The 55,446-nt window shown below is 72.1% G+C and carries 54 protein-coding genes, 1 pseudogene and 1 riboswitch (1 of these 56 only partly in view); of the genes and pseudogenes, 21 read left to right on the top strand and 34 right to left on the bottom strand.

The features are described from left to right. The 5 genes from ABZ135_RS29745 to ABZ135_RS29725 form a co-directional block, all read right to left on the bottom strand. Positions 1–250: the start of an acyl-CoA dehydrogenase family protein gene (locus tag ABZ135_RS29745; RefSeq protein ID WP_356699911.1), read on the bottom strand. It extends 1,676 nt beyond the left edge of the window; only the first 250 of its 1,926 coding nucleotides appear in the window; the start codon lies at positions 248–250; its stop codon lies beyond the left edge, outside the window. Positions 251–582: 332 nt separating this feature from the next. Then, entirely contained in the window at positions 583–2,028 is a 1,446-nt protein-coding gene (locus ABZ135_RS29740) for an aldehyde dehydrogenase family protein (protein WP_356699909.1), read from the bottom strand. A gap of 159 nt (positions 2,029–2,187) precedes the next feature. After that, positions 2,188–3,132, bottom strand: coding sequence for an EamA family transporter (locus ABZ135_RS29735; protein ID WP_356699907.1), 945 nt, complete (start codon positions 3,130–3,132; stop codon positions 2,188–2,190). 247 nt (positions 3,133–3,379) lie between these two features. Continuing rightward, entirely contained in the window at positions 3,380–4,972 is a 1,593-nt protein-coding gene (locus ABZ135_RS29730) for a PucR family transcriptional regulator (RefSeq protein WP_356699906.1), read from the bottom strand. A 136-nt stretch (positions 4,973–5,108) separates the two neighbouring features. Continuing rightward, positions 5,109–7,253 carry an ATP/GTP-binding protein gene (locus tag ABZ135_RS29725; RefSeq protein WP_356699904.1) on the bottom strand — a complete coding sequence of 715 codons (2,145 nt, stop codon included), beginning with the start codon at positions 7,251–7,253 and terminating at the stop codon, positions 5,109–5,111. Positions 7,254–8,078: 825 nt separating this feature from the next. Here ABZ135_RS29725 and gabT point away from each other — a divergent pair. The 3 genes from gabT to ABZ135_RS29710 all read left to right on the top strand — a co-directional run bounded on the left by gabT (position 8,079) and on the right by ABZ135_RS29710 (position 10,950). Then, a complete protein-coding gene (gene gabT, locus ABZ135_RS29720; RefSeq protein WP_356699902.1) occupies positions 8,079–9,413 on the top strand; it encodes a 4-aminobutyrate--2-oxoglutarate transaminase in 1,335 nt (444 codons plus the stop codon). Positions 9,414–9,523: 110 nt separating this feature from the next. Next, on the top strand, positions 9,524–10,291 hold the full coding sequence (locus ABZ135_RS29715) for a phosphatase PAP2 family protein (protein ID WP_356699900.1): 768 nt from the start codon (positions 9,524–9,526) through the stop codon (positions 10,289–10,291). Then, positions 10,288–10,950, top strand: a complete 663-nt coding sequence (locus ABZ135_RS29710) for a hypothetical protein (RefSeq protein ID WP_356699898.1) — start codon at positions 10,288–10,290, stop codon at positions 10,948–10,950. The genes ABZ135_RS29715 and ABZ135_RS29710 overlap by 4 nt, the downstream gene beginning before the upstream one ends. On the opposite strand, the gene ABZ135_RS29705 is transcribed toward ABZ135_RS29710, so the two are convergent. From ABZ135_RS29705 to ABZ135_RS29670, 8 genes are all read right to left on the bottom strand, one after another. After that, the gene (locus ABZ135_RS29705; protein ID WP_356699896.1) at positions 10,935–12,737 is read right to left on the bottom strand and encodes a glycosyl hydrolase family 18 protein; all 1,803 of its coding nucleotides are present in this window, start codon (positions 12,735–12,737) and stop codon (positions 10,935–10,937) included. The genes ABZ135_RS29710 and ABZ135_RS29705 overlap by 16 nt on opposite strands. A 116-nt stretch (positions 12,738–12,853) precedes the next feature. Beyond that, a complete protein-coding gene (locus ABZ135_RS29700; RefSeq protein ID WP_356699931.1) occupies positions 12,854–13,360 on the bottom strand; it encodes a hypothetical protein in 507 nt (168 codons plus the stop codon). A gap of 126 nt (positions 13,361–13,486) precedes the next feature. Continuing rightward, complete coding sequence (locus ABZ135_RS29695; RefSeq protein WP_356699894.1) at positions 13,487–14,914, bottom strand: FAD-binding oxidoreductase; 1,428 nt, start codon at positions 14,912–14,914, stop codon at positions 13,487–13,489. Between the two features lie 36 nt (positions 14,915–14,950). Beyond that, the gene (locus tag ABZ135_RS29690) at positions 14,951–15,745 is read right to left on the bottom strand and encodes an ABC transporter permease (RefSeq protein WP_356699892.1); all 795 of its coding nucleotides are present in this window, start codon (positions 15,743–15,745) and stop codon (positions 14,951–14,953) included. Further along, positions 15,745–16,671 carry an ABC transporter permease gene (locus ABZ135_RS29685; RefSeq protein ID WP_356699890.1) on the bottom strand — a complete coding sequence of 309 codons (927 nt, stop codon included), beginning with the start codon at positions 16,669–16,671 and terminating at the stop codon, positions 15,745–15,747. Before ABZ135_RS29685 ends, ABZ135_RS29690 begins: the two co-directional genes overlap by 1 nt. Further along, the gene (locus ABZ135_RS29680; RefSeq protein WP_356699889.1) at positions 16,668–17,816 is read right to left on the bottom strand and encodes an ABC transporter ATP-binding protein; all 1,149 of its coding nucleotides are present in this window, start codon (positions 17,814–17,816) and stop codon (positions 16,668–16,670) included. The genes ABZ135_RS29685 and ABZ135_RS29680 overlap by 4 nt, the downstream gene beginning before the upstream one ends. 41 nt (positions 17,817–17,857) lie before the next feature. Then, the gene (locus ABZ135_RS29675; RefSeq protein ID WP_356699887.1) at positions 17,858–19,105 is read right to left on the bottom strand and encodes a spermidine/putrescine ABC transporter substrate-binding protein; all 1,248 of its coding nucleotides are present in this window, start codon (positions 19,103–19,105) and stop codon (positions 17,858–17,860) included. 52 nt (positions 19,106–19,157) lie between these two features. After that, positions 19,158–20,672, bottom strand: a complete 1,515-nt coding sequence (locus ABZ135_RS29670; protein WP_356699885.1) for a gamma-aminobutyraldehyde dehydrogenase — start codon at positions 20,670–20,672, stop codon at positions 19,158–19,160. Positions 20,673–20,848: 176 nt separating this feature from the next. Between ABZ135_RS29670 and ABZ135_RS29665 the strand changes: the two genes are divergently transcribed. Then, complete coding sequence (locus tag ABZ135_RS29665; RefSeq protein WP_356699883.1) at positions 20,849–21,448, top strand: NADAR family protein; 600 nt, start codon at positions 20,849–20,851, stop codon at positions 21,446–21,448. A 10-nt stretch (positions 21,449–21,458) separates the two neighbouring features. Here ABZ135_RS29665 and ABZ135_RS29660 read toward each other — a convergent pair whose 3' ends face one another. Continuing rightward, complete coding sequence (locus ABZ135_RS29660) at positions 21,459–22,169, bottom strand: DUF4190 domain-containing protein (protein ID WP_356699881.1); 711 nt, start codon at positions 22,167–22,169, stop codon at positions 21,459–21,461. A gap of 75 nt (positions 22,170–22,244) precedes the next feature. Between ABZ135_RS29660 and ABZ135_RS29655 the strand changes: the two genes are divergently transcribed. The 6 genes from ABZ135_RS29655 (at position 22,245) to ABZ135_RS29630 (ending at position 27,970) form a co-directional block, all read left to right on the top strand. Next, a complete protein-coding gene (locus ABZ135_RS29655; RefSeq protein WP_356699879.1) occupies positions 22,245–23,270 on the top strand; it encodes an adenosine deaminase in 1,026 nt (341 codons plus the stop codon). A 20-nt stretch (positions 23,271–23,290) separates the two neighbouring features. Next, a complete protein-coding gene (locus tag ABZ135_RS29650) occupies positions 23,291–24,019 on the top strand; it encodes a glycerophosphodiester phosphodiesterase (protein WP_356699877.1) in 729 nt (242 codons plus the stop codon). Further along, positions 24,016–24,822 (top strand): SAM-dependent methyltransferase, encoded by an 807-nt coding sequence (locus ABZ135_RS29645; protein WP_356699875.1) that lies wholly within the window; start codon positions 24,016–24,018, stop codon positions 24,820–24,822. Before ABZ135_RS29650 ends, ABZ135_RS29645 begins: the two co-directional genes overlap by 4 nt. A gap of 104 nt (positions 24,823–24,926) precedes the next feature. After that, positions 24,927–25,997, top strand: a complete 1,071-nt coding sequence (locus ABZ135_RS29640; protein WP_356699929.1) for a histidine kinase — start codon at positions 24,927–24,929, stop codon at positions 25,995–25,997. Then, complete coding sequence (locus tag ABZ135_RS29635) at positions 25,994–26,701, top strand: response regulator transcription factor (RefSeq protein WP_356699873.1); 708 nt, start codon at positions 25,994–25,996, stop codon at positions 26,699–26,701. The genes ABZ135_RS29640 and ABZ135_RS29635 overlap by 4 nt, the downstream gene beginning before the upstream one ends. Before the next feature lie 96 nt (positions 26,702–26,797). Continuing rightward, on the top strand, positions 26,798–27,970 hold the full coding sequence (locus ABZ135_RS29630; protein WP_356699871.1) for a serine hydrolase domain-containing protein: 1,173 nt from the start codon (positions 26,798–26,800) through the stop codon (positions 27,968–27,970). Here the strand turns inward: ABZ135_RS29630 and ABZ135_RS29625 are convergent. From ABZ135_RS29625 to ABZ135_RS29615, 3 genes are all read right to left on the bottom strand, one after another. After that, positions 27,936–28,499 (bottom strand): hypothetical protein, encoded by a 564-nt coding sequence (locus ABZ135_RS29625; protein ID WP_356699870.1) that lies wholly within the window; start codon positions 28,497–28,499, stop codon positions 27,936–27,938. The genes ABZ135_RS29630 and ABZ135_RS29625 overlap by 35 nt on opposite strands. Positions 28,500–28,529: 30 nt before the next feature. Beyond that, positions 28,530–29,054: an HXXEE domain-containing protein gene (locus ABZ135_RS29620; protein WP_356699868.1), complete on the bottom strand. Its 525-nt coding sequence runs from the start codon at positions 29,052–29,054 to the stop codon at positions 28,530–28,532. Between the two features lie 121 nt (positions 29,055–29,175). Beyond that, entirely contained in the window at positions 29,176–30,612 is a 1,437-nt protein-coding gene (locus ABZ135_RS29615; RefSeq protein ID WP_356699866.1) for a gamma-aminobutyraldehyde dehydrogenase, read from the bottom strand. 206 nt (positions 30,613–30,818) lie between these two features. Between ABZ135_RS29615 and ABZ135_RS29610 the strand changes: the two genes are divergently transcribed. The 5 genes from ABZ135_RS29610 to ABZ135_RS29590 all read left to right on the top strand — a co-directional run bounded on the left by ABZ135_RS29610 (position 30,819) and on the right by ABZ135_RS29590 (position 35,827). Further along, positions 30,819–31,310 (top strand): Lrp/AsnC family transcriptional regulator, encoded by a 492-nt coding sequence (locus ABZ135_RS29610; RefSeq protein ID WP_356699864.1) that lies wholly within the window; start codon positions 30,819–30,821, stop codon positions 31,308–31,310. Continuing rightward, the gene (locus ABZ135_RS29605; RefSeq protein ID WP_356699862.1) at positions 31,295–32,674 is read left to right on the top strand and encodes an aspartate aminotransferase family protein; all 1,380 of its coding nucleotides are present in this window, start codon (positions 31,295–31,297) and stop codon (positions 32,672–32,674) included. Before ABZ135_RS29610 ends, ABZ135_RS29605 begins: the two co-directional genes overlap by 16 nt. Before the next feature lie 214 nt (positions 32,675–32,888). Further along, positions 32,889–33,617, top strand: coding sequence for an ATP-binding cassette domain-containing protein (locus ABZ135_RS29600; RefSeq protein WP_356699860.1), 729 nt, complete (start codon positions 32,889–32,891; stop codon positions 33,615–33,617). After that, complete coding sequence (locus tag ABZ135_RS29595; protein ID WP_356699858.1) at positions 33,599–34,678, top strand: hypothetical protein; 1,080 nt, start codon at positions 33,599–33,601, stop codon at positions 34,676–34,678. The genes ABZ135_RS29600 and ABZ135_RS29595 overlap by 19 nt, the downstream gene beginning before the upstream one ends. A gap of 42 nt (positions 34,679–34,720) precedes the next feature. Continuing rightward, positions 34,721–35,827: a Rossmann fold nucleotide-binding protein gene (locus tag ABZ135_RS29590; RefSeq protein ID WP_356699857.1), complete on the top strand. Its 1,107-nt coding sequence runs from the start codon at positions 34,721–34,723 to the stop codon at positions 35,825–35,827. Here ABZ135_RS29590 and ABZ135_RS29585 read toward each other — a convergent pair. Then, the gene (locus ABZ135_RS29585) at positions 35,800–36,177 is read right to left on the bottom strand and encodes a hypothetical protein (RefSeq protein WP_356699855.1); all 378 of its coding nucleotides are present in this window, start codon (positions 36,175–36,177) and stop codon (positions 35,800–35,802) included. The two genes, ABZ135_RS29590 and ABZ135_RS29585, sit on opposite strands and share 28 nt — an antisense overlap. A 107-nt stretch (positions 36,178–36,284) precedes the next feature. On the opposite strand from ABZ135_RS29585, the gene ABZ135_RS29580 reads away from it, so the two are divergent. Beyond that, positions 36,285–37,289: a hypothetical protein gene (locus tag ABZ135_RS29580; RefSeq protein WP_356699853.1), complete on the top strand. Its 1,005-nt coding sequence runs from the start codon at positions 36,285–36,287 to the stop codon at positions 37,287–37,289. 21 nt (positions 37,290–37,310) lie between these two features. On the opposite strand, the gene ABZ135_RS29575 is transcribed toward ABZ135_RS29580, so the two are convergent. The 9 genes from ABZ135_RS29575 to rpsB form a co-directional block, all read right to left on the bottom strand. Next, entirely contained in the window at positions 37,311–38,333 is a 1,023-nt protein-coding gene (locus ABZ135_RS29575) for an ABC transporter ATP-binding protein (RefSeq protein ID WP_356699851.1), read from the bottom strand. Beyond that, entirely contained in the window at positions 38,333–39,946 is a 1,614-nt protein-coding gene (locus tag ABZ135_RS29570; protein ID WP_356699849.1) for an iron ABC transporter permease, read from the bottom strand. Before ABZ135_RS29570 ends, ABZ135_RS29575 begins: the two co-directional genes overlap by 1 nt. Positions 39,947–40,002: 56 nt before the next feature. After that, entirely contained in the window at positions 40,003–41,100 is a 1,098-nt protein-coding gene (locus tag ABZ135_RS29565) for a thiamine ABC transporter substrate-binding protein (protein ID WP_356699848.1), read from the bottom strand. Between the two features lie 81 nt (positions 41,101–41,181). After that, a riboswitch (TPP riboswitch) is annotated at positions 41,182–41,307 on the bottom strand. 29 nt (positions 41,308–41,336) lie between these two features. After that, a complete protein-coding gene (rlmN, locus tag ABZ135_RS29560) occupies positions 41,337–42,443 on the bottom strand; it encodes a 23S rRNA (adenine(2503)-C(2))-methyltransferase RlmN (protein ID WP_356699846.1) in 1,107 nt (368 codons plus the stop codon). A 92-nt stretch (positions 42,444–42,535) separates the two neighbouring features. Further along, on the bottom strand, positions 42,536–43,645 hold the full coding sequence (locus tag ABZ135_RS29555) for a phosphatidate cytidylyltransferase (RefSeq protein ID WP_356699844.1): 1,110 nt from the start codon (positions 43,643–43,645) through the stop codon (positions 42,536–42,538). After that, positions 43,645–44,202, bottom strand: coding sequence for a ribosome recycling factor (frr, locus tag ABZ135_RS29550; protein WP_356699842.1), 558 nt, complete (start codon positions 44,200–44,202; stop codon positions 43,645–43,647). The genes ABZ135_RS29555 and frr overlap by 1 nt, the downstream gene beginning before the upstream one ends. 94 nt (positions 44,203–44,296) lie before the next feature. Beyond that, positions 44,297–45,061 (bottom strand): UMP kinase, encoded by a 765-nt coding sequence (pyrH, locus tag ABZ135_RS29545; protein WP_356699840.1) that lies wholly within the window; start codon positions 45,059–45,061, stop codon positions 44,297–44,299. Positions 45,062–45,220: 159 nt separating this feature from the next. Further along, positions 45,221–46,057 carry a translation elongation factor Ts gene (tsf, locus tag ABZ135_RS29540; RefSeq protein ID WP_356699838.1) on the bottom strand — a complete coding sequence of 279 codons (837 nt, stop codon included), beginning with the start codon at positions 46,055–46,057 and terminating at the stop codon, positions 45,221–45,223. A 111-nt stretch (positions 46,058–46,168) separates the two neighbouring features. Then, positions 46,169–47,056 (bottom strand): 30S ribosomal protein S2, encoded by an 888-nt coding sequence (rpsB, locus tag ABZ135_RS29535; protein ID WP_356699836.1) that lies wholly within the window; start codon positions 47,054–47,056, stop codon positions 46,169–46,171. Positions 47,057–47,318: 262 nt separating this feature from the next. Here rpsB and ABZ135_RS29530 point away from each other — a divergent pair, with 262 nt between their 5' ends. Then, positions 47,319–47,801: a M23 family metallopeptidase gene (locus ABZ135_RS29530; RefSeq protein WP_356699834.1), complete on the top strand. Its 483-nt coding sequence runs from the start codon at positions 47,319–47,321 to the stop codon at positions 47,799–47,801. A gap of 79 nt (positions 47,802–47,880) precedes the next feature. On the opposite strand, the gene ABZ135_RS29525 is transcribed toward ABZ135_RS29530, so the two are convergent. From ABZ135_RS29525 to ABZ135_RS29495, 7 genes and pseudogenes are all read right to left on the bottom strand, one after another. Further along, positions 47,881–48,441 carry a helix-turn-helix domain-containing protein gene (locus ABZ135_RS29525; RefSeq protein WP_356699927.1) on the bottom strand — a complete coding sequence of 187 codons (561 nt, stop codon included), beginning with the start codon at positions 48,439–48,441 and terminating at the stop codon, positions 47,881–47,883. Positions 48,442–48,498: 57 nt separating this feature from the next. After that, the gene (whiG, locus tag ABZ135_RS29520; RefSeq protein ID WP_352080013.1) at positions 48,499–49,335 is read right to left on the bottom strand and encodes an RNA polymerase sigma factor WhiG; all 837 of its coding nucleotides are present in this window, start codon (positions 49,333–49,335) and stop codon (positions 48,499–48,501) included. Between the two features lie 227 nt (positions 49,336–49,562). After that, positions 49,563–50,864 carry a DNA-processing protein DprA gene (dprA, locus tag ABZ135_RS29515; RefSeq protein ID WP_356699832.1) on the bottom strand — a complete coding sequence of 434 codons (1,302 nt, stop codon included), beginning with the start codon at positions 50,862–50,864 and terminating at the stop codon, positions 49,563–49,565. Continuing rightward, positions 50,861–51,508: pseudogene (locus ABZ135_RS29510) on the bottom strand (ATP-binding protein); the annotation flags it as partial. The pseudogene ABZ135_RS29510 and the gene dprA, both read right to left, overlap by 4 nt. A gap of 55 nt (positions 51,509–51,563) precedes the next feature. Then, complete coding sequence (locus ABZ135_RS29505; protein ID WP_356699830.1) at positions 51,564–53,189, bottom strand: recombinase family protein; 1,626 nt, start codon at positions 53,187–53,189, stop codon at positions 51,564–51,566. Continuing rightward, complete coding sequence (locus tag ABZ135_RS29500; protein WP_356699828.1) at positions 53,186–53,512, bottom strand: hypothetical protein; 327 nt, start codon at positions 53,510–53,512, stop codon at positions 53,186–53,188. Before ABZ135_RS29500 ends, ABZ135_RS29505 begins: the two co-directional genes overlap by 4 nt. A gap of 19 nt (positions 53,513–53,531) precedes the next feature. After that, positions 53,532–53,963, bottom strand: a complete 432-nt coding sequence (locus ABZ135_RS29495; protein ID WP_356699826.1) for an XRE family transcriptional regulator — start codon at positions 53,961–53,963, stop codon at positions 53,532–53,534. A 272-nt stretch (positions 53,964–54,235) separates the two neighbouring features. On the opposite strand from ABZ135_RS29495, the gene ABZ135_RS29490 reads away from it, so the two are divergent. From ABZ135_RS29490 to ABZ135_RS29475, 4 genes are all read left to right on the top strand, one after another. Further along, the gene (locus ABZ135_RS29490; RefSeq protein ID WP_356699824.1) at positions 54,236–54,448 is read left to right on the top strand and encodes a hypothetical protein; all 213 of its coding nucleotides are present in this window, start codon (positions 54,236–54,238) and stop codon (positions 54,446–54,448) included. Continuing rightward, complete coding sequence (locus ABZ135_RS29485) at positions 54,445–54,615, top strand: hypothetical protein (protein ID WP_356699822.1); 171 nt, start codon at positions 54,445–54,447, stop codon at positions 54,613–54,615. The genes ABZ135_RS29490 and ABZ135_RS29485 overlap by 4 nt, the downstream gene beginning before the upstream one ends. A 73-nt stretch (positions 54,616–54,688) precedes the next feature. Continuing rightward, positions 54,689–54,970 (top strand): hypothetical protein, encoded by a 282-nt coding sequence (locus tag ABZ135_RS29480; protein ID WP_356699820.1) that lies wholly within the window; start codon positions 54,689–54,691, stop codon positions 54,968–54,970. Then, positions 54,967–55,446, top strand: a 480-nt coding sequence (locus ABZ135_RS29475; protein ID WP_356699818.1) for a hypothetical protein, incomplete at its 3' end; no start/stop codon positions are given. The genes ABZ135_RS29480 and ABZ135_RS29475, both read left to right, overlap by 4 nt.

Here is a 55,446-nt window from a genome sequence, read left to right as displayed (position 1 = left end):
CGCGTTCGATGCGGGCGCCGTCGACGCGGGTCTCGCAGAAGGCGCGCAGCTTGGCGAGGAACGCCTCGCCGCGCCGGACGTCCTCGTCGGCGGGGAGCGGGTGCGGATGGATGAGGTCGAGACGGAAGCGGCCGAGGAAGAGCTCCTTGGCGAAGCTGGGTTTGTGCCAGTCCTGCTGTCGGGCTGCCTCGGCGACCTGCCGGGCCTCTCGTTCGGTGACCTTGGGCGGCCGCTGGGTGGGTGCGGACATGAGGAGCTCACCTCGCCGCTCGTCGGGGGGCCTTGTGGCTACTCGTCCGTCGTACCCGAAATCCGTGGTTTCGGAAACGGCTGCGGGACCGGTTCCGGCTGCCTCCCGGACGCTTCCGGAGGCTCGCGGGTGCCGGTCGCGGCGGCTGACGGGCAGACGAAAGGCGGCCCGGGCCCCCGCACAGTGGGCCCGGACCGCCGGTCTCGTGCGTACGGACGCGTTGGTCCGTACGGGTTGTCCTGCGCGCTCCGGATCCGCGCTCCGGAGCGCGGGGCCGGACGGTGGGTCCGGATCGCGCGCCCGGAGCGCGTGGCGGGAGCGAGCGGCCGCGGCTAGAGCGCCAGGCCGGTGAGGACGAGGACGCGCTCGTAGGTGTAATCGTCCATGGCGTACTTGACGCCCTCGCGGCCGACGCCGGAGCGCTTGGCGCCGCCGTACGGCATCTGGTCGGCGCGGTAGGACGGGACGTCGCCGACGATCACGCCGCCGACCTCGAGGGCGCGGTGGGCGCGGAAGGCGGCCTGGAGGTCGTGGGTGAAGACACCGGCCTGGAGGCCGAAGTCGGAGTCGTTGACCGCGGCGAACGCCTCGGCCTCGCCGTCGACCTTGGCGACGGTCAGGACCGGGCCGAAGACCTCGGCGCGGGCCAGGGTGACGTCGGCCGGGAGGTCGGTGAGGACGGTCGGGGCGTAGGTGGCGCCCTCGCGCTTGCCGCCGGCGAGCAGCTTGGCGCCGGCCGCGACGGCCTCGTCCACCCATGCCTCGACGCGCTTGGCGGCGTTCTCGTCGACGAGCGGGCCGACGTCGGTGGCGTCGTCCGCCGGGTCGCCGGTGACCTGGGCCTCGACGGCGGCGACGATCTTCGGCAGCAGGCGGTCGTAGACGGAGGCGTCCGCGATCACGCGCTGCACGGAGATGCAGGACTGGCCGCCCTGATAGTTCGAGAAGGTGGCGATGCGGGTCGCCGCCCAGTCGAGGTCGGCCTCGGAGGACCAGTCGGGCAGGACGACGGCGGCCGCGTTGCCGCCGAGCTCCAGGGTGCAGTGCTTGTGCGGCACGGACTCCTGGATGGCGTAGCCGACCGTGTCGGAGCCGGTGAAGGAGATGACCGGGAGGCGCTCGTCCTGGACGAGGGCGGGCATGCGGTCGTTCGGCACGGTCAGGATCGACCAGGAGCCGGCCGGCAGGTCGGTCTCGGCCAGGATCTCGCCCAGGATCAGGGAGGAGATCGGGGTGGACGGGGCCGGCTTGAGGATGATGGGGGCGCCGACGGCGATGGCCGGGGCGACCTTGTGGGCGCTGAGGTTCAGCGGGAAGTTGAACGGCGCGATGCCGAGCACGACGCCCTTGGGGATACGGCGGGTGAGCGCGAGGCGGCCGACGCCGCCGGCCTCGGTGTCGAGGCGCTGGGCCTCGCCGCCGTTGAAGCGACGGGCCTCCTCGGCGGCGAAACGGAACACGGAGACGGCACGGCCGACCTCGCCGCGGGCCCACTTGATGGGCTTGCCGTTCTCGGCGGAGATGAGCTGGGCGATCTCCTCGGAGCGCTCGGCGAGCCGCTTCGACACGTGGTCGAGGGCGGCGGCGCGGACGTGCGCCGGGGTGGCGGCGAACTCGTCGACGACGGCGTACGCGGCGGCGACGGCCTCCTCGACCTGGGCCTCGGTGGGCACGCTGACCTTGCCGACCAGACGTCCGTCGTACGAGTTCGTGACGTCGAAGGTGGCCTCGCCGGTGGCCTCGCGGCCGGCGAGCCAGAAGGCGTGGGTGGTCGTCATTGCGTACCGGCCCTTTCCGTTTCGGGGGTGGTGCGAGGGGGGTGCTCTCGCGCTCTCGTGCCACGTTAGGGCGAAGCGGGCGAAGGGGGGCTTGTCCGTGATGGAGTGGTGGCGGGGTTCACCTGTCCGCTTTGGCCGAAGGGGGGCCGGGGCGGCTGGTCACCCGCGCCGCTCGGTCGAGACGATGAGACAGACTCCGGCGACGACGATCGCGCCGCCGAGCACGATCGGCCACGACAGGGCCTCGTTCAGGATCAGCGCGCCGAGGGCGACGGCGACGACCGGGTTCACGTACGCGTAGGTGGCGACCAGCGAGAGCGGGGCGCTGTGGAGGAGCCAGGCGTACGCGGTGAAGGCGATCAGCGAGCCGAAGACGATGAGATAGCCGAGGGCGGCCCAGGAGCGGCCGGAGACGGCCGACAGGTCGAGGCCGTGCTGCTCGCCGCGGATCAGGCCGACGGCGAGGCAGCCGAGGCCGCCGGCGATCATCTCGTACGCGCTGGCGGTGAAGGGGTTCGCGGGCATCGGGATCCGCGAGGAGGAGAACGACCCGATCGACCACAGCAGGGTCGCGACGATCACCAGGACCACCCCGCCGGCCTTCACGTCGCCGCTGAGCCCCGGCAGGGTGAGCACGGCGAGGCCCGCGAGGCCGAGCAGCACGCCGACGACACCGCCGCCGCTCGGCCGTTCCCCGAAGCCGGCCTTGAGGAGCACGACCCAGGCCGGGACGACGGCGATGAGCAGCGCGGCGAGCCCGGACGGCACGGAGGTCTCGGCGAGGACCACGAGCCCGTTGCCGCCGAGGAGGAGCAGCAGCCCGACGACGACGGCGGAACCGAGCTGCCGCGGACTCACCTTGAGCGCGGCGGCCCCCTGCCGCCAGGCGATGATCCCGGCCAGCAGCAGCCCGGCGATGACGAAGCGGACGCCAGCGGACAGGAACGGCGGCAGCGTCTCGACGACGATCCGGATCCCGAGATACGTGGACCCCCACACGACATACACGATCCCGAGCGCCACCCACACGGCGACGGGAATCCTCCGAACGGCGGGAGGGGGCGGCTGGACGTCGGCTGCCGTGTCGACGGCGGGGGTTGTCATGCCCAGGAGCGTAGGCAACGCGCAGCCCCGAAACCAATAATTTTGCCCGGGATCGGGCAGGGGGAGGGGAATTGAGGCCGTCGGGTCGGCACCGCGAGGGCCGGAAGCCGGTCGCGGCGGAAGCCGGGCCGGGCGGCGGAGGCACCGTCCGGTCGGGGACGGGAGCCGGGCGGGGCTCCGTGAGCGCGGGGGCCGGTGCGCACTCCGGGCGCCCCCGCTCCCCGCCGCCGTGCCGTCGGCCGCGGCGCTACTCCGGGCGTGTCCCCGCCGTCCCGGTCGTGGGGTCGCCCGTCGCCTTGAGGGCGAGCCAGAGTTCCATGCGGACGTCCGGGTCGTCGAGGGAGCGGCCGAGGATCTCCTCGACGCGGCGCATGCGGTAGCGGAGGGTGTGGCGGTGAACGCCCAGGTCGGCGGCGGCCGCGTCCCACTGGCCGTGGCGGGAGAGCCAGGCGCGGAGGGAGGCGACCAGATCGCCGCGGCCGGTGGCGTCGTGTTCGCGGAGGGCGCGCAGCAGGCCGTCGGCGAAGGCGCGCACGGCGTCGTCGGCGAGCAGGGGCAGCACCGAGCCCGCGGCGAGCTCCTCGTGCTCGACGAGGGCCCGGCCGCGCCGCCGCGCCACGGACAGCGCCTGCTCGGCCTGCTTGTACGCGGCGGCCGCCGCGATCGGCCCCGTCGGTGCGGACAGCCCCACGACCAGGCCGGCCTCCTCCGCCTCCCGCGTCGTGTAGCCCTCGCAGGCCGCGACCACCGCTCCCCCGTCGCCGGCCAGCACCACGAGCCGCTCCCCGCCCTCCGGGCCGTCCGGCACCGTCAGGACGGACTCGCCCGCGCGGGCGGCGGCGGCCTCCAGGTTCTCGGCGAGCACCGCGAGCGGCGCCTCGCCGCCCTCCTTCGGCTCGCCCGGCACGGACTCGGCGATGAGCAGCCGGAACGGGGCGTCGAGCAGCCCGCCGTACAGGCCGCCCGCCACGGCGCGGGCGTGGTCGGGCTGCCCGGCGAGCAGCATCCGCAGCACCGCCGCGCCGAGCCGCTGCTCGGCGGCCTGGAGCGAGCGGGAGCGCTCCGTCGTCAGGGTCAGCAGGGCGACCGCGGAGTGCACGGCGTACCGCTCCGCCGTCCCCAGCGGCGCCCCCGTCCCGACCGCGAGCGCGCCCCGCACCCGGCGGCCGGTGCCCAGGGACTGCAGCTCCACCCGGTCGTCGGTGCCGCCGACCACCGCACTGGCCGGCGCGGGCCGTTCCCGGAGCCGTTCGACGTCGGATGTGAGCCGCGCGGCCCGCCGTGCCGCCCAGTCCGGCGAGACGGCGAGGACGGTGCCGGAGGTGTCGTAGAGCGCGGCCCAGCCGTCGACGTGCGCGGCGAGCCGGGCGACGACGGCGTCCGGGCCCTCGGCGAGCGCGGCCCTGGTCAGTTCGCGCTGGGCCTCGAAGCCGGCCGTCACGGCCCGGTACTGGTCGGCGGCGATGGCCGCGGACACCGCCTTGCTGATGGCGAGGAACGGCGTGCGCCGGGGCACTTCGAGCAGCGGCAGGTGCTCCTCGCGGGCCGCGTCGAGCAGAGCCGCCGGGATGTCCTCGTAATTGACGCCGATGGCGAAGCCCAGCCCGACGACACCCGCGCCCAGCAGCCGCCGCACATAGCGCCGCATCGCCTCGGGGTCCTCGGCGTCGAGCGTGAGCGCGGTGGTGAGCAGCAGTTCGCCGCCCTCCATGTACGGGACGGGGTCGGCGAGCTCGCTGACGTGGGCCCAGCGCACGGGGGTGTCGAGGCGGTCCTCACCTGCGCGGACGGTGAGTTTGAGCGCCGAGTGCTGGACGAGCGAGGCGAGGGTGGGCGGCATTGGGGACCGTCGGAACCTTAAGGGGAAGGGAAGGCGCGTGGGGGGTGGGGAGGCGCGCGCCGTCCGTCGGGCGGCGCGTCCCCGATTGTGCCAGTCCGTTCCCGGCCCCGCCCTCAGCCTCGCAGGCCGGCGGCCCTCAGGGGGCGTCTCGCAGGTCGACGAGGAGCGGCGGCGTCTGCTCGCCCCGCACATGCGTCAGGGAGAGGACCGCGTGGCCGGGCGGGACGGCGTGGGCGAGGTCGGAGGCGGACCAGCGTTCGCGCTCGACCTCCCGCACGGTCACCGCCTCCGTGGTCACCGCCTTGCCGGTCATCAGCTTGCGCAGGGCGTGGAAGGCCCGGGTCATCGGCTGGTCGGCGAACACGGTGTGGTGGGCGACCTCGGTGCTCTGCACCCACTCGGTGCCCCACGCCTCGGCGAAGGCCCGGCCGTCCCAGTTGGGGATGCCCGCGAAGGCCATCCGGCAGCCGACCACCGCGAGCAACGGTCCGTGCAGCGCGGCCGGCACCTCCGCGAGGGTACGGAGGGCGAGGACGACGCCGGCGTTCTGCGGGCGCAGCCGCTGAAGGGCCCGTACGGTCCCGGCGGTGAGCGCGCCGGCCGCGTCGTCGAGCACCAGGCAGGCGAAGTGGCCGCGCGGGGAACGGTCCCGTACGACCGTCTGGAACTGGGCGAGCAGCAGCCGGTTGATCAGCCGGGCGGCTTCCTCGTGGGCGCCGTCGGGCAGGCCGATCCTCACCCGCACGGGGTGCTGGGCGACGGCCCGGAGGGAGAACGAGCGGGTGTCCGCGCCGCCACCGCCGAAGAACTCGGCGAAGACCGGCCGGTCGAGCGCCGCGAGCCGGTCGGCGAGGACGGGGCCGAGGTCGGTCGCGGTGCCGACCTGGCGGATCCGGGAGTCCAGTTCCCGCCGCATGGCCGGGGCGGTGTCCTCGGCCAGTCGATCGCCCAGCGCCTTCAGGGTCTCGGGGCGGGCCTCCAGGAGTTCCCGGAGCACCGGGACGGTGGGGAAGCGGCCGTGCACGGCGCGGTAGGGGCCGATGAGCTGGGCGAGCACGGTGGCGGCGCGGCGGGTCTCGACGCCCTCCATGTCACCGACGAGGCCCTCGGCGAGGAAGGCGGCGGCCTCGTCGGGGTCGGCGGCGCCGGCGTAGAGATCCAGGTCGTACGGGGAGGACGGGTCACCGAGCCGGATCACGACGTCGTAGGCCCCGTCGGGGCCGAGCGGAGCGCCGGCCGCGGCGACCGCGACGACGGAGCAGCCGCCCGAGAGGGCCTGCAGGGTGAGCGACTCGACGACCGGCGCCACGAGGGAGCGGGTCTTGCCGGAGCCGGAGGGGCCGACGGCGAGGAGGGAGGTGCCGAGGAGTCCGGGGTCGAGTGCGAGACCGGCCTCGCGGTAGTCCCGGGGCGTGCGCTCGGCGGCCGGGTAGCGCCCGACGCGCACCTGTCCGAGGAGCAGGTCGTGGGCGGCCGTGCGGCCGGGCAGGTCGCGGTCGCCGGACGGGTGCGCGCCCGCGCCGGGGCCCTCCCGCAGCAGTTGCCGGACGAGGGCGGCGCGGCGTACGGCGTCGTGGCCGGCGTCCTGCCAGGCGCGGCGCACCCGGGCGCAGTCGACGTCGTTCATGCGGCCGTCGGCGACGGCGGCGGTCAGCAGGTCCGCCGCCTGCCGCTCGCCCGCCTCGCGCAGCTCGGGCCACCGGGACGGGGGGACGGCCTCGCCGGCCGCCGCGGCCGGGGCGGCGGAAGCGGCGGCGCGGGCACGGGCGCGGCGGGCCCGGACGAGTCCCTTCCAGTCGCCGAGCCGGGCGAAGGGCCACAGGACGAGGAGGGTGATGAGCGCGTAGAGGGTGTAGACGACGAAGGGGGAGGCGAAGACGCCGAATCCGCCCGTGAGGAGGGCGACGAGCGCGAGCACGGGGGCGACGACGGGCAGCGGGTCCCAGTCGAGCCCGAACGCCTCCGGCCACACGAGGACGAGGGTGCCGAGGGCCATGGCGGCCGCGACGGCGGCTCGGCCGCCGGGGTGGAAGCGGCTCACGTAGTGCCGGACGATCGCGCGCCAGGAGCCGAGGAAGCCGATGGCGGAGACGAGTACGAGGAGGAACACCCCGTCGTACATGGCGCGGGCGGCCTGGCCGTGCCAGTCCACGGGGCTGGTGGTGGCGGGGTACCACCAGTCCTTGGGGGTGAGCAGCCAGAGGAATTCGGGCTTGTAGGGGAAGACCTCGGAACGCCAGGCCGACCAGGCGAGCAGGCCGATGGCCACCGGGACGAGCATGCCGGCGATGGTGACGGGGGCCAGCCGCTCGGGCCCTTCGGGGCCGGGGGGCCGGTGGCGGAGCCGCCAGATCCCGGGCCCTGCCGCCGGCCTCGGAGCGTCCATCCACGCGGCGACGGGGCTCGCGCCGGGTGCCCCGACGGGCCGGGGCGGCGCGGCCGGAGGCGCGGGCGGAGCTGCGGCCGGAGGTGCGGGCACGGACACCGGAGCCGCAGCAGGCGCGGGAGCCCCCACGGCCGCCGGACCTTCAGCGGACGCCGGAGCCTCGGTGGGCGCCGGAGCCTCAGCGGGCGCGGTAGGCCCCACGGCCGCCGTCCCGTCCGCCGGCCTCGGCGCGTGTGCCGGCGTCGGTGCCTGTGCCGGCGCGGGCGTCGGCGGCTTCGGCGGTACGGCCGGCACCGGTGGCACCGGCGGCAGCGCGCCCGGCGGGCCGGCCGGGCGCGGCACCTCGGCTCCTCGGGTGTCGCTCGACTCGTGCATACCGTCGGTCTCCATGAACCCCTGCCCCCTGACCAGCCAGGTCGCCGCCACTGTGCCCTCGTCAATCTAGTGCGCCGGGCCCGCGCCGGAGGGGATTCGCCCACCCGTACGGCCCATCACCGCCGAGAAGCGGCCGGGGCCGGGATCCGCCCGGGATCCGCCCCGCATCCACCGGGATCCGCCGGGGATGCGGCCCCGTTCCGGAGGCCCCCGTCACCTCCCTGTCCACCACGGACAACGACACACCCGCAACACTCCCGATCGGCGCATGCCCGACCCCCTGCTCCGCGCCTAGCCTGCGGAGGAAACCCGCAAGTGCGTCCAGATCACCCCCAGGAGCCCCGCATGAACGCTGTCCCGCAGGAGCGGCGCGTCGTCACCGCCATCCCCGGCCCGAAGTCGCAGGAGCTTCAGGCCCGCCGTCTCGAGGCGGTCGCCGGTGGCGTGGGCTCGGTGCTGCCCGTGTTCACCAAGCGGGCCGGCGGCGGCGTCATCGAGGACATCGACGGCAACCTGCTGATCGACTTCGGCTCCGGCATCGCCGTGACCTCGGTCGGCGCCTCCGCCGAGGCCGTGGTGCGCCGCGCCTCCGCCCAGCTCGCGGACTTCACCCACACCTGTTTCATGGTCACGCCGTACGAGGGTTACGTCGAGGTCTGCGAGGCCCTCGCCGAGCTGACCCCGGGCGACCACGCCAAGAAGTCCGCGCTGTTCAACTCGGGCGCCGAGGCCGTCGAGAACGCGGTCAAGATCGCCCGTTCGTACACCAAGCGCCAGGCCGTCGTCGTCTTCGACCACGGCTACCACGGCCGCACCAACCTCACCATGGCGCTGACGGCGAAGAACATGCCGTACAAGCACGGCTTCGGCCCGTTCGCCCCCGAGGTCTACCGCGTGCCGGTCGCCTACGGCTACCGCTGGCCCACCGGCCCGGAGAACTGCGGCCCCGAGGCCGCCGCCCAGGCCATCGACCAGATCACCAAGCAGATCGGCGCCGAGAACGTCGCCGCGATCATCATCGAGCCGGTGCTCGGCGAGGGCGGCTTCATCGAGCCGGCCAAGGGCTTCCTGCCGGCGATCGTGAAGTTCGCCAACGACAACGGCATCGTCTTCGTCGCCGACGAGATCCAGTCCGGCTTCTGCCGCACCGGCCAGTGGTTCGCCTGCGAGGACGAGGGCATCGTCCCGGACCTCATCACGACCGCCAAGGGCATCGCGGGCGGTCTGCCGCTCGCCGCCGTCACCGGCCGCGCCGAGATCATGGACTCCGTCCACGGCGGCGGCCTCGGCGGCACCTACGGCGGCAACCCGGTCGCGTGCGCCGGTGCGCTCGGCGCCATCGAGACCATGAAGGAGCTCGACCTCAACGGCAAGGCCAAGCGCATCGAGGAGGTCATGAAGGGCCGCCTCGCCGCCATGCAGGAGAAGTACGAGATCATCGGCGACATCCGCGGCCGCGGCGCCATGATCGCCATCGAGCTGGTCAAGGACCCGGCGACCAAGGAGCCGAACCCGGAGGCCGCCGGCGCGCTCGCCAAGGCATGCCACGCCGAGGGCGTCCTCGTCCTCACCTGCGGCACCTACGGCAACGTGCTGCGCTTCCTCCCGCCGCTGGTCATCGGCGAGGACCTCCTCAACGAGGGTCTGGACGTCATCGAGGCCGCACTGGCCCGTATCTGACGATCGCGGCACCACTTCTGACACCCTGTGTGAAGAAGCTGTGGGGGGCCGATGGCGGGATGGCGATCCGGCTGTCGGTCCCCCTTCCTCGTGCCGTACGGTTTCCGCAGATGAGAGAAACACCCCGGGCGGAGCCTCCCCAGCCCCGCCCACACCGTGCCTTCGCGCACACCGCTGGAGCCCTGGGCTCCGGAACTCCTCACCGATCGGATGGCCGCCCGCCCCACACCCCCCGGGGCGCGCGGCAGCCCGGTCACGGCGACCGCCCCGGAACCACCCCCCCTGTTCCGGGGCGGTCGGCTGTCTTCTGGGCCCTCGTCGTCCTCGCCGTCAGCACCTGGCAGGTCCTGGTCCACGGCCCCCTCGCCCGCCTCGACGAGCGCCTCTCCCGCACCCTGGTGGACACGGTCCCGCGCCCGCTCTCCGAGCTCGCCTCCGACCTCGGCAACCTCACCGTCGCCGTGCCGGTCCTGGCCTGCGCGATGGCGTACGCGGCCTGGCGCGGCCGCCGGGCCGCCGCCCTCCTCGCGGGCCTGGCCATGACCCTCGTGCCGCTCCTGGTCGTCCCCCTCAAGGCATGGACGGCCCGCCCCGGCCCCCTCGAACCGTGGGCCCACGGCTACTTCCCTTCGGGCCACACCGCGACGGCGATGGTCGCCTACTTCGGCGCGGCCCTCCTCCTCTCCCGCCGCCTGCTCCCGGTCGCCGCCGCCCTCACCGCGCTCACGGCCACCGGCCTGGTCCTGCGCGGCTTCCACTGGCCCCTGGACGTCCTGGCCTCGATCGCCCTGTGCCTGCCCCTGCTGCGCTGGCCGGTGTACGCCGCGCGGTACGGTCGCGTCGCCCCGCCCGCGACACCCGCACCGGAGAAGAGATGACGATCCACCGGCCCGGCCTCCCGACCGACCTGCCCGACCCCGACGTCCTGTGGACGCGCTGGGCCCTGGCCGCCGTCGTGCAGGCCACCACCGAGGCGGAGGGCGCCGGCGTCCACCGGACCGGCGTCTGGATCGACGACGAGGGTCTGCACCTCGACGACTGCGGCTGCACCTGGTGGACCTTCTCCCGGACGGGCGAGGGCCGTTACGTGCTGTTCGGCGAGGACGAGTCGAGCGGCTGCAAGTGGTACGAGCCGCCGGTGGACATGCTGGCGGGCGGCCCGGACTGGCTCCCGTACGAGGAGCTGCGCGACCGGCTCGCGGGGAACGAGCTGGGCTGCGTCTACTGGTACGAGGACGGCGCCTGGGCCCGTGCCCCGTACCCGGAGGACCTCGACGACGACGGCCTGGACTGCGGGATGAGCCGGTTCGCCGTCCGGGCCGAGGCCCTGGGCCTGCTGGCCGACCACGTGGCGTACGACCGTCCGGCGGCGGAGCTCCTCATGACCGCCGCCGAAGGGCACCGCCTGACGCCGGAGTTGCTCGCGGCGCACGTCGTGGCGGAGGACCGCGGCGACCCGGACCTTCCGGCGATGGTCCGGGCGCTGCGGCGTACGGGTCTCGACCGGGAGGCCGCGGCCGGTCAGCTCCAGGCGTAGGCGTCGAAGTTCCGGCTGAACTCCTGCTGGTGGAAGCGGTCCCAGTTGATGGACCAGGTCATCAGGCCGCGCAGGGCGGGCCAGGTGCCGTGGGTGCGGTAGGTGCCGCAGTTCGTCTTCCTCGTCAGGCAGTCGAGGGCCTTGTTCACCTCGGCGGGCGGGGTGTGGCCGTTGCCGGCCTGGGGGGAGGCGGGGAGGCCGATGGCGACCTGGTCGGGGCGGAGGGCGGGGAAGACGCGGGTGGTGTCGCCGGCGACGGGGAAGCCGGTGAGGAGCATGTCGGTCATGGCGATGTGGAAGTCGGCGCCGCCCATGGAGTGGTACTGGTTGTCGAGGCCCATGACGGGGCCGGAGTTGTAGTCCTGGACGTGGAGCAGGGTGAGGTCGTCGCGCAGGGCGTGGATGACCGGGAGGTAGGCGCCGGCGCGGGGGTCCTGGCCGCCCCAGGGGCCGGAGCCGTAGTACTGATGGCCGAGCTGGACGAAGAAGGTCTCCGGCGCCATCGTCAGCACGAAGTCCTCGCCGTACCGGGCCTTGAGGGTCTTCAGGGCCGCGACGAGGTTCACGATGACCGGGCTGGTCGGGTGGCGGAAGTCGGTGTCGCCGGTCTGGAGCGACAGCGAGTGGCCCTCGAAGTCGATGTCGAGGCCGTCGAGACCGTACTCGTCGATGATCTTCGACACGGAGGTGACGAAGGCGTCGCGGGCGGCGGTGGTGGAGAGCTGGACCTGGCCGTTCTGGCCGCCGATGGAGATGAGGACCTTCTTGCCGGCGGCCTGCTTGGCCTTGATGGCGGCCTTGAAGTCGGCGGCGGACTCGACGCCGGGGCATTCGGTCGCCGGACAGAGCCGGAAGCGGATGTCGCCGGAGGTGACCGAGGTGGGTTCGCCGAAGGCGAGGTTGATGACGTCCCAGGAGTCGGGGACGTCGGCCATGCGCAGGTAGCCGGAGCCGTTGGCGAAGCTCGCGTGGAGGTAGCCGACGAGGGCGTGGGCGGGCAGGCCGCCGCCGGGGTCACCGCCGCCGGTCGCGGTGGTGGCGGCGACGGCGGTGGAGAGGGCGGACTCGCCCGCGCTGTTGGCCGCCGCCACCTGGAAGCGGTACGAGGTGCCGGCCGCCAGCCCGGTGGCGGTGTACGCGGTGGTGGTGACGGTCGCGGCGAGGCCGCCGTCCCTGTACACCTTGTACGAGGTCGCGCCGGGGACCGCGGGCCAGGTCAGCGGCACCGAGGAGGAGGTCGGGGAGCCGGCCGCGAGGCCGGTGGGGGTGGCCGGTACGGCGACGGGATCGCCGCCGGGGCCGAGGAGGGACAGGTCGTCGGCGACGTAGGCGCCGGTGCCGTACCAGCCGTGCGTGTAGACCGTGACGGAGGTGGTGGAGGCGCCGGTGGTGAAGGTCGTGGCGAGCCGCTGCCAGTCGGGGGCGGCCTGGGTCCAGGTGGAGACGTCGGTGGTGCCGGTGCCGGAGGCGCCGAGGTACACGTAGGTGCCGCGCACCCAGCCGCTCAGCGTGTAGGTGGAGTTCGGCCGCACGGGCACGGTTTGCGCGCAGCGGGCGTTGTCGCCGCCGGCGGGGGTGGCCTGGAGTGCCTTCGTCCCGCTGTGCACGGGTGAGGGGACGACGGCCCCGCTGCCGGCCGTACAGCTCCAGCCGTCCAGGCCGGACTCGAAGCCGCCGTTGCGGGCGAGTTCGGTGTCGGCGGCCTGCGCCAGGGGGGTGAGCGCCGTGAGGCCGCCGGCGGCGAGCACGCCCGCGAGCAGAAGGGTGAGGGGTCGGGTGCGGTCCACAACTGCCTCCGGGGATGGGGGAATCGAGGTGGCGCGCGCCACAGCATGGTCCAGACCAATCAGGTGGTCAAGACCTCTGACCGCGCCCCGGCCCCGGGCAGCCGGCCGCCCGCGTCTCAGGTGTCTCCCGGTCCCCGCTCCTCCCCCGCCAGCCGTCCCGCCGCCTCGTGCATGGCGAGTTCGAGGAGCGCGGCGTCGGTGAGCGTGCCCGCCGCGTCGGGGGCCACCAGCCAGCGCACCCCGCCGCCGGTGGCCCGTCCCGGGTAGGGGACGACGATCCAGGTCCCGGCGCCGGCGCTGCGCACTCCGGTGCCCAGCCAGCGGGTGGCGGTGCCCGGCGGTACGAAGAAGCCCATCCGGGCGTCGCCGAAGTCGGTCAGGACCGGGCCGGGCCGGTCCACGAGCCGGGTCAGCACGTCCAGGGTGGGGTAGCCGAGCTCGGCCGGCAGGATCAGCACGTCCCACCGCCGGCCGGCGGGCAGCAGCGCGACGCCGTGCGGGTTGCGCTCCCACTCCCAGCGGCAGGCGTCGGGATCCGGCGCGACCGAGGCGAGCCACTCCACCGCGGTCCTGGCCTCCGGAGCGCCCGAGTCCGACCCCGTACCCGTCCCCGTATCCGTCATCGCCACAGCCCTCTCTCTCCGTGTGGACCCGCGGTCGCGGTGTCCGTACGGAGAGAGAGGGCCGCCCCGCGCCTATGACGCGGGTTCCCCCCTCCTGGAGTGTGACCTGTGTCACACTCCACGGGATCAACTGTCGAAGCCGAGCCCCAGCCGGTCCATCGTCTTCAGCCACAGGTTGCGCCGCCCGCCGTTCGCGTCGGCGCGGGCCAGCGACCACTTGGTGAGCCCGATGCCGGCCCAGGCGATCGGCTCCGGCGGGAACGGCAGCGGCTTGGAGCGGACCATCTCCAGCCGCGTCCGCTCGGTCCGCTCCCCCGCCAGCAGGTCCAGCATCACGTCCGCGCCGAAGCGCGTGGCGCCCACGCCGAGACCCGTGTAGCCGGCCGCGTACGCCACCTTGCCCTGGTGCGCGGTGCCGAAGAAGGCCGAGAAGCGCGCGCAGGTGTCGATCGCCCCGCCCCAGGCGTGGCTGAAGCGCAGACCCTCGAGCTGCGGGAAGCAGGTGAAGAAGTGCTGGGCGAGCTTGAGGTACGTCTCGGGGCGGTGGTCCATCTCGGCGGCCACCTTGCCGCCGAAACGGTAGACCGCGTCGTAACCGCCCCACAGGATGCGGTGGTCCGCGGTGATCCGGAAGTAGTGGAACTGGTTGGCGGAGTCGCCGAGGCCCTGCCGGTTCTTCCAGCCCACCGACGCCAGTTGCTCCTCGCTCAGCGGCTCGGTCATCAGCGCGTAGTCGTACACCGGGACGACGTAGTGCCGCACCCGCTTGACCAGCGACGGGAAGACGTTGGTGCCGAGGGCGACCCGGCGGGCCGCGACCCGGCCGTACGGGGTGCGCACGGCCATGCCGCCGCCCGCGCCGCCCGCCGAGACCAGGTCGAGCGCCGGGGTGTTCTCGAAGATCCGCACCCCGAGGTCCAGACAGGCCCGCTTGAGGCCCCAGGCCAGCTTCGCCGGGTGCAGCATGGCCACGCCGCGGCGGTCCCACAGACCGCCCTGGAAGGTGGGCGAGTCGACCTCGGCGCGCACCGCGTCGCGGTCCAGGAGCGTGAGGCCGCCGGCGAGACCGAGCCGGTCGGCCTGCTCGTACCACTCGTGCAGCTCGTCGAGCTGGTACGCCTCGGTGGCCACGTCGATCTCGCCGGTGCGCTCGAAGTCGCAGTCCAGGGAGTAGCGGGCGACGGTCTCCTCGATGGCGTCGAGGTTCCGCTCGCCCATCCGCTCCAGGGTCGCGAGCTCCCCCGGCCAGCGGGCCAGGCCGTTGCCGAAGCCGTGGGTCAGGGAGGCGGCGCAGAAGCCGCCGTTGCGGCCCGAGGCGGCCCAGCCCACCTCGCGGCCTTCGATCAGGACGACATCCCGGGAGGGGTCGCGCTCCTTGGCGAGGAGCGCGGTCCACAGTCCGCTGTAGCCGCCGCCGACCACGAGCAGGTCGCACCGCTCGGTGCCGGTGAGGGCGGGCAGGGCTCCGGGCTTGCCGGGGTCTTCCAGCCAGAAGGGGACGGGCTGGGCGTCGGAGAGAGATTGTGCAGCGAGACGCATGGCGACTGGGGCCATGGTTTCCAACTCCTTCGGTGCCCGACCGGCGGTCGGTCAGGCCGTTGCTGTTTTCCTGCGCCGGTTCGAGATGATCTGGCCGGCCACGACGATCACCACCGCGAGGACGAACATCGCGGTGCCGATCACGTTGATCTGGACGGGGGTTCCGCGCTGCGCCGAGCCCCAGACGAACATGGGGAAGGTCACGGTGGAGCCCGCGTTGAAGTTGGTGATGATGAAGTCGTCGAACGACAGCGCGAAGGCGAGCAGGCCACCGGCGGCGATGCCGGGCGCGGCGATCGGCAGGGTCACCCGCAGGAAGGTCTGCACGGGACCCGCGTACAGGTCGCGGGCCGCCTCCTCCAGGCGCGGGTCCATGGACATCACGCGCGCCTTGACCGCCGTCACGACGAACGACAGGCAGAACATGATGTGGGCGATCAGGACCGTCCAGAAGCCCAGCTCCGCCCCCATGTTGAGGAACAGGGTGAGCAGCGAGGCGGCCATGACGACCTCGGGCATCGCCATCGGCAGGAAGATCAGCGAGTTGATCGCGCCGCGCGCCTTGAAGCGGTAGCGGACAAGCGCGAAGGCGATCATCGTGCCGAGGACGAGCGCGCCGGCCGTCGCCCACGCGGCGAGCTGGAGCGAGAGGGTGAGCGACGCGCACAGGTCGGCGACCCCGCAGGGGTCCTTCCAGGCGTCCAGCGAGAACTGCTGCCAGGCGTAGTTGAAGCGCCCGTTGGGCTTGTTGAAGGAGAACGCCATGACGACGACGTTCGGCAGGATCATGTACGCGAGCGTGAGCAGGCCCGCGAGGGCCACCAGGTTCTTCCGAAGCCACTGCATCAGACCAGGTCCTCCGTTCCCGCGCGGCGGATGTAGACGGTGACCATGAGCAGCACGATCGCCATGAGGATGAACGACAGGGCGGCGGCCGTCGGGTAGTCGAGGACCCGCAGGAACTGCGACTGGATGACGTTGCCGACCATCTTGGTGTCGGTCGAGCCGAGGAGTTCGGCGTTGACGTAGTCGCCGCTCGCCGGGATGAAGGTGAGCAGCGTGCCGGAGACGACGCCGGGCATCGACAGCGGGAAGGTCACCTTGCGGAAGGTGGTCGCCGGGGAGGCGTAGAGGTCCTTGGCGGCCTCGTGCAGCCGGCCGTCGATCCGCTCCAGGGAGGTGTACAGCGGCAGGATCATGAACGGCAGGAAGTTGTACGTCAGACCGCAGACCACCGCCATGGGGGTGGCGAGGACCCGCTCGCCCTCGGTCCAGCCGAGCCAGCTCGTGACGTCGAGGACGTGGAGGGCGTTGAGCACGTCCACCACGACGCTGTCGTCGGCGAGGATCGTCTTCCACGCCAGCGTGCGGATTAGGAAGCTGGTGAAGAACGGCGCGATGACGAGCACCAGCAGGAGGTTGCGCCAGCGGCCGGCCTTGAAGGCGATCAGGTACGCCAGCGGGTAGCCGAGCAGCAGACACAGCAGGGTCGCCGTGCCCGCGTACAGCAGCGAGCGGACGAACTGCGGCCAGTACTCGTGGAAGGCGTCCCAGTAGGTCCGGAAGTGCCAGGTGACCTCGAAGCCCTTCTCCAGGGAGCCGGTCTGCACGGAGGTCGACGCCTGGTAGACCATCGGCAGCGCGAAGAAGACGAGCAGCCAGACGATGCCGGGCAGCAGCAGCCAGTACGGGACCAGCCGCCTGCGTGCGGAGGGCTTGCGCAGCACCGGCTCCTCGGCCGGCGGCGCGTCCTTCGTCAGCGTCGCGCTCACAGCGAGTCCTCCACCGTCTCCACACCCGCGTCGATGTCCTGGGCGGCGTCGAGGCCGAAGGTGTGCGCCGGGTTCCAGTGCAGGACGACCTGGGCGCCGGGCACCAGGCGCGTGTCGCGCTCGATGTTCTGCTCGTAGACCTGGAGTTCCGCGCCGGCCGGCGAGTTCACCACGTACTGCGTGGAGACGCCGATGAAGGAGGAGTCGACGATCCGGCCGGTGACCCGGTTGCGGCCCTCGGCGATCTCCCCGGCGTCGTCGGCGTGCGCCAGCGAGATCTTCTCGGGCCGTACGCCCACCAGCACCTTCTCCCCCGCGCGGACGGCGGAGGCGCAGCGCTCGGCCGGCACGCGCAGCCTGCCGCCGCCGGCGGTGACGACGACCTGGTCGCCGGTCTCGGCGACCTCGGCCTCGATCAGGTTGGAGGTGCCGAGGAAGTTCGCGACGAACGTCGTCCTCGGGTTCTCGTACAGGTCGGCGGGGGCGCCGAGCTGCTCGACCCGGCCGCCGTTCATCACCGCGACCTGGTCGGCCATGGTCATGGCCTCCTCCTGGTCGTGGGTGACGTGCACGAAGGTGATGCCCACCTCGGTCTGGATGCGCTTGAGCTCCAGTTGCATCTGGCGGCGCAGCTTCAGGTCGAGGGCGCCGAGCGGCTCGTCGAGCAGCAGCACCTGCGGGTGGTTGATGAGGGCGCGGGCCACGGCGACGCGCTGCTGCTGGCCGCCGGAGAGCTGGTGCGGCTTGTGCCGGGCCTTGTCGCCGAGCTGGACCAGCTCCAGCATCTCGTCGACCTGCTTCTTCACCGACTTGATGCCGCGCCGGCGCAGGCCGAAGGCGATGTTCTCGGAGATGTCCATGTGCGGGAAGAGCGCGTAGGACTGGAAGACGGTGTTCACGGGCCGCTTGTACGGCGGCAGTGCCGTCACGTCCCGGTCGCCGAGGAAGACGCTGCCCGTCGTGGGGTCCTCGAGGCCGGCGATCATCCGCAGGGTGGTGGTCTTGCCGCAGCCGGAGGCGCCGAGCAGGGCGAAGAAGGAGCCCTGCGGGACGGTCAGGTCGAGCGGGTGGACGGCGGTGAAGGAGCCGTAGGTCTTGCTGATGCCGGTGAGACGGACGTCGCCGCCGGTTGTGTTGTCAGTCATGGAGGGATTCCCGGTGTTCGTTCAGGTAAGGGACGACGGCCTCAGGCACCGATGAGCTTGGCGAACTTCTCCTCGTACGCGGTCTCCTCCGCGCTGCTGAGCGAGCGGAAGGCGCGCGACTTCGCCGCCATCGCCTTGTCCGGGAGGATCAGCGTGTTGCTCGCCAGCGCCGGGTCGATCTTGGCGAGTTCGTCCTTCACCCCGTCGACCGGGCAGACGTAGTTGATGTAGGCGGCCAGTTGGGCGGCGACCGGGAGCTCGTAGTAGTAGTCGATGAGCTTCTCGGCGTTGGTCTTGTGCCGGGCCTGCGCCGGGACCAGCAGGTTGTCGCTGGAGGTGATGTAGCCGGCGGCCGGGATGGCGAACTTGATGTCCGGGTTGTCGGCCTGGAGCTGGATGACGTCACCGGCCCACGCGAGACAGGCCGCCAGGTCGCCCTTGTCGAGGTCGGAGGTGTAGTCGTTGCCGGTGAAGCGGCGGATCTGCTTCCGGTCGACGCCCTTCTGCAGCCGGCCGACCGCCGCGTCGAAGTCGGCGTCCGTGAAGGAGCCGGGGTCCTTGCCCATGTCGATGAGGGTCATGCCCACCGAGTCCCGCATCTCCGTCAGGAAGCCGACCCGTCCCTTCAGCGCGGGGTCGTCCAGCATCTGGGAGACCGAGTCGACCTTCTTCCCGCCGGTCGCCTTGCTGTTGTAGGCGATGACGGTCGAGATGCCGGTCCAGGGGTACGAGTAGGCCCGGCCGGGGTCCCAGTCGGGGCGCCGGAACTGGGCGGACAGGTTGGCGTACGCGTGCGGGAGGTTCGCCGGGTCGAGCTTCTGCGCCCAGCCGAGCCGGATGATGCGGGCGGCCAGCCAGTCCGTCACGCAGATCAGGTCGCGTCCGGTGTCCTGGCCGGCCGCGAGCTGCGGTTTGATCTTCCCGAAGAACTCGACGTTGTCGTTGATGTCCTCGGTGTACTTGACCTTGATCCCGGTCCGCTTGGTGAACGCCTCCAGGGTCGGACGCGTCTTCTCGTCCTCGCTGACGTCCATGTACTCGGTCCAGTTGGAGAAGGCGAGCGTCTTCTCCTTGGCCGAGAAGTCCGTGGACGCCGGGCCTTCGCCCTCCCGCTTGGCGGGCGGGATGCCACAGGCGCTCAGGCCGGCGAGGCCGCCGACGGTGAGCGCGCCGACGCCTCCGGCCCGCAGCATCGAACGGCGGGTGAGGGCGCCCCGGCCGCTCGTCAGGCTGCGCCGCATCGCGGCCACCTGCGCCGCGGACAGGCTGTCGGGCTCGTACTGCTCCATGCGCTGTGCCCTTTCGGGATGGTTTCGCCGCTGGTCGGACGGCTGTGGCTGGCTATCGGTCCCCGAAGATCGTGCGGTGCCAGTCCTTCGCGGCGACCGCGGTGTTGTCGTACATCACATGCTTGACCTGCGTGTACTCCTCGAAGGAGTACGCGGACATGTCCTTTCCGAAGCCGGACGCCTTGTAGCCGCCGTGGGGCATCTCGCTGATGATCGGGATGTGGTCGTTGACCCACACACAGCCGGCCTTGATCTCACGGGTGGCCCGGTTCGCCCGGTAGACGTCCCGGCTCCAGGCGGAGGCGGCGAGCCCGTACGGGGTGTCGTTGGCGAGCCGGATGCCCTCGTCGTCGCCGTCGAAGGGCAGGGCCACCAGGACCGGCCCGAAGATCTCCGACTGCACGACCTCGCTGTCCTGCGGGGCGCCGGTGATCAGGGTGGGCCGATAATACGCACCCTCCTCGAGCGCGCCACCGGGGGCTTCGCCTCCGGTGACGACGGTCGCGTACGCCCGCGCCCGCTCGACGAAGCCGGCCACCCGGTCCCGCTGGACATGGCTGATGAGCGGCCCGAGATCGGTCGTGCCGTCGAACGGGTCCCCGACCCGCACGGTCTCCATCAGCTCCGCGACCCGCGCGACGAAGGCGTCGAACAGCGGGCGCTGCACATAGGCCCGGGTGGCGGCGGTGCAGTCCTGCCCGCTGTTGATCAGCGAGGCGGCGACCGCCCCCTGGGCGGCGGCCTCCAGGTCGGCGTCGTCGAAGACGACGAAGGGGGCCTTGCCGCCGAGTTCCAGGTGCAGCCGCTTCACCGTCGCGGTCGCGATCTCCGCGACCCGCTTGCCCACGCCCGTGGACCCGGTGAACGAGGTCATGGCCACGTCCGGGTGCCCGACCAGATGCTCACCGGCGACCCGGCCGGCCCCCGTGACCACGTTGACGACGCCGTCCGGGATGCCGGCCTCCTTCGCCGCCTGAGCGAACATCAGGGAGGTCAGCGGCGTCAGCTCGGCCGGCTTCAGGACGATGGTGTTGCCCGCGGCGATCGCCGGCAGGATCTTCCACGCCGCCATCTGCAGCGGATAGTTCCACGGGGCGATGGAGCCCACGACGCCGATGGCCTCCCGCCGGACGTACGAGGTGTGGTCCCCGCTGTACTCCCCCGCCGACTGGCCCTGGAGGTGCCGGGCGGCACCGGCGAAGAAGGCGGTGTTGTCCACCGTCCCCGGCACGTCGAACTCGGTGGTGAGCTTCAGCGGCTTGCCGCACTGGAGGGACTCCACCCGGGCGAAGTCCTCCGCCCGCTCGGCCAGCACACCGGCGAGCCGGTGCAGCGCGTCGGACCGCTCGCCCGGGGTGGCCCCCGCCCACGCGGGGAACGCCTCCTTGGCGGCGGCGACGGCCTCGTCGACATCGGCGGCGGAGGCCAGCGCGTACGTGAGGACGCTCTCCCCGGTCGCCGGGTCGATCACGCTGTGGTCCTGCCCCGAGGTGCCGGCCCGAAGCCGCCCTCCGATGTACTGCGCGCCGTCCGCGAAGCGATCCGACACCTGGAAGCGGTTGCCCATGACGCTCTCCGTTGTTCCAGTTCGAGTTGAGTGCCGATCCTGACAGAGGCCCCCAGGCCCAACAAGTGATTCCGTTGTTGCCTTTTGGTTACGCGACGGAATCGGTCGAGCAATGTGTCGAGGTCGGCGGGAAATTGCCGTACGGACTGTCCGTGGCACCTGACAAGCTGCCATGCATGAAGGATCTCGACACACTGAAACGGCAGGTCAGCGCCGGAGCGAAGCTCAAATGGCTGCACTTCTGGGGCCACCGTCCGCGCCCCGACGGGCAGCTCTCGGCGAGCTGTCTGAGCCAGTGGTGGCCGTCCCCCTTCGAGGTGGAGGGGGTGTGCTACGCGACGGCCGAGCACTGGATGATGGCGCGCAAGGCCCGGCTCTTCGGGGACCCGGAGGCGGAGGCGGCGGCCCTCGCCGCGCCCACCCCGGCGCAGGCGAAGAACGCCGGCCGCCTGGTCCGCGGCTTCGACGAGGCGGTCTGGGAGCGGGAGCGCTTCGAGATCGTCGTCGCGGGCAGCGTGCACAAGTTCTCGGCCGAGCCGCTGCGCTCGTTCCTGCTGGGAACGGGCTCCCGCGTCCTCGTCGAGGCGAGCCCCCTGGACCGCGTCTGGGGCATCGGGCTGGCCGCGGACGATCCGCGGGCCTTCGACCCCGAGCGGTGGCGCGGCCTCAACCTGCTCGGCTTCGCGCTGATGGAGGCGCGGGCGAGGCTGCGGGAGACGGGAGCGGGGGACGTGCGGGGGGCCGCGGCCACCGGAGCGGCCCCCGTGGCGGGCTGACGCCGGTCGGTCAGCGAGGGGCGGAGGAGACGGTGAGGCTGGTCGCCCAGGGGTCCTCGGAGTCGTCGAAGGCGTCCGGGTCGTTGGCGACGGCCCAGATGATGAAGCCCAGGAAGGCGGCGCTGACCAGCGTGCCGACGGCGCCGAGCACGATGCCCGCGATGGCCATGCCCCGGTTGGTGGCCTCGCCCCGGTTGGCCTTCTTCAGGCCGATGATGCCGAAGATCAGCGCCAGGATGCCGAGGACCGCGCCGAGCCCGTAGAAGCAGAAGCCCGCCACGGCGATGATGCCGAGGACCATGGCGGCCGTTCCCATGCCGTTGGCGGGGGTCTGCTGCCAGCCCGGCTGACCGTAGCCGCTGCCGTACGCGGGATATCCCGGGGCCGCCGGATAGCCGTAGCCCGTCCCGGCGCCCATCCCCGGACCCGCTCCCAGCCCCGGCTGGGGCGCGGCCGGCTGCGTCGGGTAGCCGAAGGAGCCGCCCGAGGTGCCCGGCGCGGCCGGCGGGGGCGGGAGTTCGACGCCGGACGCCATGGTCGGCTGGTCGTGCACCGGCGACCCGGCCGCACCCGACGGACCCGGCGCACCGGGCGTACCGGGCGTCCCCGTCGGGCCGGACGCACCCGGCGCCGCCCCGCCCGTCGCCCCCTTGCTCAGTTCGACGCCGTCCTGGTTCGGCGGAGCCCACGGGTCCACCGGCTGGTCGCTGTTCTCAGACATGGGCCTCCCCCATCGTGGTCACGCCATGCTACGACCTCACGCTTCCGGGGGAACGGCCCGGCCTACGATGACCTGATGACCGACCTGCATTCCTTCATCGCCGGGCTCCCGAAGGCCGAGCTGCACGTCCACCACGTGGGCTCCGCCTCGCCGCGGATCGTCGCCGAGCTGGCCGCCCGCCACCCGGACTCCAAGGTCCCGACGGACCCGGAGGCCCTGGCCGACTACTTCACGTTCACGGACTTCGCCCACTTCATCGAGGTGTATCTGTCGGTCGTGGACCTGGTGCGGACCCCGGAGGACGTGCGGCTGCTGACCTTCGAGGTCGCCCGGGACATGGCCCGCCAGAACATCCGCTACGCGGAGCTGACGATCACCCCGTACAGCTCGACCCGGCGCGGCATCGACGAGCGCGCGTTCATGGCGGCGATCGAGGACGCCCGGAAGGCGGCCGAGGCGGAGCTCGGCGTGATCCTGCGCTGGTGCTTCGACATCCCGGGTGAGGCGGGTCTGGAGGCGGCGGAGGAGACGGCGCGCCTCGCGGTCGACCTGCGGCCGGAGGGCCTGGTGTCGTTCGGTCTGGGCGGCCCGGAGATCGGTGTGCCGCGTCCGCAGTTCAAGCCGTACTTCGACCGGGCCCGGGCGGCCGGTCTGCGCTCGGTGCCGCACGCGGGCGAGACGACGGGCCCGGAGACGGTGTGGGACGCCCTGCGCCAACTGGGCGCCGAGCGGATCGGCCACGGCACGAGCTCCGTCCAGGACCCCGAGCTCCTGGCGTATCTGGCCGAGCACCGGATCGCGCTGGAGGTCTGTCCGACCTCGAACATCGCGACCCGGGCGGTGGAGCGCCTGGAGGACCACCCGCTCCGGCGGATGGTGGAGGCGGGGGTGCTGGTGACGATCAACAGCGACGACCCGCCGATGTTCGGCACGGACCTGAACAACGAGTACGCGGTGGCGGCGCGGCTGCTCGGCCTGGACGAGCGGGGTCTTGCGGCGCTCGCGAAGAACGCGGTGGAGGCGTCGTTCCTGGACGAGGCGGGGAAGGCGCGCCTGGCCGAGGAGATCGACACGTACACGGAGCGGTGGCTGTCGGCGTAGCCGTCAGCAGAATGGGGGGCATGGCCTCCATGACCCCCCGCCCCCCGTCCGCCGCCCCCGCCCCGTCCCTCACCGTGGTGGCGCACCGCGGCGACCCGTACCGCGTCCGGGAGAACACGGTCCCTTCGATCCTGTCGGCGCTCGCGCGGGGCGCGGACGCGGTGGAGGTGGACGTGCGGCTGACGAAGGACGGGGTGCCGGTCCTGCTGCACGACGATTCGCTGAAGCGGCTGTGGGGACAGGACCGGCCGCTGGCGTCGCTCACCGTCGCGCGGCTGAAGGAGCTGACGGACGGCGGGGTGCCGACGCTGCGGGAGGCGCTGCTCGCCGCGGGGGCGCACCGGTTGATGCTGGATCTGCCGGGCGGGGACGAGGGTTCGGTGCGCACGGTCGTCGGCACGGTCCGGGAGTGCGGGGCGGCGGAGCGGGTCTTCTACTGCGCGGGGGGTGTGGCGATGCTCCACGTGCGGGCGGCGGATCCGCGTGCGGAGATCGCGCTGACCTGGAACTCGCTGGCGCCGCCGCGCCCCGTGCTGCTGGACGCGGTGCGGCCGCGCTGGCTGAACTACCGCTTCGGGCTGGCGAGTCGGGAGCTGGTGGAGCGGGTGCACCGGGACGGACTGCTGGTGTCCGTGTGGACACCGGACACGAAGCGGTCCATGCGTAAGCTGATCGGGAACGGGGTCGATTCGATCACGACCAATCGCGTCGACGCCTTGGCCGCCGTCCTCCGAAAGGCCCGTCGATGACCGACCTGCCCCCGCCCGAGCACCTCGACGACCGCATCCGCACCGACATCGCGCACAACGCCCGGGTGTGGAACTACTGGCTGGGCGGCAAGGACAACTACCCGGTGGACCGGGCGGTCGGCGACCAGGTGACGGCGTTCCACCCGAGCATCGGGGCGGTGGCGCGCGCGGACCGGGCGTTCCTCGGCCGTGCGGTGACCCATCTGGCGGGCGAGCGGGGGGTGCGCCAGTTCCTGGACATCGGCACGGGGCTGCCGACGGCCGACAACACCCACGAGGTGGCGCAGCGGGTGGCGCCGGACGTCCGGATCGTCTACGTCGATAACGACCCGATCGTCCTGACGCACGCGCGCGCCCTGCTGACGGGGACGCCGGAGGGCGTCACGGAGTACGTGGACGCGGACGCGCACGCCCCGGAGAAGATCCTGGCGCAGGCGGCGCGGACGCTGGACCTCTCGCGGCCGGTCGCGGTGCTGATGCTGGGCATCCTCAACTTCGTCCTGGACACGGACGAGGCCCGCTCGATCGTGCGGACCCTGATGGACGCGGTGCCGTCCGGCAGTTTCCTGGTGCTCACCCACCCGACGTACGACGCCGACCTGGGCGGCGAGGCGAACGTGGCGGCGATGGAGTTCTGGAACGCCCACGCGACCCCGCCGATCACGGCCCGCGGCCGCGCCGAGTTCGCCTCCTTCCTGGACGGGCTGGACCTGCTGGAGCCGGGCATCGTGTCGTGCGCGCGCTGGCGCGCGCCGGAGGCGGCCGAGGTCGCGCAGTTCGGTGCGGTGGGCCGCAAGCCGTAATGGGAGGAGGGGGACGGATACCGGGGGTGCGGGAGGTACGGGCCTGGGGCGCGGCGAACCCGTGGGCGGTGGACATCGGGATCGCGCTGCTCGTGCAGGCGGCGATGACGATGCCGTTCGTGGTGCCGCGCCCGCCGGAACTGGAGCCGGCGACCTGGCCGGCGTACGGGCTCAGCACCCTGACCGTCGTGCCCCTGGTGTGGCGCCGCCGGGCGCCGTTGGCCGTCCTGCTGGCGATCCTGGCGACGAGCGGCCTGTACCGGCTGGCCCTCGAGGGGCCGGGGCAGCCGCTGCCGTACACGGGGCTGGTCAGCCTCTACACGATCGCGGTGCTGTCGCCGGCCCGGAAGCGGCTGGCGGCGGCGCTGCTCGTCGCGCTGGCCGTGCCGGTGTCGGTGTGGCTGAACACCCGGTCGATGCGCGAACTGACCTTCTCGCTCTTCGTGTTCGGGGCCGCGTACGTCTTCGGGCGGCTGACCGATGCCCGGCAGCGGGCGCACCGGGTGGAGGCGGAGCAGGCGGCGGCCCGGGAACGGGCCCGGATCGCCCGGGAGATGCACGACATCCTGTCGCACGCGGTGAGCCTGATGGTGGTGCAGGCGGAGGCGGGTCCGGTGGCGGTGCGGGCGGCGCCGGAGCGGGCGGAGGCCGCCTTCGAGGCGATCTCGGAGACCGGCCGGGACGCGATGGTCCAACTGCGGCGGATGCTGGGCGTGTTGCGCGAGGAGGAGCAGGCGGCGCGGGCGGCGCCCCGGGAGCCGCAGCCCGATGTGGGCGCGCTGCCCGAGCTGGTCCGGCGGGTGCGGGCCGGGGGGCTTGACGTGCGGTACGGGACGGCCGGCGCGGTGCGCCCGCTGCCGGCGGCGACGGGGGCGACCGTCTTCCGGATCGCCCAGGAGGGGCTGACGAACGTGGTCAGGCACGCGCGGGCGGCCTCGGCGTCGGTGCTGGTGGTGTACGGGGAGGACGAGGTGGAGGTCCGGGTGACGGACGACGGGCACGGCCCGCGGCCGGGCCGGTCCGGCGGTCACGGCCTGGTGGGCGTACGGGAGCGGGCCGCGGCCCACGGCGGTACGGCCTGGTCCGGGCCCGGCCCGGACGGCAGGGGCTTCGAGCTGCGGGCGGTGCTCCCGCTGTCGGAGCCGCGCGCGGGACGGGAGGTGGGGACGTCATGACGATCCGTGTGGTGGTGGCGGACGACCAGGAGCTGGTGCGCAGCGGTTTCGCGCTGATCCTGGACGTCCAGGAGGACATCGAGGTGGTCGCGGAGGCGGGGGACGGTGCGGCGGCGGTCGCCGCGGTGCGCCGGCACTCCCCCGACGTGGCGCTCCTCGACATCCGGATGCCGGTGATGGACGGCATCGAGGCGTGCCGGACGATCAGCGCCGCGTCGGCGTGCCGGACGGTGATCCTGACGACCTTCGACACCGACGAGTACGTGTACGAGGCGCTGCACGCGGGGGCCAGCGGCTTTCTGCTGAAGGACGTGCGGCGGGACGATCTGGTGCACGCGGTGCGGGTGGTGGCGGCGGGCGAGGCGCTGCTGGCCCCGTCGGTGGCGCGGCGGCTGGTGGAGCAGTACACCTCGGGCGGCCCGCGGCGGACCGATCCGCGTCTCGACGCGCTGACGGTGCGGGAGCGGGAGACGCTGCTGCTGCTCGCGCGGGGCCTGTCGAACGCGGAGATCGCGGCGGAGCTGGTGGTGAGCGACCACACGGTGAAGACGCATGTGGGCAACGTGCTCGCGAAGCTGGGCCTTCGCGACCGGATCCAGGCGGTGATCTGCGCGTACGAGACGGGTCTGGTCACGGCGGGCGGTGTTCCCCCGGCCGGGGGAGGCCGGGCGGCGGGCGCCTCCCCCGCGTGGGCGAGGAACTGACCGGGCGAGGACCGCCGGTGCGGGCGATCCGCGGATCGCCGCTGGTCAGCAGGATGGAGCCGTCGAGAACAACGGCTTCTACCGATGGAGTTGACCATGCGGAAGTCCACCCGCGTCCTGCTCGCCACGGCCCTGGCCCTGGGGGTGTCGGCCGGCCCGGTGCTCACTCCGGCGTTCGCCGGCGGCCCGGCGGCCGTGTCCCGCTCGTCGTCGAGCCCCGCCCCGGACCTGAGCGGGGTGATCGCGGGGCTGCCGAGCGCCGACGCAACGGCCGCGCTGGTGCGGATCGGCGGCACGGAGGGGGTGTGGCAGGGCGCTGCGGGGGTGCGGGATCTGGAGTCGAGGGGCCCGGCGGATCCGTCGGCGCGCTTCCGGGCCGGTTCGGTGACGAAGGTGTTCACGGCGGCGACCGTGCTGGGGCTGGCCGCCGAGGGCCGGATCGACCTGGACCGCTCGGCCCGCTCGTATCTGCCGGAGCTGATCCCGGGCCGGTACGCGACGGTGACGGTCCGCCAGTTGCTGAACCACACGCACGGCATCCCGGCAGCGGACTTCCCGGGGACCACCGTGGAGGAGTGGTACGCGCACCGCTTCGACGTGCACCGTCCGGAGGACATCGTCCGGTCGGCGACGGCGAAGCCGCGCGAGTTCCGGCCGGGGACGCGGCAGCACTACCTGAACATCGGCTACACGATCGCCGGCCTGATCGTGGAGCGGGTGACGGGGGACTCGTTCGAGCGGCAGGTGGAGCGGCGGATCCTGCGTCCGCTGGGGCTGCGGGACACGTACCTTCCGGGCGGGGACCCGCGGATCGCGGGGCCGTACAACCACGGCTACCAGACGATGCGGCTCGACGACGGGACGACCGGGCTGCGGGACGTGTCGGTGTGGGGCACGACGGACGGCTGGGCGGCCGGTGATCTGATCTCCACGACGGCGGACCTGGAGCGGTTCACGCGGGCCCTGTTCGCGGGGGCGGTGGTGCGCGGACCGCTCCTGGAGGAGATGTTCACGCTGCCGAAGGTGCCGGACTTCAAGACCGGCGATCCGGCCGCGTACTCGGTGGGGCTGTCGATGAAGAGGCTGGGCGGGCGCGAGGTGTGGGGCAAGACGGGTGGCCGCTGGGGTTACAACGCGGCCATCGCCTCGACCCGCCGTGGTGAGCGGACCCTGGTCTACAGCGTCAACTCGACGGACGCGAAGGGCCAGGACATGAACAAGGTGGCCCTCGGCATCATGCTGGCGACGTACGGCCTGCCGTCGGAGTGACGGGCTCGCGGGGGGTGTCCGCGGTCGCCGCCTCCAGGCGCCTGATCAGCCGGTGGACGGCGAGCAGGGGCAGGATCCCGATGACGCCGAACGACATGTCGATCACCGACCACCAGAAGGGGATGCCTCGGATCGGCCCGCAGATCAGGGCGAGCGGGATGATCCCGGCGCAGGCGATCATCCCGAAGTGGACGACCCAGATGTTGCGTACGGGGTCGCGGTAGGGCCCGTAGAAGGCGACGGCGATGACGAGGTGGGCGAAGGCCAGCCAGTCGGTGCCGTACAGCAGGAAGGGGTACCGGGCGTCGGCGGCGTCGAGGCCCTCCCGGACCCGCCCGATCCACTCCGCCAGTCCGGGGAAGAGGTCGGCGACCGGGGCGGCCCAGGACGTCAGGGCGCCCTCGGCCAGGTGGAGTTCGGTGACCAGCGGAAAGGCGGTGGCGCCGCTGAGCACCAGGCAGACGATGAAGACGACCAGCCACACGCGGATGCGCTTGAGAAGGGCTCTCGGCCCGTTCGTGTCGTTCATGAGGGCAGCCTACGCCCCTCATGAACGCGTTCAAAAACGGGTCAGGGCGCGGGCCGCGGCATGCGAGAGGACCGTCGCCCCGGCCGCCACCGCCAGCCCGGCGACCACGTCCCGGGCCCGGGTCGGCCGCAGCACCCCGGCCCGCCGCAGCCGGCCCCGCGCCCAGAGGGTGAAGGGGACGACGATCAGGGGCGAGGTGGCCGAGCCGGGCGTCCAGCCGCGAACGGCGGCCGCCTGCGCGAGGTGCACGAGCCCGTGCAGACCGAAGCCGTTCAACGCCCCCTGGTAGAAGGCGGACCGGCCGCCGCTGCGCCGCCCGGCGACGGCGGCCGAGCCGACGATCACGGCCATCACCGCGACGGCGGCGCGGAACTCGCGGTCGTCGACCCGGCCGGCCGCCGTCCACACCGCCTCCGGCACGTCGGGGAAGCGCGCCCGCAACCGGGGCAGGTTGTCCCGCAGCCAGCGCGGCCCGAAGGCCACCTCCTCGGCGTCGTGCAGAGCCCAGGCGGCGAGGAGTCCGTAGGTGACGAGGGCGTCAGGGGCGGTGTCCATACCCCGGCAACTCGTGGCCCGCCGAGGGAGTTCCGGCATCCGCCGGACAACGGGCGCGGCCCCGGCCCCCTGCCTGAGCAGGGTGCCGGGGCCGCGTCGGGCGGGCCGGAGGGCCGGGGCGTCAGCCCAGGGAGGTCATCACGTGCTTGATGCGCGTGTAGTCCTCGAAGCCGTACGCCGACAGGTCCTTGCCGTAACCGGACTTCTTGTAGCCGCCGTGGGGCATCTCGGCGACCAGCGGGATGTGGGTGTTGATCCACACACAGCCGAAGTCGAGCGCCTTGGACATGCGCATCGCGCGGGCGTGGTCCTTGGTCCAGACGGAGGAGGCCAGGGCGTACTCGACGCCGTTGGCGAACTCCAGGGCCTGGGCCTCGTCCGCGAAGGACTGGACCGTGATGACCGGGCCGAAGACCTCGTTCTGGACGATCTCGTCGTCCTGCTTGAGGCCGGAGACGACGGTCGGGGCGTAGAAGTAGCCCTTGTCGCCGACGCGGTGGCCGCCGGCCTCGACCTTGGCGTGGGCCGGGAGGCGGTCGATGAAGCCGGCCACCTGCTTGAGCTGGTTGGCGTTGTTCAGCGGGCCGTACAGCACGTCCTCGTCGTCCGGCTGACCGGTCTTGGTCTCCGCCGCGGCCTTGGCCAGGGCGGCCACGAACTCGTCGTGGATGGACTCGTGCACCAGGACGCGGGTCGCGGCGGTGCAGTCCTGGCCGGCGTTGAAGAAGCCGGCGACCGAGATGTCCTCGACGGCCTTCTCGATGTCGGTGTCCTCGAAGACGACGACCGGGGCCTTGCCGCCCAGCTCCAGGTGGACGCGCTTGACGTCCTTGGAGGCCGACTCGGCGACCTGCATGCCGGCGCGGACCGAGCCGGTGATGGAGGCCATCGCCGGGGTCGGGTGCTCGACCATGGCCCGGCCGGTCTCACGGTCGCCGCACAGGACGTTGAAGACGCCCTTGGGGACGATCGAGCCGATGATCTCGGCCATCAGGACGGTCGACGCCGGGGTCGTGTCCGAGGGCTTGAGGACGACCGTGTTGCCCGCGGCGAGGGCCGGGGCGAACTTCCACACGGCCATCATCATCGGGTAGTTCCACGGCGCGACCTGGGCACACACACCCACCGGCTCGCGGCGGATGATCGAGGTCATGCCCTCCATGTACTCGCCGGCGGACTTGCCCTCCAGCATCCGGGCGGCACCCGCGAAGAAGCGGATCTGGTCCACCATCGGCGGGATCTCCTCGCTCGCGGTGAGGGCGACCGGCTTGCCGGTGTTCTCGACCTCGGCGGCGATCAGGTCCTCGGCGCGCTCCTCGAAGGCGTCCGCGATCTTCAGGAGGACCTTCTGGCGCTCGGCGGGCGTGGTGTCACGCCATGCGGGGAAGGCGGCCGCGGCGGCCTCCATGGCGGCGTCGACGTCGGCCTGGCCGGACAGCGGGGAGGTGGCGTACACCTCACCGGTGGCCGGGTTGATCACGTCGATCGTGCGGCCGTCGGCCGCGTCCCGGAACTCCCCGTTGATGTAGTTGCGCAGCCGGCGCAGCTCGGTGGTCACTTGCCACCCCTCCTGTCACGTTCTGTCTCCGCACCTCGTCGTGCGGTGTCCCGATGGGCGAGACACCCCAGGGTAATCGGTTCACTGACGCTTTCAACAGCCCCGACCGCCCCGAACTTCGGATTCAGTAAGATCGAGAGCCTTGAACAACGGATTTCATCACTCTGGGGTTGCGAGACAGACGAGGTTCGGTGCACAGTGAAGGTGTGGCCAGTCAAAGCACGCACCAAAGAACCGGAAGCGGTTCGTCCCCGACGATCGACGCCGTCTCCCTGGCGATCATCGAACAGCTCCAGGAGGACGGTCGCCGTCCCTACGCCGCCATCGGCAAGGCCGTCGGCCTGTCCGAGGCGGCCGTACGGCAGCGCGTCCAGAAGCTGCTCGACCAGGGCGTCATGCAGATCGTCGCCGTCACCGACCCGCTCACCGTGGGATTCCGGCGGCAGGCGATGGTCGGCATCAACGTCGAGGGTGACCTGGATCCGGTTGCGGACGCCCTGACGGCCATGGCCGAATGCGAGTACGTGGTGATGACCGCCGGCTCCTTCGACCTCATGGTGGAGATCGTCTGCGAGGACGACGACCACCTCCTGGATGTGATCAACAAACGCATCCGCACCCTCCCCGGGGTGCGCTCCACCGAGAGCTTCGTCTACCTGAAGCTCAAGAAGCAGACCTATATGTGGGGAACCCGATAGCCGTGAGCAAGGACCTCTCCAAGACCGCCTACGACCACCTGTGGATGCACTTCACCCGCATGTCGTCGTACGAGAACAACCCCGTCCCCACCATCGTCCGCGGTGAGGGCACCTACATCTACGACGACAAGGGCCGCAAGTACCTCGACGGCCTCGCCGGCCTCTTCGTGGTCCAGGCCGGTCACGGCCGCACCGAGCTCGCCGAGACCGCCGCCCGGCAGGCCAAGGAGCTCGCCTTCTTCCCGGTGTGGTCCTACGCCCACCCGAAGGCCGTCGAGCTGGCCGAGCGTCTCGCCAACGAGGCCCCGGGCGACCTCAACAAGGTGTTCTTCACCACCGGTGGCGGCGAAGCCGTCGAGACCGCCTGGAAGCTCGCCAAGCAGTACTTCAAGCTGGTCGGCAAGCCCACCAAGTACAAGGTCATCTCGCGCGCGGTCGCCTACCACGGCACCCCGCAGGGAGCCCTGTCGATCACCGGCCTGCCCGGCCTGAAGGCCCCCTTCGAGCCGCTGGTCCCCGGCGCGCACAAGGTGCCGAACACCAACATCTACCGCGCGCCGCTGTTCGGCGACGACCCCGAGGCTTTCGGCCGCTGGGCCGCCGACCAGATCGAGCAGCAGATCCTCTTCGAGGGCCCCGACACCGTCGCCGCCGTCTTCCTGGAGCCGGTGCAGAACGCCGGCGGCTGCTTCCCGCCGCCGCCCGGGTACTTCAAGCGGGTCCGCGAGATCTGCGACCAGTACGACGTGCTGCTCGTCTCCGACGAGGTCATCTGCGCCTTCGGCCGCCTCGGCACCACCTTCGCCTGCGACAAGTTCGGCTACGTGCCGGACATGATCACCTGCGCGAAGGGCATGACCTCGGGCTACTCCCCGATCGGCGCCTGCATCATCTCGGACCGGCTCGCCGAGCCGTTCTACAAGGGCGACAACACCTTCCTGCACGGCTACACCTTCGGCGGCCACCCGGTCTCCGCGGCCGTCGGCATCGCCAACCTCGACATCTTCGAGAAGGAGAAGCTCAACCAGCACGTGCTGGACAACGAGGGCAACTTCCTCTCGACGCTGCAGAAGCTGCACGACCTGCCGATCGTCGGCGACGTCCGCGGCAACGGCTTCTTCTACGGCATCGAGCTCGTCAAGGACAAGGCCACCAAGGAGTCCTTCAACGACGAGGAGACCGAGCGCGTCCTGTACGGCTTCCTCTCCAAGGCGCTGTTCGACAACGGCCTGTACTGCCGTGCCGACGACCGTGGCGACCCGGTCATCCAGCTCGCTCCGCCGCTGATCTCGGACCAGTCCACCTTCGACGAGATCGAGGGAATCCTCCGCGCCACCCTCACCGAGGCGTGGACGAAGCTCTGACGGTCCCTCGGCCTCACGCCGCCCTCACGGCGTGACCCCGGCCCGGGCATGCCGCCATCCGAGTGGATGGCGGCGGCCCGGGCCGCGTGCTGTCCGTACAAACCGATCTGAATCCTTACGGTGCCGGGAAAAGCCCAGTGACCGACCGGCCCGCCCGTTCGTTCCCCCATCCAGGGGAACGACACGGACTGGCTTCCACATCGAGGTGTACGCGATGGCCCCACCGGACAACGACGTGCTCTGGGCGCGTTCCCTGCGCTGCGCCCTGGGCGGCGGTGACGTGCTGACCGGCGTCTCCGTCGGCGTACGCGAAGGCGAGATCCTCGCCCTCGTCGGCCCGCGCGGCAGCGGCAAGACCACCCTCATGCGGTGCCTCTCCGGGCAGCTCGCCCCCGAGCAGGGCGAGATCTGGTTCAACAGCGCCCCCGTCCACACCATGACCCGCGCCCAGCGCGAACGGCTCCGCCGCGACCGCTTCGGCTGGATCGACCCCGAACCCGGGCTCGTCCCCGAACTCACCGGCTGGGAGAACGCGGCCCTCCCCCTCCTGCTGCGCGGGGTGTCCCACCGGGCCGCCAGGACCGCCGCCACCGAATGGCTCGAACGCCTCGACATCGGCGGCGCCGCCCGCAAACGCCCCGCCGCGCTCCCGCACGCCCACCGGCAGCGGATCGCCATCGCCCGCGCCCTGGTCACCACGCCGTCCGTGCTCTTCGCCGACGAGCCGACCGCCACCCTCCACCGCGCGGACGGCGCCCAGGTGCTGCGCACCCTCGCCGCGGCGGCCCGCTCGCACGACATCACCGTGCTCCTCGCGACCCACGACCCCGAGGTCGCCGCCGTCGCCGACCGCACGATCGGCCTGCTCGACGGACGCCGCGTCGGCTCCGTACCACCGACCACCGGGGCGGAGGGCGTCACGGCGTGCTCGCTCTCCGTCTAGTCCGCGGGACCCACCCCGTCGTCCAGCTCCGCCGGCTCGCCGTCGCCTCCGCCGCCGCCGGAGTGGGCTTCCTGCTGCTGTGCGCCCTCGGCTACGCCGTCGGCCACCCGGGATCCCCGACCGCCGTCGTGCGCCTGCTGTGGTGCGTGCTGCCGCTCGCCGCCACCGTCCAGTTCGCGGTCGCCGTCGCCCGCACCGACCCCAGCACCCGGCCCCGCCCCGGGCTCTCCGCGATCGGCCTCGGCCCGGCCCGGCTCACCGCCCTCGCGGCGACCTCCACGGCCGTCTCCTGCACCCTCGGCTCCGCGCTCGCCCTGCTGTTCTACCTGCACCTGCGGGGCGACCTCACCGGCCTGCCCTTCGACGGGGCGGCGGCCGAGCTCCTCGCCGCCGACCAGCCCATCCCCCTGGCGGCCGCCCTGACCCTCCTGGCGATCGTCCCCGTCACCGCGGCGGCGGCCGCGGCCCTCGCCCTCCGCCCCCGCGCGAAGACCCCCGCCGAGAGGTCACCCACCTCGGCCCTCCCCTGGGGCGTCGCCCTCCTCGCGGTCGGCCTCGCCGTGGAGACGTACGCGGCCCGCGGCGACGGCGGCGGCGTCCTCACCGGCTGGATCCTCACCGCGATCGGCCTCGCGACCATGGGCCCGGGCGTCACCTACGGCTGCGGCCGTCTCCTCCAGACGGTCCGGCCCGGCGCGGTCCGGCTGCTCGCCGGCCGCGTCCTCATGACCGACGCGCGCCGCATCGGCCGCCCCCTCGGCGTGGTCTGCGCGGTCGGCTCCGGCGCCGTCGCCGGCTACACGCTCTACGGCGGCGCCGTCGACGCCCTGGCCTGGCTGGGCGTGTCCCTGGTCGTCGGCTGCACCACGGCCACCCTCCTGACCGCCGCCCTCGAATCCCGGCAGACCCGCACCCCCACCACCGAGGCCCTCCTCCGCCTCGGCGCACCCCCCACCGTCCTGCGCACCACGGCCCTGCTCCGCGCCGGCGTCCTGATCGCCGTCTTCACCCCCCTCACCTGGGCCGTGGGCGCCCTGGCCGCGGTCCCCCTCCGGGGCTGACCGGCCGGGCACCACCCCGCCCCCGCCCCCTATCGTGGCCGCATGGCGACGCACCGACACGAGCGCGAGATCCATTCCCCCGCCGAGTTCGACGCGGTGCTCGCCGCGCACGGCTCCCTCGCCGGCTACCGGATCCAGTCCGTCGACCTCACCGACCGGACCTTCGCCCTGCTCACCGCCGGGGCCGCCGGCGCCGTCTTCCTGGGCTGCGCGCTGCAGCCGGAGGCCGCGGCGAAGGTCCGGGCGGACGGGGCGCTGGTGTTCCCGCCGGTGCCGGACCTCCCGTTCGACCCGTACCGGGCCCGCCTCTACTCCCCCGCCGACCTGTACGCGGGCATCGCCGAGGGCCCGTACGAACAGACGCCGGACGCCCTCGCGTACGCCTGGTTCCAGCGGACGAAGGCGGACGGCGACGTCTTCTCCTCGATGCTCCGCTCGATCCACGACGACGCCGTCTCGGACGCCCTGGACGAGCACCTGGCGGGCGCGCCGGTGGTGGGGGTGATGGGCGGGCACCGGATGGGGCGGGGCACGGAGGCGTACGCGGGGGCCGCGCGGCTCGGCAGGTCGCTGACCCGCGCGGGCCTGACGGTGGCGACGGGCGGCGGCCCCGGGGCGATGGAGGCGGCGAACCTGGGCGCGTACACGGCCCCGCTGGCGGACGGCGTCCTGGACGAGGCCCTGGAGCTCCTCGCGAAGGCGCCGTCGTACACGCCCTCGGTGACGGACTGGGCCCGCGCCGCCTTCGAGGTGCGGGCGCGCCGGCCGCGCGGCGGCGACTCGGTGGGCATCCCGACCTGGTTCTACGGCCACGAGCCGCCGAACGCGTTCGCGGCGCACGTCGCCAAGTACTTCGCCAACGCGACCCGCGAGGACGGCCTGCTGGCCCGTTCGACGGCGGGCGTGGTGTTCCTGCCGGGCGCGGCCGGCACCGTGCAGGAGGTCTTCGACAACGCGACGCCGAACTACTACGGCTCGCGCGGCGCCCCGACCCCGATGGTCCTGGTGGACCGGGTCCACTGGACGGAGCGGCTGCCGGTCTGGCCGCTGCTGCGCACCCTGGCGGCGGAGCGCCCGATGGCGGCGCGGATCGCCTTGGTGGACTCCGTCGAGGAGGTCCCTCAGACGCTGGCCCGCCTCGCGCCGTAGTCGGTGACGGCCATGAGGGCCTCGGCGTACGGCCAGCCGTCGACGCGGGCACTGCGGCCGCCGGACCACCCGGCGGCCTCGAGGAGCCGCCGGGCGGTCCCCGGCTCGTACAGGTTCAGCCAGTCCCGGTCGGACAGCCGCACGACGGTGCCCGACTCGAAGGAGCAGTTCGAGATGATCCTCTCGTCGTCCGGCGCGAAGACCAGCACGAGCCGCCGCCCGCTCCCGTCATGGAAGAACGTCAGCGTCAGCCGGCAGTCCTCGTAACGGGGCCGGATCCGCTGCCGCACGGCCCAATGCCAGGTGGTCCCGTCCACGACGAGCCGGCGGAGGCGTCGATCGTTCTTCACCGGCCCACCGTAGGCCCGCGCCCGCCACGGGCCCACCCCTTTTCCGCCCCGGCTCCGCCGGAAAACCGCGCGCGCCGCCGCGACCGGCCGGGTGAGAATCCGGGGCGATGGACATCTTCGTGTGCGCGCGCTGCGATGCGGTGCTGACGGTGCCCCTGGCACGGGTGCCGCTCCCTCCGGAGGCGCATCTCTGGTACGGGCACGAGCCGTACCCCGCGCTGATGGAGCCGGGGACGTACGCGATCGACCCGGCCCCGTCGGGCCCGCCGTTCCGGAACAGGGAGGACATCGGGGAGGCGGCGGCCGCCGCGCAGGGGGTGTTCGCGCCCTGGCCGGTCTCTTTCGGGGCCCGGGGCCGGATCGTGACCGCTCCCGGTGACGTGCGCGGCACGGTGCTCGTGCCCGAGAAGTGCGTCGACCACTGTCTGGGGATCGCCGCGGGGGACGAGCCGAACCTGGAGTGCGAGGGGTGCGGGCTGCCGGTGGCGTCCCGGGTGGACGACTGCGGGCTCTGGCAGACGGTGTGGCTCGAACCGGACGCGGTGCGCCGGGTGCCCACCGGTGCCCCCGCTCCGCCCCGCACGTTCACGGCCGTCCCGCCCGTCGATCCTCCGGGCTTCTGGAGCCCCCGCTGGGAGGCGGCCATGGGGGCGGCGCTCGCCGGTCTGGTGGTCGCCTCCGGCGGGGCCCGGGTCGGGCTGCCCGCCGGGGTCCTCGCGGACGTGCTCGGCCGTGCGCTGGACGCGCTGCTCCCGCCGGGCCCGGTCGTGCGGACGGCGGGGCCGGCCGGTCCGGGGATCCCCGGCGACGGGCTCGACATCGCGCTCGTACCGCACGACCCGAGGACGGGCGGTCCCTGGCGCCCCGAGGGCGGCGCGGTTCCGGTGCCGCTGCCGGACGGTGTGTGGGCCTGGCTGGCGCTGCCGCCGGAGACCTCGCCCCTCCCGGCGTCGGGCACCCTGCCGGAGGGAGTCCTGCGCGACGACTACCCGCTGCCGGACCATCCCTGGAGGACCTTGCAGCCGGACCGCCGGGCCTTCCGCGGAACACTGGCCCGGATGCCGGAGGTCCGCGAACCCTGGCTGCGCGCGCTCTACGACCGCCGCTTCTGACGGCGGACGCGGATCGGGCCCCTACGGCGTACCCAGCACCACCACGTCGTCCGCCCGGAACACCACCTCCACCTCGGCGCCCTCGTCCGGCGTGTCCCGCAGCGCGAACTCCGCCTCCAGCTCCGGGCCTTCGGAGGGGCGGAGGGTGACGGCGACGTGGCTGCCGCGGAAGGTGCGGGTGCCGACCCGGCAGGGCAGGCCGCCGCCGGCGGGGGCGAGGTGGACGCCGGCGGGGCGGACGAGGAGACGGCGGTCGCCCTGGGGGGAGCCGTCGGGGACGGGGACCTTGCCCCAGGGGGTGTCGGCGGCGGTGCCGGTGACGGTGGCCGCGACCACGTTGTCGAAGCCGAGGAAGCGGGCGACGAACTCGGACGCGGGCCGCCGCCACACCTCCAGGGGCGTGCCGGACTGGGCGATTCGCCCCTCGTTCATCACGACGACCCGGTCGGCGAGCGCGAACGCCTCGCCCTGGTCGTGGGTGACGGCCAGCACCGTCGTGCCCAGCCGCCCGAAGAGCTGCCGCAGTTCGACCACGAGCCGTTCCCGCAGGCCGCGGTCGAGCTGGCCGAGCGGCTCGTCGAGCATGAGCAGCCGGGGGCGCGGGGCGAGGGCGCGCGCGAGGGCGACCCGCTGCTGCTCGCCGCCGGAGAGCGCGGACACGGCGCGCCGCCCGGCGCCCGGAAGGCCGACCAGGTCGAGGAGCTCGTCGACCCGCGCGTCCCGCTCGGCCCGGGGAACACGGCGCATCCGCAGCCCGAAGGCGACGTTGCCGGCGGCGTCCCGCTGCGGGAAGAGCTGGTGGTCCTGGAACATGAGGCCGACGCCGCGCCGGTGCACGGGCACGCCGGCCTGGTCGGCGCCGTCGAGGAGGACCCGTCCGGCGTCGAGCGGCTGGAGTCCGGCGACGGCCCGCAGCAGCGTGGACTTGCCGCTGCCGCTGGGGCCGAGCACGCACACGATCTCGTGGTCGGCGACCTCCAGGTCGACCGCGTCGAGCACGGCCCGGTCCCCGAACCGTACGGTCGCCTGTCGGAGGGTCAGCATCAGAACTCCCCCGAGGTCCGGTCGGTACGGAGCCGTTCGAGGAGCAGCAGGGACACCGCGCACACCACCATGAGGATCGTCGAGAGGGCCATGGCCTGGCCGTAGTTGAGCTCGCCGGGCCGGCCGAGGAGCCGGGCCACGGCGACCGGCAGGGTCGGGTTGTCGGGGCGGGCGATGAAGACGGTGGCGCCGAACTCGCCGAGGGACACGGCGAAGGCGAAGCCGGCGGCGATGAGCAGCGCCCGCCGCACCAGCGGCAGGTCGACCTCCCGCCAGGCCCGCCAGGGCGAGGCGCCGAGGACGGCCGCGGCCTCCCGCAGCCGCTCGTCGACCGCCCGGAGCACGGGCAGCATGGTCCGTACGACGAAGGGGACGCCGACCAGGGCCTGGGCGAGGGGGACGAGGATCCAGGCGGCCCGCAGGTCGAGCGGCGGCTCGTCGAGGGTGATGAGGAAGCCGAAGCCGACGGTGACGGCGGAGACGCCGAGGGGCAGCATGAGCAGCGCGTCGAAGCCGCGGACGAGGCGCCCGGCGCGCCGGGTGAGGGCGGCGGCGGCGAGCCCGCCGACGAGGACGGCGATGCCGGTCGCTGCGAGCGCGTACTGCAGCGAGTTGACGATGGTGTCGGTCATCGGCACGAGGAAGGTGCCGTTGTCGTCGACGCGCTGGAGCGCCCGGTAGTGGTCGAGGCCGTAGCCGGTGGGGGTGGCGAGGGAGCGTTCGACGAGGACGCCCAGCGGGGCGAGGATCAGCAGGGCGATGGACAGCAGCACGGCGCCGAGCAGGGCCCGCTGTCCGGCGCCGCGCGGCCGGTGCGCGGTCCGCTCCGGCGGGACGAGCCGCAGGGCCGTCTCCCGGCGCCGTACGGTCCGGGCGTGGACGGCGAGGACGGTGCCGACGGCGAGGAACTGGACGAGGGTCAGGACGGCGGCGGTGGAGAGCTGGAGCCGGTCGGCGGTCTGCCGGTAGATCTCGGTCTCCAGGGTGGAGTACGCGGGGCCGCCGAGGATCTGCACGATGCCGAAGGAGCTCGCCGTGAACAGGAAGACCATGAGCGCGGCGGCGGCGACGGCCGGTCCGAGCGCGGGCAGCGTCACGGTCCGCCAGGCCCGCAGGCGGGAGGCGCCGAGGACGCGGGCGGCCTCCTCCTGGCGGGGGTCGAGCTGCGACCAGAGGCCGCCGACGGTGCGGACGACGACCGCGTAGTTGAAGAAGACGTGGGCGAGGAGGATGGCCCACACGCCGGTGTCGAGCCGGACGCCCCACAGCTCGTCGAGCAGCCCGCGCCGGCCGACGAGGGCGAGGAACGCGGTGCCGACCATGACGGTGGGCAGCACGAACGGCACGGTGACGACGGCGCGCAGGATCCGCTTGCCGGGGAAGTCCAGCCGGGCGAAGACATAGGCGCCGGGCAGGGCGACCAGCAGGGTGAGGGCGGTGGAGGCGAGCGCCTGCCACAGCGTGAACCACAGGACGTCGAGGATGTCCGGCCGGGTCAGCGTCTCGCCGAACCGGCCGAGCTCCCAGTGGCCCTCCGGCCTGAGCCCGCGCTCGACGATCGAGACGACGGGCCAGGCGAAGAACACCGCGAAGAAGGCGACGGGCAGGAGCATCAGCCCCAGCCGCGCCGCGCTTCCCCCGCGGCGGCCGGAGAAAAGGCCCCGGCGGACTACTTCAGGACGAGCGACGACCACTGCTGGATCCACTGGTCACGGTTCTTCGCGATCTTCTCGGGCGCCATGGTCTCCGGCTTGTCGATCACCACGCCGTGCTGGGTGAAGAGCTGCGGGAGCGTCGCGTCGTTCGTGACGGGGTTGACGAACATCTGCAGCGGCATGTCGTCCTGGAACTTCTTGGAGATCAGGAAGTCGATCAGCGCCTTGCCGCCCTCGGGGTTCTTCGCCCCGTTCAGCAGGCCGGCGAACTCGGTCTGCCGGAAGCAGGTGCCGGTGGAGACACCCGTCGGGGCCACCTTGGGCTGCGGCTCCGAGTAGAGCACCTCGACCGGCGGGGAGGAGGCGTAGGAGACGACGAGCGGACGGTCACCCTTGGCCTTCTTGCCGCCGGCGGAGCCGGAGAACTCCTGGTTGTAGGCGAGCTCCCAGCTATCGACGGTCTTCACACCGTTGGCCTTGAGCTTCTTCCAGTAGTCCTGCCAGCCGGTGTCGCCGTACTTCGCGGCGGTGCCGAGGAGGAAGCCGAGGCCCGGGGAGGAGCGCTCGGGGTTCTCGACGACGAGGAGGTCCTTGTACGCGGGCTTCGCGAGGTCGTCGAAGGTCTGCGGCGGCGCGATCTTCCTGTCGGCGAAATACTGCTTGTCGTAGTTGACGCAGATGTCGCCGGAGTCGATCGGCGTGACCCGGTACTGCTCCTTGTCGAGCTGGAGCGCGGCGGGGATCCGGTCCAGGCCCTTCGCCTCGTACGGGGTGAAGATGCCGTTGTCGAGGGCGCGGGACAGCAGGGTGTTGTCGATGCCGAAGAAGACGTCGCCCTGGGGGGCGCCCTTGGTGAGGATCTCCTTGTTGACGGCCTCGCCGGCGTCGCCGCTCTTGAGGACCTTCACCGTGAAACCGGTCTGCCGGGTGAACTCCGCCAGGACCTCCTTGGAGGCGTTGAAGGAGTCGTGGCTGACCAGGGTGACGGTCTTGGGCGCGGGGCCGCCGGACTTGCCGGCCGCGTCCCGCACGTCGTCGGTGCCGCAGGCGGCGAGGGTGGTGACGCCGAGCGCCGCGGCGAGCGCGGCGGCGGCTGCCTTCTTGGTGTTCACGTGAATTCCTCCTGGGGTGACCAGGAAGAGACGCGGCCCTGCCCGCGGCCGGGGACACCGGGCGCGGGCAGGGCGCAACAGCTCGAGTTACGACCGAACTTCCTACCCAGAATGACCTGGGCGAGGTTCAGAGGGTCTGCGGCCACGTGCTTGTCGTCCAAGCCCGTGCCGCACTCTCAGCGCTGTGGCGCTCCCCTGTCGGAATATGCAGATGTGTTCGAGCTCAGACTACAAGGTCAGCGTTCGGCGGCGGCGAGCTGTCCACAGGCGCCGTCGATCTCCTGCCCGCGGGTGTCGCGGACGGTGACGGGCACGCCGTGGGCGGCGATGGCCTCGACGAACGCCTTCTCGTCCTCGGGGCGGGACGCGGTCCACTTGGAGCCGGGCGTCGGGTTGAGCGGGATGAGGTTGACGTGCACCCGCTTGCCCTTGAGCAGCCGGCCCAGCAGGTCGCCCCGCCACGCCTGGTCGTTGATGTCCCGGATCAGCGCGTACTCGATGGAGATCCGGCGGCCGGACTTCTCCGCGTACTCCCACGCCGCGTCGAGGACCTCGCGGACCTTCCAGCGCGTGTTGACGGGCACGAGGGTGTCACGCAGCTCGTCGTCGGGCGCGTGCAGCGAGACGGCGAGACGGCACTTGAAGCCCTCGTCGGCGAACCGCAGCATGGCCGGGACGAGCCCCACGGTGGAGACGGTGATCCCGCGCTGGGACAGCCCGAGGCCGTCCGGCTCGGGGTCGGTGAGCCGGCGGATGGCGCCGACGACCCGCTTGTAGTTGGCGAGCGGCTCGCCCATCCCCATGAAGACGATGTTCGACAGCCGCGCCGGCCCGCCGGGCACCTCGCCGTCGCGCAGCGCGCGCATGCCGTCGACGATCTGGTGCACGATCTCGGCCGTCGACAGATTCCGGTCGAGACCGGCCTGGCCGGTGGCACAGAACGGACAGTTCATGCCGCAGCCGGCCTGCGAGGAGATGCACATGGTCACCCGGTCCGGGTAGCGCATGAGCACCGACTCCACGAGCGTGCCGTCGTGCAGCCGCCACAGCGTCTTACGGGTGGTGTCGTCGTCGCACGAGACGTGCCGCACGACCGACATCAGATCGGGCAACAGCTCCCCGGCCAGCTTCTCCCGCGACGCCGCGGGAATGTCGGTCCACTCCGCCGGGTCGTGCGCGTACCGCGCGAAGTAGTGCGTGGACAACTGCTTGGCGCGAAACGGCTTCTCGCCGATCGCGGCGACCGCCTCCTTGCGCTCTGCGGGCGTGAGGTCGGCGAGATGCCGCGGGGGCTGCTTGGCTCCGCGCGGGGCGACGAAAGTGAGTTCTCCGGGCTTGGGCATGGTGATACCAGTGTCGCAGAGTTACGGCGAAGGGCTCGCCGCCCTGTGGACAACGAGCCCCTCACGTAAGAAAGCGCTGGTCAGCGCGTTGCTCAACCGCTGCCCACGAACAGCACCAGCAGCAGCCACACCACCGGTGCCGTCGGCAGCAGGGAGTCGAGGCGGTCCATGATGCCGCCGTGGCCCGGCAGCAGGGAGCCCATGTCCTTGATGCCGAGGTCGCGCTTGATCATCGACTCGCCCAGGTCGCCCAGGGTCGCGCTCGCCGCGACCGCGAGGCCGAGGAGGAGGCCCTGCCACCAGGTGCCGTCGTCGATCAGGAACTGCATGCACAGCGCGCCCGCCGCCATGGCGAAGGCGACCGCGCCGACCAGGCCCTCGCGGGTCTTGCCGGGGCTGATGCGCGGGGCCAGCTTGTGCCGGCCGAAACGCCAGCCCACCGCGTACGCGCCGGTGTCGCTGACCACCGTCAGGACCAGGAAGGTCAGCACCCGCCACGGCCCGTCGTCCGCGGTCAGCATCAGCGCCACGAACGTCGCCAGGAACGGCACGTAGAACGCGGCGAAGACACCCGCCGTGACGTCCTTCAGATAGCCCTCGGGCGGCTCCGTCATCCGCCACACGAGGACGGCCAGGGCCGTGAGGGCCATCGCGACCCACGCGCCCTCCGGGCCCCGCACATAGCCGGCGACGACCATCGCCGCGCCGCCGATCGCCAGCGGCACCAGCGGGGCCTTGATGCCCTTGCGCTCCTGGAGGCGGGAGGTGAGCTCCCACAGGCCCACCACGACGGCGACCGCTATCACGCCGACGAACGCCGGCTTCCAGATGAACAGCGACGCGATGATGACGGCGCCGAGGCCGAGACCGACTCCTATCGCCGCACCCAGGTCACGGCCCGCGCTCTTCTTCTGCCGCGGCTTCTGCCGGGGCGAAGGCGCAGGCGCGGGCTGGGACGGGCTGGACATGGGCTCCTGCGGATGCTCGTGCGGCGTCTCGTCACGGAACAGGGGACCGCTCGGCTGAGCGGCCCCCCGGTCGTGATCGTCCTGGTTGTCGCCGGCGGGAACGTCGGACACGATGGGCATGGGCCGAGTCTGCGCCGCCTGCCGCCCTTCGTAGGCGGGACCCGCCGGGGCAGGCCCCTGGTCGGGATCCCCGAAGCCGGTGACGGCCGGGGCCCTCCAGGATGAGTCGTTCATCAGACCTCGAGCAGCTCGGCTTCCTTGTGCTTGAGCAGCTCGTCCACCTGCGCCACGTACTTCGCGGTGGTGTCGTCGAGCTCCTTCTCCGCGCGGCGGCCCTCGTCCTCGCCGACCTCGCCGTCCTTGACGAGCTTGTCGATGGCCTCCTTGGCCTTGCGGCGCACGGAGCGGATCGAGATCTTGGAGTCCTCGGCCTTGGTCTTGGCGACCTTGATGTACTCCTTGCGGCGGTCCTGCGTCAGCTCGGGGAACACCACCCGGATGATGTTGCCGTCGTTGCTCGGGTTGACGCCGAGGTCCGAGTCGCGGATGGCCTGCTCGATGTTGCGCAGCGCGCTCTTGTCGAACGGGGTCACCACGGCCATGCGCGGCTCGGGCACCGAGAACGACGCGAGCTGGTTGATGGGCGTGATCGCACCGTAGTAGTCGGCCACGATCTTGTTGAACATCGCCGGGTGCGCACGGCCGGTGCGGATCGCGGCGAAGTCCTCCTTGGCGACCACGACGGCCTTCTCCATCTTCTCCTCGGCCTCGAGGAGGGTCTCTTCGATCACCACTTGCTCCTGCGTGTCGTCGCGTTGTGTCCTGCACGGTGTACGACCGGCAGGGCTCTGTCCATCCCCCTCGCGGGGCGGTTCCCGGTTCGGGTCAGGCCCGGGTGCCCTGGTCGCTCACGAGCGTGCCGATCTTCTCACCCTTCACCGCGCGCGCGATATTGCCCTCGGCGAGCAGTTCGAAGACGAGGATCGGCAGGGTGTTGTCACGGCACAGGGTGATGGCGGTGGCATCGGCGACCTTGAGGTCGCGGGAGAGCACCTCGCCGTACTCGAGTGCGTCGAACTTGACCGCGTCCGGGTTGGTCTTCGGGTCGGAGTCGTAGACCCCGTCGACACCGTTCTTGCCCATGAGCAGGGCCTCGGCGTCGATCTCGAGCGCGCGCTGCGCGGCGGTCGTGTCGGTGGAGAAGTACGGCATGCCCATACCGGCGCCGAAGATGACCACGCGGCCCTTCTCCAGGTGGCGCACGGCGCGCAGCGGGATGTACGGCTCGGCGACCTGGCCCATGGTGATGGCGGTCTGGACGCGGGAGTCGATGCCTTCCTTCTCCAGGAAGTCCTGGAGGGCGAGGCAGTTCATCACGGTGCCGAGCATGCCCATGTAGTCCGAGCGGGCCCGGTCCATACCGCGCTGCTGGAGCTCGGCGCCGCGGAAGAAGTTGCCTCCGCCGATCACGATCGCGATCTGGGCGCCGTCGCGGACGACGGCGGCGATCTCGCGCGCGATGGCGTGTACGACATCCGGGTCCACTCCGAGGCCGGTGCCCCCGGAGAAGGCCTCACCGGACAGCTTCAGCATGAAGCGGCCGGCCTTTTTGCCGTTGTTGTCGTCGCCCTGTGCGGCGCCCTGATTCATTGGAGCTCTCCTCGTGCACATACGAAGAAGGCCATTGCCCTGGGGTCCTTGCGGTTTCCCGTACGGCAATGGCCTCCTCGTCAGATCTGCGGCCGTCCCGCGCGTGCGCCGGCGGCTGCTTCAGACCCTACCGGGGTCCGGTGTCCGTTGCGTACGGACTCAGATGCCGACCTTGATGCGGGTGAAGCGCTTCAGGGTGACACCGGCCTCGTCCAGGATCTGCTGGACGGACTTCTTGTTGTCAAGGGCGTACGGCTGACCGAGCAGCGTGGCGTCCTTGAAGAAGCCGTTCACACGACCCTCGACGATCTTGGCGATCGCGGCCTCGGGCTTGCCCTCGGCGCGGGTGGTCTCCTCGGCGATGCGACGCTCGGACTCGACGACCTCGGCCGGGACGTCCTCGCGGGTGAGGTACTTCGGGGCGAACGCGGCGATGTGCTGCGCGACACCCTTGGCGACCTCGGCGTTCTCCTTGTCGAGCTCGACCAGGACACCGATCTGCGGCGGCAGGTCGGGCATCGTGCGGTGCATGTACGCGGAGACGTAGCCGTCGGCGTACTGCGCGAAGCGGTCGAGGACGATCTTCTCGCCGAGGTTGGCGTTGGCCTCGTCGACGTACGCCTGCACGGTCTTGCCGGGCTCGATCTCGGAGGCGAGCAGCGCCTCGATGTCGGCCGGGGAGGTCTTGGCGACGTGGGCGGCGAGCGCGTTGGCGACGGCCAGGAACTTCTCACCCTTGGCGACGAAGTCCGTCTCGCACTTCAGCTCGACGAGGACGCCGGAGGTGTTGTCGTCGGCGATGAGGGAGACCACGGCGCCGTTCTCGGCGGAGCGGCCCTCACGCTTGGCGACACCCTTCTGGCCCTTGATGCGCAGGGCCTCGACGGCCTTGTCGACGTCGCCGTCGGCCTCGTCCAGGGCCTTCTTGCAGTCCATCATGCCGGCGCCGGTGAGCTCGCGGAGCTTCTTGACGTCAGCGGCGGTGTAGTTCGCCATGAGTCTGTTTCTCTCTCGAAGTCTGAAAGATCGGGCGGGTCCACGGGTGGACGGCGGGAGCCTCGTGAGCCCCCGCCGTCGTCACCCGAAGGTCCTCGGGGACCGGAAGGGTCAGGCCTGCTCGGCGTCGGCGGCCGGAGCCTCGACGTCGGCCTCGGCGGCCGGGGCCTCGGCGGCGGGCGCCTCGGCGGCGGCCTCGGCCGGGGCCTCGTCAGCCTTCTTGTCGCCCTCGAGCAGGTCACGCTCCCACTCGGCGAGCGGCTCGCCCGCGGCCTTCTCGCCCGGCTTCGAGTCGCCGGTCGCGGCGCCGGAACGGGCGATGAGGCCCTCGGCGACGGCGTCGGCGATCACGCGGGTGAGCAGGGTGACGGAGCGGATCGCGTCGTCGTTGCCCGGGATCTTGTAGTCGACCTCGTCGGGGTCGCAGTTGGTGTCGAGGATCGCGACGACCGGGATGTGGAGCTTGCGCGCCTCACCGACGGCGATGTGCTCCTTCTTGGTGTCGACGATCCAGACGGCGCTCGGCACCTTCTGCATCTCGCGGATACCACCGAGGGTCTTCTCCAGCTTGGCCTTCTCGCGGGAGAGGACCAGGAGCTCCTTCTTGGTGAGACCGGAGGCGGCCACGTCCTCGAAGTCGATCTGCTCGAGCTCCTTGAGGCGCTGCAGACGCTTGTAGACGGTCGAGAAGTTGGTGAGCATGCCACCCAGCCAGCGCTGGTTGACGTACGGCATGCCGACGCGGGTCGCCTGCTCGGCGATCGCCTCCTGCGCCTGCTTCTTCGTACCGACGAACATGATGGAGCCGCCGTGCGCGACGGTCTCCTTGACGAACTCGTAGGCGCGGTCGATGTACGACAGCGACTGGAGCAGGTCGATGATGTAGATGCCGTTGCGCTCGGTGAAGATGAAGCGCTTCATCTTCGGGTTCCAGCGACGGGTCTGGTGACCGAAGTGGACGCCGCTCTCCAGCAGCTCCCGCATCGTGACGACGGCCATGGCCGTATCTCCTTGAGTTTCTCGGTTGTTTTCCTGACGCCCCGGCGCGCCGTGCCACGAGGGACCGAAAGGCGCTGCCACCCGCCGAAGACCGGTGGCGGGGCGTGCGAAGTCGACCCGGTGACCCGGGTCGCCAGGGAAAGTGTACGGGACCCCGGAGGCAGCGGGTGACGGCGCTGTCCACAACCGCGGAGTTGTCCACAGATTCGGGTGGGGCCGGTCCGGGGCCCCGCCGGGAGGGCAACCTGCCCTCATGCATCCCGTGACCACACTTCTGACGTCCCTGTCCGTGCCCCTGACCCTGCTCCTGGGCACCGCCGTCTGGCCCGTCGGCCCGCCCCGCCCCGAGATCCTGCGCGGCTGGCAACCACCGCCGGGCCCCTACGCGGCCGGGCACCGCGGCCTGGACCTCGCGGCCCCGCCGGGCACCCCCGTCCGGGCCCCCGCCGCCGGCACCGTCACCTTCGCGGGCCCCGTCGCCGGCCGCGGCGTCCTCGTCCTCACCCTCACGGGTACGGGCCTGCCCCCGCTCCGCACCACCTACAGCCCCGTCGACCCCCTGCTCCGCCCCGGCACACCGGTGCGCCCCGGCGACCTCCTCGCCCACGTCGCCCCCGGCGACCACTGCACCCGCCCCTGCCTCCACTGGGGCCTCCTCCGCGGCGACACCTACCTCGACCCCCTCCGCCTGCTGACCGCCGGCGGCTCACGCCTCCTACCGGTCTGGGACCGCCCCCGCACATGACGCAGGGGGCGGGGTGAGGGGTGGGGTGGGGTGGGGGCGGGGGGGGGAGGGGAGGGGGGAGGGGCCCCCAGAGTGTCCTTCAGGTGCCGCGGATGCCGCCGAGTGCCATCGAGACGGCCGCGTCGGTGATGGTGGCCGGGTCCTCGGCGGCGCCGAGTTCGATGCGGCGGACGGCCGCGTCGACCACGCCCTGAAGGAGCATGGCCTCCAGGCGGGGCTCGGGGCGGCCCAAGGCGGTGAGGGCGTCGACGATCATGGTGACGAGGCCGCCGTGGGCGGCGCGGATCTTCTCGCGGGCGCCGGCGTCGAGCTCGCTCGCGGAGATCGCGACGACCGCGCGGTGCCGCCGGTCGCCGACAAGCTGGAGCTGGCTGCGGACGTACGCCTCGACCTTGCCCTCGGCGGTGTCGGCGGCGGCCATGGCGGCCTCGACCTCGGCGGCCCAGACGGGGAAGTCGACGGCGCACAGCTCCTCGACGACGGCCGCGCGGGAGCGGAAGTACTCGTAGACCGAGGAGCGGGCCAGGCCCGTGCGCTCGGCGAGGGCGGGGAAGGTCAACGCCTCCGTACCGCCTTCGGACAGCAGGGTTCGCGCGGCGTCCAGCAGGGCGCCGCGCTGCATCGTCCGGTGCTCGGCCACGGAGGCCGCTCGAATCCTTGGCACGGCTCCACTGTACGACCGGTGGGCCGGGTCGGGTCAGCGGCCTACGTCGGCCAGTTTGGCGCGCAACTGGAGGACGGACTTGGTGTGGATCTGGCTGACCCGGCTCTCGGTGACGCCGAGGACGTGCCCGATCTCGGCGAGGGTGAGGCCCTCGTAGTAGTAGAGGGTGACGACGGTCTTCTCGCGCTCGGGGAGTGTGTTGATGGCGCGGGCGAGGAGCCGGCGCAGTTCGCGGTCCTCGGCGACCTCGACCGGGTTGTCGGCGGCCGTGTCCTCCAGAGTGTCCATGAGGGAGAGCCGGTCGCCGCCTTCTCCGCCGACGTGCAGGAGCTCTTCGAGGGCCACGACGTTGGCCAGGGACAACTGGCTGAAGACGGAGTGGAGTTCCTCCAGGGTGATGCCCATCTCGTCGGCGACCTCGGCCTCGGAGGGGGTGCGCCGGAGTTGCGCTTCGAGGGTGGCGTAGGCCCGTTCGACGTTGCGGGCCTTCTGGCGCACGGAGCGGGGGATCCAGTCGAGGGCGCGGAGTTCGTCGATCATCGCGCCGCGGATGCGGGTGATGGCGTACGTCTCGAATTTGATGGCCCGCTCGACGTCGAACTTCTCGATGGCGTCGATGAGGCCGAAGACTCCGGAGGAGACGAAGTCGGCCTGTTCCACGTTGGACGGCAGGCCGACGCTGACGCGTCCGGCGACGTATTTGACGAGGGGCGAGTAGTGCAGGATGAGCTGTTCCCGCAGCCGTTCGTCGCCGGTGTCCTTGTACGAGCGCCACAGCTCGTCGAGCGAGGTCGGTGCGGGTGGTCGCACGGTGCCCCGGGCTGCTGGGGGCACCGCAGCGCGGTCAGACCCGGAGGTGTGCTGGGGCATGCGTTGCCTTGAGCCATTCTGCTGTCGGGTGCGGAGGAGTCGGTCCGGTCGTCGGGCTGGGGATCCTCGTGAGCGTAGCGTGAGTGGGCTGTCGCGGTGCGCGAACATTCGCGGATGGCGCCGGTCCGGGTGGCTGCCGTCGACCAGGTCTTCGAACGGGGGCCGTGGCGCGGGTCGGCCCCTCGGGTGCGGCCGAGAGAACTCGATTGCTCATCGTGCTCACCCTGTCACCCGATTGCGCCGGGTCGATAGCCGCCATGCCGGGCGTTCGACCGTTCTGTGCGTCTGTTCGTCAACCGCCAGTGGTCCTGTTGTCGCTCGACGAACCCGAGGGAGTGGAGTTCGTAGAGCCTGGCGAGGGTGTGGTCGGGGTGGGTGCCGGCGCGGGCGGCGATGGTGGTGAGGGGGGCCGCGTCGCGGCCGGGGAGGGCTTCGAGGACGCGGGCGGTTTCGGGGGCGAGGAGGTCGCGGGGCAGGACGGGGCCGCGGCGGGGTGGGGCGAGTTCGCCGACGGCGCCGACGAGTTCGATGATCTCGGCGGCGTCGGTGACGAGGGTGGCTTCGCCGCGGAGCAGTTCGTGGACTCCCGCGGAGAGGCCGCTGGTGACGGGGCCGGGGACGCCCATGGTGTGCCGGCCGAGGCGGGCGGCGGCGCGGGCGGTGACGAGGGAGCCGCTGCGGTATTCGGCTTCGATGACGACGGTGCCGCGGGTGAGGGCGGCGATGACGCGGTTGCGCAGGACGAAGCGGCTGCGGGTGGGGTGGCCGCCGGGTGGGAGTTCTCCGATGACGAGGCCCTGTTCGGCGATGCGGCCGATGAGGCGGGCGTGGCCGCGGGGGTAGGGGATGTCGACTCCGCAGGCGAGGACGGCGATGGTGGCGCCGCCGCGGCCGAGGGCGCCGCGGTGGGCGGCGCCGTCGATGCCGAAGGCGGCTCCGGAGACGACGACCCAGCCGCGTTCGGTGAGTCCGGCGGCGAGGTCGGCGGCGGTGTGGGCGCCGTAGGGGGTGCAGGCGCGGGCGCCGACGAGGGCGACGGAGTGGAGTGCCCAGGTGCGGAGGTCGGCGGGGCCGCGGATCCAGAGGCCGATGGGGCGGGCGTCGCCGAGGTCGTCGAGTTGGCGGGGCCATTCGGTGTCGCCGGGGACGAGGAAGCGTCCGCCGAGGCGGGTGATGAGGTCGAGGTCTCGTTCGGGTGCGGCGGTGTGGGCTCGGCGTCGCCAGTTCGCGAGGCGGGCGGGGCCGATGTCGGGGAACGCCTCGGCGTCGTGGGCGGCCGGGTCGGGGGCGGGGTGGGTGGTGTCGGTGGGTCGGATGGTGTCGGTGGGGTGGGGGGTGGTGTCGCCGGGCTCCGGTTCCCACAGGCGCGGCCGGGTGGTGTCGTCCTGCTCGCGCAGGAGGCGGAGGAGTTCGACCGCTCCGTGTCGGCGCAGGGCGCGGCCGACGTGTTCGTCGCCGGGTTCGACGATGTGGGTGAGGGCGGCGCGGGCGAGGCGTTCGGCGTCTTGGGGCTGCGGTGGGGTGGTCATGGCCGCTCCCCCGTGGTGACGGGGATGCCTCGGGCGATGCCGGTGCGGAGTTCGAGGGCGAGGGCGATGTCCTCGGCTTCGGGGCGGTCGTGTCCGGCGAGGTCGGCGATGGTCCAGGCGACGCGCAGGACCCGGTCGAGGCCGCGGGCGGTGAGCAGGCCGCGTTCGATGTCGCGTTCGGCGGCGGCGAGGGCGCCGGGGCGGGTGAGGAATCGGGTGCGGAGTTCGTGTCCGGGGATTTCGCTGTTGACGGTCCATGGGGTGCCGTCGAGTCGGGCGGCGGCGCGGGCTCTGGCTTCGCGGACGCGGTCGGCGACGGTGGCGCTGGGTTCGCCGCGTCCGCCGTGGCCGAGGAGGTCGGAGCGGTGGACGGGTTCGACTTCGACGCGCAGGTCGACGCGGTCGAGGAGGGGGCCGGAGAGCCGGGCCTGGTAGCGGCGGATGAGGGAGGCGGGGCATTCGCAGCCGGCGCCGTGGAGGGTGTGGCGGCCGCAGGGGCAGGGGTTGGCGGCGAGGGTGAGCAGGAAGCGGGCGGGGAGCCGGACGACTCCGGCGGCGCGGGCGACGACGACGTGGCCGGATTCCAGGGGTTGGCGCAGGGCGTCGAGGGCTTTGGAGGAGAACTCGGGGGCTTCGTCGAGGAACGAGACGTTCAAAACAGGTGGCTACGCCGAGCAAAGATCAAGAAGTTTTCCCTGATCAGGGGGTCTGCCAGGGGTCAGGGTCCCACAGAGGGTGGATCTCGATGCGGGTCAGGCCGCTGCCTTGCACTCCCTTGCGGCCAGTAGCGCCACGGGTCAAGACCACACGTCGAATGAGCGAGCGCAACATCGCATTCTTCTCCGGGTAGTGGAGCAGGTCCCACTCGTCGAGCAGGCCGACGACGACCGGAGCGAGCGACTCCCGGGCGGGCCTCAACGCCACCACCGAGACAGCTTCAAGCGCTGCCGCCACGCTCTCCTTCTGCTGGAGGATGCGTGCCCGAGCCGCCTGGAACACTTCATCGGGGAACGCCTCTGGGTTCGTGGCCCGGTCGACTGCCAGGTTGGTCAGGGCGGCCGTGAGTCGCGTGTGCTCGCCCTCCAGTCGGGCGCGGTCGCGCTCCTGAACTGTACGGTCATGCGCTTGCTCGGGGAGGAGGGTCGGCGGTGCGGCGTCGATGTCTGCGGCAACCCGTTTCAGCCAGTGCCTCACCTCATCCTCGGCAAGGTACCGCTGCACCCAGACTGGGTTGTCGCAGAGTCCGTTCCGTGCTTGCCCACAGTGCAGGGCGTAGCCGAGGATGCGTCCGCTTGCACGGCGCGCGGATTGGGCGGAGGCGCCTTCGCGGCAGCCGCCGCACCGCGCGAGACCGGTGAGGGGGTAGATGGCGTTGCGGACGCGAGGAGCCATGCTGCCCCGTTCCTCGTTCTGCGCCTCGAAGCGCGCCCAGGTGTCGGGGCTGATGATGGCCTCGTGGGCGCCCTTGATGAAGATCCACCGTGTGCAGGTGCCGCCGTTCTCCTTGTAGTTGCAGCGGCACTCGGGGTCGTGCACGCGCAGCAGGCCGGCAGCGAATCCGGATCGCATGTAGCGGCGGAGGCTGTCGGCTCGCCACGGGTTTCCGTCGCTCGTCCGGTAGCCCAGGGCGTTCACCCATTCGGCGAGGGCTCCGTAGCCTGCTGGCACAGGTAGCACGTCACCGAGCTTGCGTGCCCATAGCTGTTCCATGTCGCCGCGTGAGCTCTCGTCGACTTCGTACCACTCGTCTTGGATGAGCCACTGACCTGGTTCAGTCGGATGGGGGATGCGGCGTGGGTGCCAGATGTAGCCCATCCGTTGTCCGCCGGTCGCAGGTAGGCCGTGGGCGCGGCGCCAGGCGTGGGTTTCCTTCCACTGCTCGCCGGCGCGGTCCGATTCGAAGGTGGCGAGGTCGAAGAGGATGCGGCGGTTGAAGCGTCCTACGGCGGTGCGGGCGTCGACGTCCTCCGTTGCTGAGATGAGTTCGCCGCCGGCCCGTTCGACGCGGGCGAGGTTGGTGGCGATGCCGACGTCGTTGCGGCCGAAGCGGGAGAACTTCCAGACGACGATGCCGCGGGCCTCGCCCTGTTCGACGCGTTGGATGGCGCTCATGACCTTGCGCTTGAAGGTGCGCCCGGAGACGTCGAGGTCTTCGATCCAGTCGATGACGTGGCGGCCGGTGCGTTGGGCCCATGCCTGGATGGCGGTCTTCTGGAGCTCGGGGCTGATGTTCTCCTCTTTGTAGGTGGAGACGCGGACATAACCGAGCCAGGGCTCGCCCTCGGAAGAAGGGGAGCCCTGGCTGTTGGGGTTCTGCGGTGTCACTGTGCCTGCCGTTCGTGCTGGTGTGGGAGCTCCGGGCGGAGCGGTACGACGGTGCCCCCGGACGGCGGCGGGTCGAACAGTCCGAGGGTGACGTGCTGGAGGCCGAGGCGGTAGCCGGCCTGGTAGGCGGCTTCACGTTCGGCGTCGGAGAGCTGGTTGGTGCGTCGGAGGGTGGTGCAGACGAGTCCGGTGGCTGCGGTGATGGAGCCGAGGATGCCGGCGTGCATGAGGGCGTGGCGATTGATGAGCGTGCCCGTCAAGCCGACGCCGAGGCTGACGACGAGCAGTGCGCTGAACAGGAAGAGCAGGTTGCGGGTTGACACTGACGTACCTCCGTGCTGGTCAGTTCTGTGCGGCCTGCCCCCCGCTCCGTCGGCGTCGTTTACGGAGGGTGTCTACCGTCGTGCGGAACAGCTCCCGGTCGAGGTCGTCGGTGATGCCGAGGGCGTCGGCGGCCTCGTCGGGGCTCATGGGGTGGGGGGTTGGCGGTGGGTTCTGGACGGCTCGGAGTTCTGATTCGGCGAGGATGCCAGCTCTGACTAGGACTTCACCCAGGGGTTGATGGATCGCTTCGGCGAAGTCCTTCAGGACGCGGATGTCCTTGACTTCGCCGGTGCTGATCAAGCGGCCGATCGTAGCGGCGCTCATCCCGGAGTACTCGGCGAAGCGAGTGCGGCCGCCGCTTCGGAGGCCGCTGACGTCGTATCCCAGGCTGGTGATCTGCTCCCTGGCCCAGGCGGCGAAGGCGGCGTTGCCGCTGATCTGGTCTTTCATGCTTGAAAGATAGCGCGACACGCGATGCCACGGAACACCTCCTTTTGGCCAGTCGTTTTCGCTCGGACGTGCACGCAGAAATCGAACACAGGCTTCTGACCTGTAGTTCAACATCGAACGTGCAACAGAAAGTATGAGCCTCGCGTCACTCTGTCAACAGTGAAGGAACCGTAAAGGCTGAACCGGCACGCCCGCTACCTTTCACGCGTGACAGATACGTGCTACCTTTCTCTCACGCCAGATAGTTCTATCAGGCGGGAAAGGTACGACGCATGTACGACCGAACCCTGCTGCGCAAGGCAGCAACTGCCAACGGGCAGCACAACTACGTAGACCTCTCGAACCACTTGAAGGTTGCACAGTCCACCGGCTGGCGCCTCTGGTACGGCAAGAACGCCCCCAGCGTCACCACCGCGCAGAAGGTGGAGAGCGCGTACGGACTGAAGCTCAGCCAGCTCCTCCAGCCCCAGAAAACGACGGCATGAAAAGTCAGGTCGTCCCCCGCGCCCAGTGCATCGCCGGCGCCCGCGCCGTGCTCGACCAGGCCCGCCGTCGCATCGCCGCGGACTACGCCGCCGGCCGTCTCAGCCCCGAGCAGACGGCCCAGTACGAGCGGCTGATCGCTAAGGCCCGCGTCGCGGCCGCTGCCTGATCAAACAAAACGGGGCCGCTCCGTCCGACCGGAACGACCCCCGGCACCTCACGAACACAGAAATGAGGACACCGTGAATCTCAGGGTACCCACGAACATCCCCAGCGGGGACCGGCGCACGGTCCGCGTCGCCCTTCCCGCCCCTCTCCCGCCGGTGCCGGTGGCGCTGGTCCTGGTGGACCGCGAGGGCGACGTGTGGCGGCAGGCCGGCGTTACCGCCGAGGGCGAGCCGCGCATGGTCTGCGACTCGCCGCAGGCGCCGGAGGACCGGGGCGTGGGCCCGTCGTATCCGTGGACCCCGACGGCGATCGCCGCGTGGTTCGGCCCGGTGCGGACGCTGGGCGGTGCGGCGTGAACACGAAGCGTGTGAACGCAGCGGAGGGCGTGATCCTCGCCGCGCTGAAGACGAAGAAGACGGCGGCCGGTGTCGCGATCGCGTTGGAGTCGGCGTGCCTGCTTCAGTCGCCGGAGACGGCGGCCGAGCTGACCCGGCGGCGGAACGAGGACCTGGCGCTCCGTGTGGAGCTGGCGCCGATGGGCGGCCCGCGGAAGGTGCCGTTCGAGCTGGGCGACTCGCTGCTCCCGGCCGTGCAGTGGCTGCTGGCCCGGGTGGCGGAGTTGGAGGCTCAGCGCGACAGGTGGACGGCCCGAGCGGATGCGGTCGTGGCCCGTCTGAAGGCGGAGCGGCACTCGACGAACGAAACCCTCAACGACGCGATGGTCGCGCTGGCCGAAACCCGCGACCGGATCGCGGAGCTGGAGGCGTTGAAGCCCGCGCCGATCCAGACCTGCGGGACCTGCGGCGCCGGATACACGTACGGCCAGTCGTGC

Source organism: Streptomyces sp. NPDC006339 (assembly GCF_040612775.1).
In the GTDB taxonomy this organism is placed as follows: domain Bacteria; phylum Actinomycetota; class Actinomycetes; order Streptomycetales; family Streptomycetaceae; genus Streptomyces.
The sequence above is the reverse complement of the archived record's forward strand: the minus strand, read 5'-3'. Positions and strand labels throughout refer to the sequence as shown.

What these genes read in the sequence shown, in the direction of transcription:
- rlmN (WP_356699846.1), bottom strand. Translation starts at nt 42,443, where the DNA reads ATGCCCAAGCCCGGAGAACTCACTTTCGTCGCCCCGCGCGGAGCCAAG.
- ABZ135_RS29680 (WP_356699889.1), bottom strand. Translation starts at nt 17,816, where the DNA reads ATGACTGACAACACAACCGGCGGCGACGTCCGTCTCACCGGCATCAGC.
- ABZ135_RS29670 (WP_356699885.1), bottom strand. Translation starts at nt 20,672, where the DNA reads ATGGGCAACCGCTTCCAGGTGTCGGATCGCTTCGCGGACGGCGCGCAG.
- ABZ135_RS29645 (WP_356699875.1), top strand. Translation starts at nt 24,016, where the DNA reads ATGACCGACCTGCCCCCGCCCGAGCACCTCGACGACCGCATCCGCACC.
- ABZ135_RS29620 (WP_356699868.1), bottom strand. Translation starts at nt 29,054, where the DNA reads ATGGACACCGCCCCTGACGCCCTCGTCACCTACGGACTCCTCGCCGCC.
- whiG (WP_352080013.1), bottom strand. Translation starts at nt 49,335, where the DNA reads ATGCCCCAGCACACCTCCGGGTCTGACCGCGCTGCGGTGCCCCCAGCA.
- ABZ135_RS29490 (WP_356699824.1), top strand. Translation starts at nt 54,236, where the DNA reads ATGTACGACCGAACCCTGCTGCGCAAGGCAGCAACTGCCAACGGGCAG.
- ABZ135_RS29700 (WP_356699931.1), bottom strand. Translation starts at nt 13,360, where the DNA reads ATGACGGATACGGGGACGGGTACGGGGTCGGACTCGGGCGCTCCGGAG.
- ABZ135_RS29725 (WP_356699904.1), bottom strand. Translation starts at nt 7,253, where the DNA reads ATGCTCGTCCCGGTGGCCATCGGCCTGCTCGCCTGGTCGGCCTGGCGT.
- ABZ135_RS29580 (WP_356699853.1), top strand. Translation starts at nt 36,285, where the DNA reads ATGGACATCTTCGTGTGCGCGCGCTGCGATGCGGTGCTGACGGTGCCC.
- ABZ135_RS29485 (WP_356699822.1), top strand. Translation starts at nt 54,445, where the DNA reads ATGAAAAGTCAGGTCGTCCCCCGCGCCCAGTGCATCGCCGGCGCCCGC.
- ABZ135_RS29575 (WP_356699851.1), bottom strand. Translation starts at nt 38,333, where the DNA reads ATGCTGACCCTCCGACAGGCGACCGTACGGTTCGGGGACCGGGCCGTG.
- gabT (WP_356699902.1), top strand. Translation starts at nt 8,079, where the DNA reads ATGAACGCTGTCCCGCAGGAGCGGCGCGTCGTCACCGCCATCCCCGGC.
- ABZ135_RS29495 (WP_356699826.1), bottom strand. Translation starts at nt 53,963, where the DNA reads ATGAAAGACCAGATCAGCGGCAACGCCGCCTTCGCCGCCTGGGCCAGG.
- ABZ135_RS29660 (WP_356699881.1), bottom strand. Translation starts at nt 22,169, where the DNA reads ATGTCTGAGAACAGCGACCAGCCGGTGGACCCGTGGGCTCCGCCGAAC.
- ABZ135_RS29650 (WP_356699877.1), top strand. Translation starts at nt 23,291, where the DNA reads ATGGCCTCCATGACCCCCCGCCCCCCGTCCGCCGCCCCCGCCCCGTCC.
- ABZ135_RS29715 (WP_356699900.1), top strand. Translation starts at nt 9,524, where the DNA reads ATGAGAGAAACACCCCGGGCGGAGCCTCCCCAGCCCCGCCCACACCGT.
- ABZ135_RS29695 (WP_356699894.1), bottom strand. Translation starts at nt 14,914, where the DNA reads ATGGCCCCAGTCGCCATGCGTCTCGCTGCACAATCTCTCTCCGACGCC.
- ABZ135_RS29740 (WP_356699909.1), bottom strand. Translation starts at nt 2,028, where the DNA reads ATGACGACCACCCACGCCTTCTGGCTCGCCGGCCGCGAGGCCACCGGC.
- ABZ135_RS29555 (WP_356699844.1), bottom strand. Translation starts at nt 43,645, where the DNA reads ATGAACGACTCATCCTGGAGGGCCCCGGCCGTCACCGGCTTCGGGGAT.
- ABZ135_RS29730 (WP_356699906.1), bottom strand. Translation starts at nt 4,972, where the DNA reads ATGCCGCCCACCCTCGCCTCGCTCGTCCAGCACTCGGCGCTCAAACTC.
- ABZ135_RS29590 (WP_356699857.1), top strand. Translation starts at nt 34,721, where the DNA reads ATGGCGACGCACCGACACGAGCGCGAGATCCATTCCCCCGCCGAGTTC.
- ABZ135_RS29570 (WP_356699849.1), bottom strand. Translation starts at nt 39,946, where the DNA reads ATGCTCCTGCCCGTCGCCTTCTTCGCGGTGTTCTTCGCCTGGCCCGTC.
- ABZ135_RS29675 (WP_356699887.1), bottom strand. Translation starts at nt 19,105, where the DNA reads ATGGAGCAGTACGAGCCCGACAGCCTGTCCGCGGCGCAGGTGGCCGCG.
- ABZ135_RS29710 (WP_356699898.1), top strand. Translation starts at nt 10,288, where the DNA reads ATGACGATCCACCGGCCCGGCCTCCCGACCGACCTGCCCGACCCCGAC.
- ABZ135_RS29735 (WP_356699907.1), bottom strand. Translation starts at nt 3,132, where the DNA reads ATGACAACCCCCGCCGTCGACACGGCAGCCGACGTCCAGCCGCCCCCT.
- ABZ135_RS29690 (WP_356699892.1), bottom strand. Translation starts at nt 15,745, where the DNA reads ATGCAGTGGCTTCGGAAGAACCTGGTGGCCCTCGCGGGCCTGCTCACG.
- ABZ135_RS29635 (WP_356699873.1), top strand. Translation starts at nt 25,994, where the DNA reads ATGACGATCCGTGTGGTGGTGGCGGACGACCAGGAGCTGGTGCGCAGC.
- ABZ135_RS29600 (WP_356699860.1), top strand. Translation starts at nt 32,889, where the DNA reads ATGGCCCCACCGGACAACGACGTGCTCTGGGCGCGTTCCCTGCGCTGC.
- tsf (WP_356699838.1), bottom strand. Translation starts at nt 46,057, where the DNA reads ATGGCGAACTACACCGCCGCTGACGTCAAGAAGCTCCGCGAGCTCACC.
- ABZ135_RS29630 (WP_356699871.1), top strand. Translation starts at nt 26,798, where the DNA reads ATGCGGAAGTCCACCCGCGTCCTGCTCGCCACGGCCCTGGCCCTGGGG.
- ABZ135_RS29625 (WP_356699870.1), bottom strand. Translation starts at nt 28,499, where the DNA reads ATGAACGACACGAACGGGCCGAGAGCCCTTCTCAAGCGCATCCGCGTG.
- dprA (WP_356699832.1), bottom strand. Translation starts at nt 50,864, where the DNA reads ATGACCACCCCACCGCAGCCCCAAGACGCCGAACGCCTCGCCCGCGCC.
- ABZ135_RS29640 (WP_356699929.1), top strand. Translation starts at nt 24,927, where the DNA reads ATGACGATGCCGTTCGTGGTGCCGCGCCCGCCGGAACTGGAGCCGGCG.
- rpsB (WP_356699836.1), bottom strand. Translation starts at nt 47,056, where the DNA reads ATGGCCGTCGTCACGATGCGGGAGCTGCTGGAGAGCGGCGTCCACTTC.
- ABZ135_RS29655 (WP_356699879.1), top strand. Translation starts at nt 22,245, where the DNA reads ATGACCGACCTGCATTCCTTCATCGCCGGGCTCCCGAAGGCCGAGCTG.
- pyrH (WP_356699840.1), bottom strand. Translation starts at nt 45,061, where the DNA reads ATGAATCAGGGCGCCGCACAGGGCGACGACAACAACGGCAAAAAGGCC.
- ABZ135_RS29665 (WP_356699883.1), top strand. Translation starts at nt 20,849, where the DNA reads ATGAAGGATCTCGACACACTGAAACGGCAGGTCAGCGCCGGAGCGAAG.